At 69.8% G+C, this 55,740-nt stretch carries 58 protein-coding genes and 1 riboswitch (1 of these 59 only partly in view); of the genes, 44 read left to right on the top strand and 14 right to left on the bottom strand.

What is annotated here, in order from left to right; translation table 11 throughout:
- The 4 genes in view from aroB to nusB are tightly spaced (at most 54 nt apart) and all read left to right on the top strand, a layout consistent with a single transcriptional unit that may run on beyond the window.
- Positions 1-749, top strand: partial view of a 3-dehydroquinate synthase gene (gene aroB, locus Ato02nite_RS47505; protein WP_213013336.1) — the 3' portion only. Its footprint begins 319 nt before the window's first position; only the last 749 of its 1,068 coding nucleotides appear in the window; its start codon lies off the left edge, out of view; the stop codon is at positions 747-749.
- On the top strand, positions 746-1,180 hold the full coding sequence (gene aroQ / locus Ato02nite_RS47500) for a type II 3-dehydroquinate dehydratase (protein WP_213013335.1): 435 nt from the start codon (positions 746-748) through the stop codon (positions 1,178-1,180). The genes aroB and aroQ overlap by 4 nt, the downstream gene beginning before the upstream one ends.
- Before the next feature lie 54 nt (positions 1,181-1,234).
- Positions 1,235-1,792, top strand: a complete 558-nt coding sequence (gene efp, locus Ato02nite_RS47495; RefSeq protein ID WP_213013334.1) for an elongation factor P — start codon at positions 1,235-1,237, stop codon at positions 1,790-1,792.
- A 25-nt stretch (positions 1,793-1,817) separates the two neighbouring features.
- Positions 1,818-2,228: a transcription antitermination factor NusB gene (gene nusB / locus Ato02nite_RS47490; RefSeq protein ID WP_213013350.1), complete on the top strand. Its 411-nt coding sequence runs from the start codon at positions 1,818-1,820 to the stop codon at positions 2,226-2,228.
- 17 nt (positions 2,229-2,245) lie between these two features.
- Here the strand turns inward: nusB and Ato02nite_RS52770 are convergent, their stop codons facing one another.
- Positions 2,246-2,380: a hypothetical protein gene (locus Ato02nite_RS52770; RefSeq protein ID WP_281419905.1), complete on the bottom strand. Its 135-nt coding sequence runs from the start codon at positions 2,378-2,380 to the stop codon at positions 2,246-2,248.
- Between the two features lie 123 nt (positions 2,381-2,503).
- Between Ato02nite_RS52770 and Ato02nite_RS47485 the strand changes: the two genes are divergently transcribed.
- Entirely contained in the window at positions 2,504-2,773 is a 270-nt protein-coding gene (locus Ato02nite_RS47485; RefSeq protein WP_213013333.1) for a hypothetical protein, read from the top strand.
- Positions 2,774-3,031: 258 nt separating this feature from the next.
- Here the strand turns inward: Ato02nite_RS47485 and bldD are convergent, their stop codons facing one another.
- Positions 3,032-3,520, bottom strand: a complete 489-nt coding sequence (bldD, locus tag Ato02nite_RS47480) for a transcriptional regulator BldD (protein WP_020517563.1) — start codon at positions 3,518-3,520, stop codon at positions 3,032-3,034.
- Positions 3,521-3,811: 291 nt separating this feature from the next.
- On the opposite strand from bldD, the gene pyrR reads away from it, so the two are divergent.
- From pyrR to metK, 13 genes are all read left to right on the top strand, one after another.
- Entirely contained in the window at positions 3,812-4,372 is a 561-nt protein-coding gene (gene pyrR, locus Ato02nite_RS47475) for a bifunctional pyr operon transcriptional regulator/uracil phosphoribosyltransferase PyrR (protein WP_213013332.1), read from the top strand.
- Positions 4,369-5,292 (top strand): aspartate carbamoyltransferase catalytic subunit, encoded by a 924-nt coding sequence (locus tag Ato02nite_RS47470; protein ID WP_213013331.1) that lies wholly within the window; start codon positions 4,369-4,371, stop codon positions 5,290-5,292. The genes pyrR and Ato02nite_RS47470 overlap by 4 nt, the downstream gene beginning before the upstream one ends.
- Positions 5,289-6,554: a dihydroorotase gene (locus Ato02nite_RS47465; protein WP_213013330.1), complete on the top strand. Its 1,266-nt coding sequence runs from the start codon at positions 5,289-5,291 to the stop codon at positions 6,552-6,554. Before Ato02nite_RS47470 ends, Ato02nite_RS47465 begins: the two co-directional genes overlap by 4 nt.
- Positions 6,554-7,660 carry a glutamine-hydrolyzing carbamoyl-phosphate synthase small subunit gene (carA, locus tag Ato02nite_RS47460; protein ID WP_213013329.1) on the top strand — a complete coding sequence of 369 codons (1,107 nt, stop codon included), beginning with the start codon at positions 6,554-6,556 and terminating at the stop codon, positions 7,658-7,660. The genes Ato02nite_RS47465 and carA overlap by 1 nt, the downstream gene beginning before the upstream one ends.
- Positions 7,661-7,666: 6 nt before the next feature.
- Positions 7,667-10,984: a carbamoyl-phosphate synthase large subunit gene (gene carB, locus Ato02nite_RS47455; protein ID WP_213013328.1), complete on the top strand. Its 3,318-nt coding sequence runs from the start codon at positions 7,667-7,669 to the stop codon at positions 10,982-10,984.
- On the top strand, positions 10,981-12,018 hold the full coding sequence (locus tag Ato02nite_RS47450) for a quinone-dependent dihydroorotate dehydrogenase (RefSeq protein ID WP_213013327.1): 1,038 nt from the start codon (positions 10,981-10,983) through the stop codon (positions 12,016-12,018). The genes carB and Ato02nite_RS47450 overlap by 4 nt, the downstream gene beginning before the upstream one ends.
- Before the next feature lie 437 nt (positions 12,019-12,455).
- Positions 12,456-13,730: an adenosylmethionine--8-amino-7-oxononanoate transaminase gene (locus tag Ato02nite_RS47445; RefSeq protein ID WP_213013326.1), complete on the top strand. Its 1,275-nt coding sequence runs from the start codon at positions 12,456-12,458 to the stop codon at positions 13,728-13,730.
- A gap of 23 nt (positions 13,731-13,753) precedes the next feature.
- Positions 13,754-14,584 (top strand): orotidine-5'-phosphate decarboxylase, encoded by an 831-nt coding sequence (gene pyrF / locus Ato02nite_RS47440; protein WP_213013325.1) that lies wholly within the window; start codon positions 13,754-13,756, stop codon positions 14,582-14,584.
- Between the two features lie 185 nt (positions 14,585-14,769).
- A complete protein-coding gene (gene mihF, locus Ato02nite_RS47435) occupies positions 14,770-15,087 on the top strand; it encodes an integration host factor, actinobacterial type (RefSeq protein ID WP_020517554.1) in 318 nt (105 codons plus the stop codon).
- A gap of 33 nt (positions 15,088-15,120) precedes the next feature.
- Entirely contained in the window at positions 15,121-15,720 is a 600-nt protein-coding gene (gmk, locus tag Ato02nite_RS47430) for a guanylate kinase (protein WP_213013324.1), read from the top strand.
- Positions 15,721-15,733: 13 nt separating this feature from the next.
- Positions 15,734-15,997: a DNA-directed RNA polymerase subunit omega gene (gene rpoZ / locus Ato02nite_RS47425; protein ID WP_015623990.1), complete on the top strand. Its 264-nt coding sequence runs from the start codon at positions 15,734-15,736 to the stop codon at positions 15,995-15,997.
- Between the two features lie 69 nt (positions 15,998-16,066).
- Complete coding sequence (gene coaBC, locus Ato02nite_RS47420) at positions 16,067-17,284, top strand: bifunctional phosphopantothenoylcysteine decarboxylase/phosphopantothenate--cysteine ligase CoaBC (protein WP_213013323.1); 1,218 nt, start codon at positions 16,067-16,069, stop codon at positions 17,282-17,284.
- Positions 17,285-17,359: 75 nt separating this feature from the next.
- A complete protein-coding gene (gene metK, locus Ato02nite_RS47415; RefSeq protein ID WP_213013322.1) occupies positions 17,360-18,550 on the top strand; it encodes a methionine adenosyltransferase in 1,191 nt (396 codons plus the stop codon).
- A gap of 39 nt (positions 18,551-18,589) precedes the next feature.
- Here metK and Ato02nite_RS47410 read toward each other — a convergent pair whose 3' ends face one another.
- Positions 18,590-19,363, bottom strand: a complete 774-nt coding sequence (locus tag Ato02nite_RS47410) for a class I SAM-dependent methyltransferase (RefSeq protein ID WP_213013321.1) — start codon at positions 19,361-19,363, stop codon at positions 18,590-18,592.
- Positions 19,364-19,459: 96 nt separating this feature from the next.
- Here Ato02nite_RS47410 and Ato02nite_RS47405 point away from each other — a divergent pair, with 96 nt between their 5' ends.
- The 7 genes from Ato02nite_RS47405 to Ato02nite_RS47375 all read left to right on the top strand — a co-directional run bounded on the left by Ato02nite_RS47405 (position 19,460) and on the right by Ato02nite_RS47375 (position 29,566).
- Positions 19,460-20,041 (top strand): TetR/AcrR family transcriptional regulator, encoded by a 582-nt coding sequence (locus Ato02nite_RS47405; protein ID WP_246608177.1) that lies wholly within the window; start codon positions 19,460-19,462, stop codon positions 20,039-20,041.
- 35 nt (positions 20,042-20,076) lie between these two features.
- The gene (locus Ato02nite_RS47400) at positions 20,077-22,578 is read left to right on the top strand and encodes a primosomal protein N' (protein ID WP_213013319.1); all 2,502 of its coding nucleotides are present in this window, start codon (positions 20,077-20,079) and stop codon (positions 22,576-22,578) included.
- Positions 22,579-22,616: 38 nt separating this feature from the next.
- Entirely contained in the window at positions 22,617-25,307 is a 2,691-nt protein-coding gene (locus Ato02nite_RS47395) for a toll/interleukin-1 receptor domain-containing protein (RefSeq protein WP_213013318.1), read from the top strand.
- A 31-nt stretch (positions 25,308-25,338) separates the two neighbouring features.
- Positions 25,339-26,547 (top strand): cytochrome P450, encoded by a 1,209-nt coding sequence (locus Ato02nite_RS47390; protein WP_213013317.1) that lies wholly within the window; start codon positions 25,339-25,341, stop codon positions 26,545-26,547.
- Positions 26,548-26,608: 61 nt separating this feature from the next.
- Positions 26,609-27,166: a peptide deformylase gene (gene def, locus Ato02nite_RS47385; RefSeq protein ID WP_213013316.1), complete on the top strand. Its 558-nt coding sequence runs from the start codon at positions 26,609-26,611 to the stop codon at positions 27,164-27,166.
- 4 nt (positions 27,167-27,170) lie between these two features.
- Positions 27,171-28,097: a methionyl-tRNA formyltransferase gene (gene fmt, locus Ato02nite_RS47380; protein ID WP_213013315.1), complete on the top strand. Its 927-nt coding sequence runs from the start codon at positions 27,171-27,173 to the stop codon at positions 28,095-28,097.
- Positions 28,094-29,566, top strand: coding sequence for an RsmB/NOP family class I SAM-dependent RNA methyltransferase (locus tag Ato02nite_RS47375; protein WP_213013314.1), 1,473 nt, complete (start codon positions 28,094-28,096; stop codon positions 29,564-29,566). The genes fmt and Ato02nite_RS47375 overlap by 4 nt, the downstream gene beginning before the upstream one ends.
- Before the next feature lie 61 nt (positions 29,567-29,627).
- On the opposite strand, the gene Ato02nite_RS47370 is transcribed toward Ato02nite_RS47375, so the two are convergent.
- The gene (locus tag Ato02nite_RS47370) at positions 29,628-31,085 is read right to left on the bottom strand and encodes an enoyl-CoA hydratase/isomerase family protein (protein ID WP_213013313.1); all 1,458 of its coding nucleotides are present in this window, start codon (positions 31,083-31,085) and stop codon (positions 29,628-29,630) included.
- A gap of 34 nt (positions 31,086-31,119) precedes the next feature.
- On the opposite strand from Ato02nite_RS47370, the gene Ato02nite_RS47365 reads away from it, so the two are divergent.
- Positions 31,120-31,425, top strand: coding sequence for an ArsR/SmtB family transcription factor (locus Ato02nite_RS47365; protein ID WP_213013312.1), 306 nt, complete (start codon positions 31,120-31,122; stop codon positions 31,423-31,425).
- Here the strand turns inward: Ato02nite_RS47365 and Ato02nite_RS47360 are convergent.
- Positions 31,402-32,259, bottom strand: coding sequence for a septum formation family protein (locus Ato02nite_RS47360; protein ID WP_213013311.1), 858 nt, complete (start codon positions 32,257-32,259; stop codon positions 31,402-31,404). The genes Ato02nite_RS47365 and Ato02nite_RS47360 overlap by 24 nt on opposite strands.
- Positions 32,260-32,335: 76 nt before the next feature.
- Between Ato02nite_RS47360 and rpe the strand changes: the two genes are divergently transcribed.
- The 6 genes from rpe (at position 32,336) to ribH (ending at position 37,824) form a co-directional block, all read left to right on the top strand.
- Positions 32,336-33,016: a ribulose-phosphate 3-epimerase gene (gene rpe, locus Ato02nite_RS47355; protein ID WP_213013310.1), complete on the top strand. Its 681-nt coding sequence runs from the start codon at positions 32,336-32,338 to the stop codon at positions 33,014-33,016.
- A 34-nt stretch (positions 33,017-33,050) separates the two neighbouring features.
- Complete coding sequence (locus Ato02nite_RS47350; RefSeq protein ID WP_213013309.1) at positions 33,051-34,058, top strand: GGDEF domain-containing response regulator; 1,008 nt, start codon at positions 33,051-33,053, stop codon at positions 34,056-34,058.
- Positions 34,059-34,147: 89 nt separating this feature from the next.
- Positions 34,148-34,327, top strand: a riboswitch (FMN riboswitch).
- 122 nt (positions 34,328-34,449) lie between these two features.
- The gene (ribD, locus tag Ato02nite_RS47345; RefSeq protein ID WP_213013308.1) at positions 34,450-35,505 is read left to right on the top strand and encodes a bifunctional diaminohydroxyphosphoribosylaminopyrimidine deaminase/5-amino-6-(5-phosphoribosylamino)uracil reductase RibD; all 1,056 of its coding nucleotides are present in this window, start codon (positions 34,450-34,452) and stop codon (positions 35,503-35,505) included.
- The gene (locus tag Ato02nite_RS47340) at positions 35,505-36,104 is read left to right on the top strand and encodes a riboflavin synthase (RefSeq protein ID WP_213013307.1); all 600 of its coding nucleotides are present in this window, start codon (positions 35,505-35,507) and stop codon (positions 36,102-36,104) included. Before ribD ends, Ato02nite_RS47340 begins: the two co-directional genes overlap by 1 nt.
- Complete coding sequence (locus tag Ato02nite_RS47335) at positions 36,097-37,302, top strand: bifunctional 3,4-dihydroxy-2-butanone-4-phosphate synthase/GTP cyclohydrolase II (RefSeq protein ID WP_213013306.1); 1,206 nt, start codon at positions 36,097-36,099, stop codon at positions 37,300-37,302. The genes Ato02nite_RS47340 and Ato02nite_RS47335 overlap by 8 nt, the downstream gene beginning before the upstream one ends.
- Positions 37,303-37,347: 45 nt before the next feature.
- Positions 37,348-37,824, top strand: a complete 477-nt coding sequence (ribH, locus tag Ato02nite_RS47330) for a 6,7-dimethyl-8-ribityllumazine synthase (RefSeq protein WP_213013305.1) — start codon at positions 37,348-37,350, stop codon at positions 37,822-37,824.
- 4 nt (positions 37,825-37,828) lie between these two features.
- Here ribH and Ato02nite_RS47325 read toward each other — a convergent pair whose 3' ends face one another.
- The 4 genes from Ato02nite_RS47325 to Ato02nite_RS47310 form a co-directional block, all read right to left on the bottom strand.
- Positions 37,829-38,236, bottom strand: coding sequence for a hypothetical protein (locus tag Ato02nite_RS47325; RefSeq protein WP_213013304.1), 408 nt, complete (start codon positions 38,234-38,236; stop codon positions 37,829-37,831).
- A gap of 106 nt (positions 38,237-38,342) precedes the next feature.
- Complete coding sequence (locus Ato02nite_RS47320; protein WP_213013303.1) at positions 38,343-39,083, bottom strand: amino acid ABC transporter ATP-binding protein; 741 nt, start codon at positions 39,081-39,083, stop codon at positions 38,343-38,345.
- On the bottom strand, positions 39,083-39,931 hold the full coding sequence (locus Ato02nite_RS47315; protein ID WP_213013302.1) for an amino acid ABC transporter permease: 849 nt from the start codon (positions 39,929-39,931) through the stop codon (positions 39,083-39,085). Before Ato02nite_RS47315 ends, Ato02nite_RS47320 begins: the two co-directional genes overlap by 1 nt.
- Positions 39,928-40,800: an ABC transporter substrate-binding protein gene (locus Ato02nite_RS47310; RefSeq protein WP_213013301.1), complete on the bottom strand. Its 873-nt coding sequence runs from the start codon at positions 40,798-40,800 to the stop codon at positions 39,928-39,930. Before Ato02nite_RS47310 ends, Ato02nite_RS47315 begins: the two co-directional genes overlap by 4 nt.
- A 77-nt stretch (positions 40,801-40,877) precedes the next feature.
- Between Ato02nite_RS47310 and Ato02nite_RS47305 the strand changes: the two genes are divergently transcribed.
- The 10 genes from Ato02nite_RS47305 to pheT all read left to right on the top strand — a co-directional run bounded on the left by Ato02nite_RS47305 (position 40,878) and on the right by pheT (position 49,719).
- Positions 40,878-41,141 (top strand): phosphoribosyl-ATP diphosphatase, encoded by a 264-nt coding sequence (locus Ato02nite_RS47305; RefSeq protein ID WP_213013300.1) that lies wholly within the window; start codon positions 40,878-40,880, stop codon positions 41,139-41,141.
- Positions 41,142-41,183: 42 nt separating this feature from the next.
- Positions 41,184-42,026 (top strand): ATP phosphoribosyltransferase, encoded by an 843-nt coding sequence (gene hisG, locus Ato02nite_RS47300; RefSeq protein ID WP_213013299.1) that lies wholly within the window; start codon positions 41,184-41,186, stop codon positions 42,024-42,026.
- Positions 42,023-42,484, top strand: a complete 462-nt coding sequence (locus tag Ato02nite_RS47295; protein ID WP_213013298.1) for a PH domain-containing protein — start codon at positions 42,023-42,025, stop codon at positions 42,482-42,484. The genes hisG and Ato02nite_RS47295 overlap by 4 nt, the downstream gene beginning before the upstream one ends.
- A 348-nt stretch (positions 42,485-42,832) precedes the next feature.
- Positions 42,833-43,468, top strand: coding sequence for a translation initiation factor IF-3 (gene infC, locus Ato02nite_RS47290; protein ID WP_213013349.1), 636 nt, complete (start codon positions 42,833-42,835; stop codon positions 43,466-43,468).
- 55 nt (positions 43,469-43,523) lie between these two features.
- Entirely contained in the window at positions 43,524-43,718 is a 195-nt protein-coding gene (gene rpmI / locus Ato02nite_RS47285) for a 50S ribosomal protein L35 (RefSeq protein ID WP_213013297.1), read from the top strand.
- Positions 43,719-43,757: 39 nt separating this feature from the next.
- Positions 43,758-44,150, top strand: coding sequence for a 50S ribosomal protein L20 (rplT, locus tag Ato02nite_RS47280; RefSeq protein WP_213013296.1), 393 nt, complete (start codon positions 43,758-43,760; stop codon positions 44,148-44,150).
- 74 nt (positions 44,151-44,224) lie between these two features.
- On the top strand, positions 44,225-45,001 hold the full coding sequence (locus Ato02nite_RS47275; protein WP_213013295.1) for a TrmH family RNA methyltransferase: 777 nt from the start codon (positions 44,225-44,227) through the stop codon (positions 44,999-45,001).
- Positions 45,001-46,032: an alcohol dehydrogenase catalytic domain-containing protein gene (locus Ato02nite_RS47270; RefSeq protein WP_213013294.1), complete on the top strand. Its 1,032-nt coding sequence runs from the start codon at positions 45,001-45,003 to the stop codon at positions 46,030-46,032. The genes Ato02nite_RS47275 and Ato02nite_RS47270 overlap by 1 nt, the downstream gene beginning before the upstream one ends.
- Before the next feature lie 149 nt (positions 46,033-46,181).
- Positions 46,182-47,243 (top strand): phenylalanine--tRNA ligase subunit alpha, encoded by a 1,062-nt coding sequence (locus Ato02nite_RS47265; protein WP_213013293.1) that lies wholly within the window; start codon positions 46,182-46,184, stop codon positions 47,241-47,243.
- A 4-nt stretch (positions 47,244-47,247) separates the two neighbouring features.
- The gene (gene pheT / locus Ato02nite_RS47260; protein ID WP_213013292.1) at positions 47,248-49,719 is read left to right on the top strand and encodes a phenylalanine--tRNA ligase subunit beta; all 2,472 of its coding nucleotides are present in this window, start codon (positions 47,248-47,250) and stop codon (positions 49,717-49,719) included.
- Between the two features lie 21 nt (positions 49,720-49,740).
- On the opposite strand, the gene Ato02nite_RS47255 is transcribed toward pheT, so the two are convergent.
- The 4 genes from Ato02nite_RS47255 to Ato02nite_RS47240 form a co-directional block, all read right to left on the bottom strand.
- On the bottom strand, positions 49,741-50,106 hold the full coding sequence (locus Ato02nite_RS47255) for a MerR family transcriptional regulator (protein ID WP_213013291.1): 366 nt from the start codon (positions 50,104-50,106) through the stop codon (positions 49,741-49,743).
- Between the two features lie 286 nt (positions 50,107-50,392).
- Positions 50,393-50,782 (bottom strand): hypothetical protein, encoded by a 390-nt coding sequence (locus Ato02nite_RS47250; RefSeq protein WP_213013290.1) that lies wholly within the window; start codon positions 50,780-50,782, stop codon positions 50,393-50,395.
- A 94-nt stretch (positions 50,783-50,876) separates the two neighbouring features.
- Positions 50,877-52,265 carry a non-reducing end alpha-L-arabinofuranosidase family hydrolase gene (locus Ato02nite_RS47245; protein ID WP_246608176.1) on the bottom strand — a complete coding sequence of 463 codons (1,389 nt, stop codon included), beginning with the start codon at positions 52,263-52,265 and terminating at the stop codon, positions 50,877-50,879.
- Positions 52,266-53,156: 891 nt separating this feature from the next.
- Positions 53,157-53,633, bottom strand: coding sequence for a hypothetical protein (locus Ato02nite_RS47240; RefSeq protein WP_213013288.1), 477 nt, complete (start codon positions 53,631-53,633; stop codon positions 53,157-53,159).
- Positions 53,634-53,788: 155 nt separating this feature from the next.
- On the opposite strand from Ato02nite_RS47240, the gene Ato02nite_RS47235 reads away from it, so the two are divergent.
- Positions 53,789-54,130 (top strand): L-rhamnose mutarotase, encoded by a 342-nt coding sequence (locus tag Ato02nite_RS47235; RefSeq protein ID WP_213013287.1) that lies wholly within the window; start codon positions 53,789-53,791, stop codon positions 54,128-54,130.
- Positions 54,131-54,507: 377 nt separating this feature from the next.
- Here the strand turns inward: Ato02nite_RS47235 and Ato02nite_RS47230 are convergent, their stop codons facing one another.
- Complete coding sequence (locus Ato02nite_RS47230) at positions 54,508-55,161, bottom strand: Crp/Fnr family transcriptional regulator (protein ID WP_213013286.1); 654 nt, start codon at positions 55,159-55,161, stop codon at positions 54,508-54,510.
- A gap of 49 nt (positions 55,162-55,210) precedes the next feature.
- Between Ato02nite_RS47230 and Ato02nite_RS47225 the strand changes: the two genes are divergently transcribed.
- Entirely contained in the window at positions 55,211-55,471 is a 261-nt protein-coding gene (locus Ato02nite_RS47225) for a YciI family protein (protein WP_213013285.1), read from the top strand.
- Positions 55,472-55,740: the final 269 nt, after the last annotated feature.

The raw sequence follows: 55,740 nt of genomic DNA, 5'->3' as shown, positions 1-55,740 counted from the left end.
CCGGGTTCGTCGCCGCCAGCTGGTTGCGCGGCGTGCGCTGGGTGCCGGTGTCGACGTCGCTGCTGGGCATGGTCGACGCTTCGGTGGGTGGCAAGACCGGGGTCAACATCGACGCCGGCAAAAACCTGGTCGGCGCGTTCCACCCGCCCGCCGGGGTGCTCTGCGACCTCGACGCGCTGACGACTCTCCCGCCCGACGACCTCACCGCCGGCCTGGCCGAGGTGATCAAGTGCGGGTTCATCGCCGACCCGCGCATTCTCGAGCTCGTCGAGGGTGACCCGGCCGGCGCCGCTGACCCGGCCGGCAGGACGCTGCGCGAGCTGGTCGAGCGGGCCATCCAGGTCAAGGCCGACGTGGTCAGCGTCGACCTCAAGGAGTCGGGGCTGCGCGAGATCCTCAATTACGGGCACACGCTCGGGCACGCCATCGAGAAACGCGAAAAATACACCTGGAAGCACGGTCACGCCGTCTCGGTCGGGCTGATCTTCGCGGCGGCGCTGTCCCGGCTGTCCGGGCGGCTCGACGCGGCGACCGCGGCGCGCCACCGGGCGGTGCTCGACCAGGTGGGGCTGCCCACGGCGTACGGTCAGGAGGCCTGGACCGACCTGCTGAGCGCGATGCGCGTCGACAAGAAGACGCGGGCAGCCACCCTGCGGTTCGTGGTGTTGGACGGCCTGGCGAAGCCGGGGATTCTCACCGGGCCGAGCGAGGAGCTGCTGGTCGAGGCCTATGCGGAGGTGGCGCGATGATCTACGTGCTGAACGGTCCGAACATCGGCCGGCTCGGCATTCGCGAGCCGGAGATCTATGGGCACACCACCTACACCGACCTGGTCGACCTCTGCCTGACGACCGGCAAGCGGCTCGACGTCGACGTCGAGGTGCGGCAGACCGACGCCGAGTTCGAGATGATCAAGTGGCTGCACGAGGCGGCCGACGCGGGGGCGCACGTGGTGCTCAACCCGGCCGCCTGGACGCACTACAACATCGCGATCCGGGACGCCTGCGCCATGCTGCGCGGAAGCCTCATCGAGGTGCATATCTCCAACATCCACCGCCGCGAGGAGTTTCGCCACAAGTCGGTCATCTCATCCGTTGCCACCGGCGTGATCATGGGCTTGGGTGTCGACGGTTACCGACTGGCGCTGGAGCACCTGGCCCAATTGGGCGACCAGGCGTAGTCGTCGGTAAACTCGGACGGTCACCGATAAGTTTCCCCAGGATTTAGGCAGGTCATGGCTTCCACGAACGACCTTAAGAACGGCCTGGTTCTCAACCTCGACGGCGATCTCTGGTCCGTCGTGGAGTTCCAGCACGTCAAGCCCGGTAAGGGTGGGGCGTTCGTGCGCACCACGCTGAAGAACGTGCTGTCCGGCAAGGTCGTCGACAAGACCTTCAACGCCGGCACCAAGGTCGACACCGCGACGGTCGACAAGCGCACGATGCAATACCTGTACCTCGACGGCGAAGACTTCGTCTTCATGGATCTGGACACCTACGACCAGATCACCGTCCCCGCCGGCACCGTCGGCGAAAACGCGAACTACCTGCTCCCCGAGGCGGAGGCGACGGTCGCCACCCACGAGGGTGTGCCGCTCTACATCGAGCTGCCGACCAGCGTCTTCCTCGAGGTCACCTACACCGAGCCGGGCCTGCAGGGCGACCGCTCCACCGGCGGCACCAAGCCGGCGACCGTGGAGACCGGTGCCACCGTGAACGTTCCGCTGTTCATCACCACCGGCGAGAAGATCAAGGTCGACACCCGCGACGGCCGTTACCTCGGTCGTTCCTGATATGGCGGAGGCCCCCAAGACCCAGATGCCCGCCCGCCGCAAGGCACGTAAGCGGGCTCTGGACGTGCTCTACGAGGCCGACCTGCGGGACCTTCCCCCCAGCGAGGTGTTGCGCACCTACCTCGAGCGGATCGAGAAGCCCCGCCCCGACCACATGGACTACGCGGTCCTGCTGGTCGAGGGCGTGGCGAAAAACCTGGACCGCATCGACGAGCTGCTGGCCAGCTACGCCGAGGGCTGGACGCTCGACCGCATGCCGGTCGTCGACCGCAACCTGGCCCGCATCGCGGTCTACGAGCTGCTCTACGTTCCGGAGATCGACGACCCGGTCGCGATCACCGAGGCGGTCGAGTTGGCCAAGCAGATGTCGACGGACGACAGCCCGCGCTTCCTCAACGGCATCCTCGGCCGCATCGCCGAGTTCGCCTCGCGTTAAGGCGCGATCGGCCGGGATCACGCCGATCCCGGCCGCCCGGTTATGACCGCGTTGTAGTGGAGTTCCTCGACATCGACGGTCGATATGCCTTCGCGCAGGGTGATGTTGGCGCCGAAATCGAACGGGCGCCCGCGCCGGACGGTGCGCTCCACCAGCCGCCGCTTCCGGAGTCGGCTCGCCGCGAGCCCGATTTCCGTGCAGGTCCGCGGGACCGCGCGGAAGACCATCCGCGGAAGCCGCCACGATCCACCGCGTACCGCATTGCGCAGCAGCTCGTGGTCGGGGAGCTGGCGCCGGTGCTCGATCGGCTGCTCGCCGACGTGAACCGCTACCGCGGCGCCGACCATCGGATCCGGCTGCGGGTGGCGATCCACGAGGGCCTCGGCTTCGAACACCGGGCCTGGATCTTCGTGCCGGACGAGGACGTCACCCGGGACACCAGCACCGTGCGGAACTCTCCGCAGTCGGGGCCGGGAGTCTCCATCGGGACGCTGAACGCCACGTCGGTCGGCATCGGGGAACACAACACGTTTCACCATCACTGAGGGTGGAATCGGCCTCGACCCGGGCGGCGTGAATTGAGTTTTCGCGTTCACTCGATGTGCGAAAACGGGCGTTGCTGTTGGACGTGCAGGGGCGGTCCGCACGGTCGGTGACATCGATCGTGCGGCATGCTTCCACCGCCGCGCTGCGACCGGTTCCGGGCGACGCGAAAGGCCCGCGGGATTACCGCGGGCCTCGGCGATGTCAGGGCGCCTGGCGGCGCTGGGGGATGGGAAGGGGGTGGTGCTTCAGCCGTGGGGTCAGCTGGCGAAGAACGCGCGGGGGTCGGCTACCAGGACACCCTGCTCGGTCAGGCGCTCGATCAAGCCCGAGGGGGAGATGTCGTAGACGATGGCGAGCGCGCGCAGGTCGTCGGCGCGGATGGAGAGGACGCGGCCGTTGTAGTCGCCGCGCTGCTGCTGGATGGCCCGGGCGTACCGTGCGACGTAGGCGAGGTCCTCGCCCGTGGTGTCGTACAGTTTTTCCAGGTCAAGCACGATTTTGTTGGTGGCCTCGAGGCGGACACCGCTGCCGTCGGGCAGCAGTTCCGAGACGGGCACGCGGTAGAAGTCGGCCAGCTCGGCGAGGCGCGACACGGTGACCGCGCGGTCGCCGCGCTCGTACGAGCCCACCACTACGGCCTTCCAGCGGCCGTTCGACTTCTCTTCGACACCCTGCAGGCTCAGGCCCTGCTGCTGCCGGATGGAGCGCAGGCGGGCGCCCAACGACTTGGCGTACTCAGACGGCATTCGGAACACTCCCAGTACTGTGCTGGCCCGGAGGGTTCTTCCTCCGCGATCGCTACGCAGCGTGACGGTACGCAGTGTGCGACCGCCGGTCAAGTGTTGGTTACCGATGAGTCGCGCGGCCCTCGGGGGATCTGCCGGATTCGTCCGGGTGGCACCGGGGGTCGGGCACGTCACCATGGTCAACGCCGCGTCCACTGGTAACGTAGCGTCAGCCATCGGGAAGCCTTCTTTCGGGGTTCCCGTCGACGTCCTTTAACGACCCGTCCCGTGAGGCGGGGAAGGAGGTCCGCCGTGGCATCGCCGCGTGCCGACACCACCAGCAAGATCATTTTGGGTGAGTCCGACCTGCATCGGGTCGTCGACCGCATCGCCCATCAGATTCTCGAGAAGACGTCCGGCGCCACCGGCACCGTGCTGCTCGGGATCCCGACCCGCGGAGTGCCGCTCGCCCAGCGCCTGGCGGCGCGCATCCACGCCTTCGAGGACATCGACGTTCCGGTCGGGTCGCTCGACATCACCCTCTACCGCGACGACCTCCGGCTGCACGCCACGCGGGCGCTCGGCAAGACCGAGCTGCCCGGCGGCGGCATCGACGGACGGCGGGTCATTCTGGTCGATGACGTGCTGTTTTCCGGCCGTACGGTGCGGGCCGCGCTCGACGCGCTCAACGACGTCGGCCGCCCCTCGTCGGTGCAGCTCGCCGTTCTGGTCGACCGCGGTCACCGGCAGTTGCCGATCCGGGCCGACTACGTCGGCAAGAACATTCCGACCGCGGTCTCCGAGAGCGTGCGGGTGTCGCTGCTCGAGATCGACGGGCTGGACGAGGTCAAGCTGACCGGGAGCGACAAATGATCAAGCATCTTCGGTCGGCCGCCGATCTGGACCTGGCCACCGCCACCCTGATCCTGGACACCGCGGGGGAGATGGCCGCGCTGGCCGGCCGTGAGGTCAAGAAGCTGCCGACCCTCCGGGGCCGCACGGTGGTCAACCTTTTCTACGAGGACTCCACCCGTACCCGGATCTCGTTCGAAGCCGCCGCCAAGCGTCTCTCCGCGGATGTCATCAATTTTTCGGCCAAAGGCTCCAGCGTCTCGAAGGGTGAGAGCCTGAAGGACACCGCTCTCACATTGCAGGCAATGGGCGCCGACGCGGTCGTCATCCGGCACTCGGCCTCGGGGGCGCCGCACCGGCTCGCCTCGTGGGTCGACGGCTCGGTGATCAACGCGGGTGACGGCACGCACGAGCACCCGACCCAGGCGCTGCTGGACGCCTTTACGATGCGCTCGCGGCTCGGCCGGCTCGCCGGCCTCCGGGTGGCGATCGTCGGCGATGTCCTGCACAGCCGGGTCGCCCGCTCCAATGTGCTGCTGCTGACCACGCTGGGCGCGCACGTCACCCTGGTCGGGCCGCCGACGCTGGTGCCGCGGGACATCGCGGCGGCGCTCTCGCCGGCCACAAAAGTGTCGTACGACCTCGATAGCGTTCTGCCCGACATGGACGTCGTGATGATGCTGCGAGTGCAGACCGAGCGCATGCAGGACTCGTACTTCCCCTCCGCCCGGGAGTACAGCCGGCGCTACGGTCTCGACCTCGCGCGCATGCGCAAGCTGCCCGAGCACGCGATCGTCATGCACCCGGGGCCGATGAACCGCGGGATGGAGATCACGCCCGAGGTGGCCGACTCGTCCCGCTCCACGATCGTCGAACAGGTCGCCAACGGGGTTTCCGCCCGGATGGCGGTTCTCTATCTGCTGCTTGGGGGCAAAGCGTGACCGGGTTTTTGATCCAGGGCGTCTCCGTTCTCGGAGCCTCTGCGTCCGATTTGGTAATTCGTGACGGGTTTGTCGTCGCGGCTGCGGATGGCACCGAGGATGTCGTCGACGGCTCCGGCCTCGTTGCCCTGCCCGGGCTCGTCGACCTGCACACCCACCTGCGCGAGCCCGGCCGGGAAGACGCCGAGACCGTCGAGACCGGCTCCCGGGCCGCCGCGCTGGGCGGCTACACGGCGGTCTTCGCGATGGCCAACACCTCGCCGGTCGCCGACACCGCCGGCGTGGTCGAGCAGGTCTGGCGGCTCGGCCGGGAGGCCGGCCTGGTCGACGTGCAGCCGATCGGGGCGGTCACCGTCGGGCTGGCCGGCAAGCAGCTCGCCGAGCTCGGCGCGATGGCCACCTCGGCGGCCGGCGTGCGCATCTTCTCCGACGACGGCTTCTGCGTCGCCGACCCGCGCCTGATGCGGCGCGCCCTGGAATATGTGAAGGCGTTCGACGGCATCATCGCGCAGCACGCCGAGGAGCCCCGGCTCACCGAGGGCGCGCAGATGCACGAGGGCGAGGTCAGCACGCGGCTCGGCCTCACCGGCTGGCCCGCGGTGGCCGAAGAGGCGATCATCGCCCGCGACGTGCTCCTGGCCGAGCACGTCGGCAGCCGCCTGCACGTCTGCCACGTCTCCACCGCCGGGTCGGTCGAGGTGCTGCGACAGGCCAAGGCCCGGGGGGTACGGGTGACCGCCGAGGTCACGCCGCACCACCTGCTGCTGACCGACGAGTTGGCCGCCTCCTACGACCCGGTCTACAAGGTCAACCCCCCATTGCGTACGGCGTCCGACGTCGCCGCGCTGCGCCAGGCCCTGGTCGACGGGGTCATCGACGTCGTCGCCACCGACCACGCGCCGCACGCCGTGGAGGACAAGGAATGCGAGTGGGCGTACGCCCGGCCCGGCATGCTCGGGCTGGAGACCGCGCTCTCGATCGTGCTGAGCGTCCTCGGTGAGCGGTGGGATCTGATCGCCGACCGGATGTCGCGCACCCCGGCCCGGATCGCGGGCCTCGACGGGCACGGCACCGACCTCGCGGTCGGCTCGCCGGCCAACCTCACGCTGGTGGACCCGTCCGCCCGGCGGGTCGTCGACCCGGCCGAGCTGGCGAGCCGCAGCCGCAATACGCCGTACTCGGGCACCACCCTGCCGGGTCGCATCGTGGCGACCTTCCTCCGGGGAGAGCCGACGGTCCTCGACGGGAAGGCTGTGAAGTAATGACGAAAGCGATCCTCGTACTCGAGGACGGTCGTGTTTTCCATGGTTCGGCTTATGGGGCCGTGGGGGAGACCTTCGGCGAAGCCGTGTTCACCACCGGGATGACCGGTTATCAGGAGACTTTGACCGATCCGTCGTATCACCGGCAGGTTGTTGTGCAGACGGCGCCGATGATCGGCAACACCGGCGTCAACTCCGAGGATGACGAATCGGGCAAAATCTGGGTTGCCGGATATGTCGTGCGGGATCCCGCACGGCGGCCGTCGAACTGGCGCTCGACCGGTTCTCTGGAAGATCGCCTTGCCGCCGAGGGTGTCGTCGGGATCAGCGGGATCGATACCCGAGCGCTGACTCGTCATCTCCGCTCACGCGGGGCCATGCGGGTCGGGGTGTCCAGCGTGGATCTCGACCCGGCCTCGCTGCTTTCGCGGGTTGTCGGCGCGCCGCAGATGATCGGCGCGGACCTGTCGGCCGAGGTCTCGACGCCCTCGCTCTACACCGTCGACGCGGTCGGCGAGCACCGGTACACGGTCGCGGCGCTCGACCTCGGTATCAAGCGCAACGTCGCCCGCCGGCTCGCGGCTCGCGGCGTCACCACGCACATCTTCCCGGCCTCGTCCTCGATCGAGGAACTGCTCGCGGTCAGCCCCGACGCCGTGTTCTTCTCGCCCGGGCCCGGTGACCCGGCGACCGCGGACGGGCCGGTCGCGCTGGCCCGTGAGGTGATGCGGCAGTGTACGCCTCTCTTCGGAATTTGCTTCGGCAGCCAGATCTTGGGGCGGGCGCTGGGCTTCGGCACCTACAAGCTCGGCTACGGCCACCGCGGCATCAACCAGCCGGTGCTCGACAAGACCACCGGCAAGGTCGAGGTGACCTCGCACAACCATGGCTTCGCGGTCGACGCACCGCTCAACAGCGTGATCGACACCGACTTCGGCGGGGTCGAGGTCTCGCACGTCTGCCTCAACGACAACGTGGTCGAAGGCCTGCGGGGGATCGACGTCCCCGCCTTCACCGTCCAGTACCACCCCGAGGCCGCCGCCGGGCCGCACGACGCCGACTACCTCTTCGACCGGTTCGTCGAGCTCGTGGAAAAGAAGGGCTGACCACTCATGCCTAAGCGCTCCGATTTGAAGCATGTGATGGTGATCGGCTCCGGGCCGATCGTCATCGGGCAGGCCTGCGAGTTCGACTACTCCGGCACCCAGGCGTGCCGGGTGCTGCGCGCCGAGGGCCTGCGCGTCTCGCTGGTCAACTCCAACCCGGCCACGATCATGACCGACCCGGAGTTCGCCGACGCCACCTACGTCGAGCCGATCACCCCCGAGTTCGTCGAGCTGGTCATCGCCAAGGAACGGCCGGACGCGATCCTGCCCACGCTGGGTGGGCAGACCGCGCTGAACACGGCCGTCGCCCTGCACGAGAGCGGCGTGCTGGAGAAGTACGGCGTCGAGCTGATCGGCGCCAACATCGACGCCATCCGCCGCGGCGAGGACCGCCAGCTCTTCAAGGACATCGTGGCGAAGGCCGGGGGCGACACTCCGCGCTCGCGGGTGTGTCACTCACTCGAGGAAGTTTTCTCGACCGTCGAGGATCTTGGCCTTCCGGTGGTCATCCGGCCGTCCTTCACCATGGGCGGCCTCGGCTCGGGCATGGCGCACACCCGCGAGGATCTCGAGCGGATTGCCGGGGCCGGCCTGGCCGCCTCGCCCGTGACCGAGGTGCTCATCGAGGAGAGCGTGCTCGGCTGGAAGGAGTACGAGCTCGAGCTGATGCGCGACAAGAACGACAACGTCGTGGTCGTCTGCTCGATCGAGAACATCGACCCGATGGGCGTGCACACCGGCGACTCGGTGACCGTGGCCCCGGCCATGACCCTCACCGACCGGGAGTACCAAGACCTGCGCGACCTCGGCATCGCGGTGCTGCGTGAGGTCGGCGTCGACACCGGTGGTTGCAACATCCAGTTCGCGGTCAACCCGGCCGACGGCCGTCTCGTCGTGATCGAGATGAACCCGCGGGTGTCCCGATCATCGGCCCTCGCCTCGAAGGCCACCGGCTTCCCGATCGCGAAGATCGCGGCCAAGCTGGCCATCGGCTACACCCTCGACGAGATCCCGAACGACATCACCCTCAAGACGCCGGCCGCGTTCGAGCCGGCCCTCGACTACGTGGTCGTGAAGATCCCGCGGTTCGCGTTCGAGAAGTTCCCCGGCGCCGACCCCGAGCTGACCACCACGATGAAGTCGGTCGGCGAGGCGATGTCCCTCGGGCGCAACTTCGCCGAGGCGCTGAACAAGGCGATGCGGTCGATGGAGACCTCTTTGTCGGGTTTCTGGACTGGGCCTGATAATTCGGACTCTTTGGACGATGTCCTGGCCGCTTTGCGCATTCCGCACGACGGTCGTCTCTACACGGTGGAGCATGCCCTGCGGCTCGGCGCGACCATCGACCAGGTCTTCGAGGCCAGCGGGGGGATCGACCCCTGGTTCCTGGAGGAGATCCAGGCGCTGGTGGAGCTGCGACGCGACATTTCCGACGCCGCGGTGCTCGACGAGGAACTGCTGCGCCGGGCCAAGCGGTCCGGGCTCTCCGACCGGCAGCTCGCCGCGCTGCGGCCCGAGCTGGCCGGCGAGGACGGGGTGCGCATCCTGCGGCACCGGCTCGGGGTCCGCCCGGTCTACAAGACCGTGGACACCTGCGCGGCCGAGTTCGAGGCCGACACCCCGTACCACTACTCGACGTACGACGAGGAGAACGAGGTCGCGCCGAGCGACCGGCCCAAGGTCCTCATCCTCGGCTCCGGGCCGAACCGGATCGGGCAGGGCATCGAGTTCGACTACTCCTGCGTGCACGCGGTCATGGCGCTGCGCAGCGTCAACTACGAGACCGTCATGGTCAACTGCAACCCGGAGACCGTGTCGACCGACTACGACACCGCCGACCGGCTCTACTTCGAGCCGCTCACCTTCGAGGACGTCCTCGAGGTCTTCCACTCCGAGGACTCCAGCGGCAAGGCGGCCGGTGGTCCCGGCGTCGTCGGCGTGATCGTGCAACTCGGCGGTCAGACCCCGCTCGGCCTGGCCAACCGGCTCAAGGCGGCCGGCGTACCCATCGTCGGCACCTCGCCGGAGTCGATCGACCTGGCCGAGGACCGCGGGTTGTTCGGCGCGGTGCTGGCCAAGGCCGGCCTGCGCTCGCCCGACCACGGCACCGCCACCAGCTTCGACGAGGCCAAGGCGATCGCCGACACGATCGGTTACCCGGTGCTGGTCCGCCCGTCCTACGTGCTCGGCGGCCGCGGCATGGAGATCGTCTACGACGAGCCGACTCTGGCCGGCTACATCGAGCGGGCCACCCAGATCTCGCCCGACCACCCGGTGCTGGTCGACAGCTTCCTCGACGACGCCATCGAGATCGACGTGGACGCGCTCTGCGACGACACCGGCGAGGTCTACCTGGGCGGCGTGATGGAGCACATCGAGGAGGCCGGCATCCACTCCGGCGACTCGTCCTGCTCGCTGCCGCCGGTCACCCTGGCCGGTTCGCACCTGGCCGAGGTGCGCCGCTACACCGAGGCGATCGCCCGCGGCGTCGGCGTGCGTGGCCTGCTCAACGTCCAGTACGCCCTGAAGGACGACACGCTCTACGTCCTGGAGGCCAACCCGCGCGCCTCCCGCACGGTCCCGTTCGTCTCCAAGGCGACCGCGGTCCCGCTCGCGAAGGCCGCGGCCCGCATCATGCTCGGCGCGACGATCGCCGAGCTCCGCGAGGAAGGCCTGCTGCTGCCCGAGGGCGACGGCGGCACCGTGCCGGAGAACGCGCCGATCGCCATCAAGGAAGCGGTGCTGCCGTTCAAGCGGTTCCGCCGCCCCGACGGCAAGGGCGTGGACAGCCTGCTCGGCCCCGAGATGAAGTCGACCGGCGAGGTGATGGGCATCGACGCCGGCTTCGGCCAGGCGTTCGCCAAGTCCCAGGCCGCCGCGTACGGGTCACTCCCGACCAGCGGCAAGATCTTCGTCTCGGTGGCCAACCGCGACAAGCGCACCATGATCTTCCCGATCAAGCGCCTCGCCGACCTGGGCTTCACCATCGTCACCACGGCCGGCACCGGCGAGGTCCTGCGCCGCCACGGCATCGCCTGCGAGATCGTCCCGAAGCACTTCGAGAGCCCCGGCCAGAACGCCGTGGCCCTCATCCTGGCCGGCGAGATCGCAATGATCATCAACACGCCGCAGGGTTCGGGCGCGAGTGCCCGCTCGGACGGCTACGAGATCCGCAGCGCCGCGGTGACCGCCGACATCCCGAGCATCACCACCACGCAGGGCGCCGCCGCCGCGGTGATGGGCATCGAGGCCCTGATGCGCGGCGACATGACGGTCCGCCCGCTGCAGGAGCTGCACGCCGCCCTCCGGGGCGACAAGGCATGACCGCATTCGAGCGGGCGGTTCGGCCGGTTCTCTTCCGGATCGGCGGGGGTGACGCGGAGAAGGCGCACGAGTTCACCCTCGATCGGCTGGGGCGGCTCGGTGAGCGGAGCCGGTCGCTGCTGCGCGCTCGCTACGCCACCGACGCGCCGGTCGAGGTGTTCGGGGTGCGCTTCCCGAACGCCGTCGGGCTCGCGGCCGGGGTCGACAAGAACGGGCACGCGCTGCCGGCCTGGCCAGCGCTCGGGTTCGGGTTCGTCGAGGTCGGCACGGTGACCGCGAAGGCGCAGCCGGGAAACGACAAGCCACGGCTGTTCCGGCTCCGCGACAGCGAGGCGATCATCAACCGGATGGGCTTCAACAACGCCGGGGCCGCGGCACTCGCCGCGCGCCTCGCCGCGCTGGGTCCGATCGGTGTCCCGCTCGGCATCTCGTTGGGCAAGTCCAAGGTCACCCCTCTGGAGGAGGCGGTCGAGGACTACCTGACGTCCTACCGGCTGCTGCACCCCCACGCCGACTACATCGCGGTCAACGTCTCCTCGCCGAACACCCCCGGCCTGCGCACCCTGCAGGACAAATCGGCCGTCGCCGACCTGCTGACCGCCCTGGCCGGAGACACCCCGGTGCTCGTGAAGATCGCCCCCGACCTGACCGAGCCGGCCATCGCCGAACTCCTCGAGGTGTGCCTGAGCCACGGCGCGGCCGGAGTGATCGCCACCAACACGACCCTCGCCCGCGAAGGGCTGGCACCGGCCGACCAGCCCAGGGCGGCCGAGGCGGGCGGGCTCTCCGGGCGCCCGCTCACCGAGAAAGCCCGCAAGGTCGTGCACTTCGTGCACACCGAGACCGACGGCCGGCTGCCGATCATCGGGGTCGGCGGCGTGATGAGCCCCGACGACGCTTCCCGGATGCTCGACGCGGGGGCGTCGCTGGTGCAGCTCTACAGCGGTTTCATCTACCACGGGCCCGCGCTGGTGCGGGGAGCGGCACGAGCGGCCGCGTCGCACCGGGCGCGGGCGGAGGCAGAGACCCGATGAACACCGGCCCGGCGAGCAACCAATCGCCCGCCGGGCCGGTCATCGCGTTTCACCGGGAGAGCACTCGCCTTACAAGCGAGGCCTCTCAGTCACACGCGGGAAGACGCCCGCAGCCCCGAGGCCACCCGCCGCAGACGTCGGCCGATGGTCTGCGGTCCGGGGCGGCGTTCCATGATTCGCGGTCCGGGAAGTCGGCTTCCGGCGCGGCTCGACCCGTCGCCCGCCCGGCCACACGCCGGTTCGACGGCGTCCGCCCGTCGCGCGATCTTGTGGAGCTGCTGTTCGGAGCTCGCCGGAAGTCGACAAGATCGCGGGCAATGCACGGCTGCGGCGCTGCGGGACTTCGGGGCGGTTGGGCGGCGAGGCCTGGGGCGCGAGCCTCGGGCGCTGGGCTGCGGGCGTTGGGTTGGGATTGAGTGGTGGTTTGGGGTGGGGGCTTGAGTCGTAGTGAGCGGGAGCTTCTTGCGCTTGATCGGGCGCATGTCTGGCATCCCTATGGGCCGATGCCCGGCCGGAGCGATCCCTACCTGGTCGAGAGCGCTCAGGGTGTGCGGCTGACGCTGGGTGACGGGCGGGAGCTCGTCGACGGGATGTCGTCCTGGTGGGCGGCCATCCACGGGTATCGGCACCCGGTGCTCGACGCGGCCCTCGCCGAGCAGGCGGGGCGGATGAGTCACGTCATGTTCGGTGGGCTCACCCATCAGCCGGCCATCGACCTAGCCACGACGCTGGTTGATCTCGCGCCGGACGGGCTGGAGCACGTCTTTCTCTGTGACTCCGGCTCGGTGTCGGTCGAGGTCGCGATCAAGATGGCGCTGCAGGCTCAGCTCGCCCTCGGCCACCCGGGCCGGCGGCGGCTGCTCACGTGGCGCGGTGGGTATCACGGGGACACGTTCCACCCGATGACCGTGTGCGATCCCGAGGGCGGGATGCACTCGCTCTGGACCGGGGTGCTGCCGGTGCAGGTTTTCGCGGACGTGCCGCCGGCCGAGTTCGACCCCGGCTATGCGGCGGCGCTCGAGGACCTGATCGCCCGGCATGCCGACGACGTGGCGGCGGTGATCGTCGAGCCGGTCGTGCAGGGGGCCGGGGGGATGCGGTTCCATCATCCGGAGTACCTGCGGGTCCTGCGGCGGGCCACGGAGGCGTACGGCATCTTCCTGATCTTTGATGAAATTGCCACCGGGTTCGGGCGGACGGGGGAGTTCTTCGCGGCCGATCACGCCGGGGTCGCTCCGGACATCATGTGTGTGGGGAAGGCGCTGACGGGTGGCTATCTCACCCTGGCGGCGGCGCTCTGCACCTCGGCGGTCGCGGCGGCGATCTCGGCGGGGGACGCGGGCGGGCTGGCGCACGGGCCGACCTTCATGGGTAACCCGCTCGCCTGTGCGGTCGCCAACGCCTCGCTCGGGTTGCTGCGGGAGCACGACTGGAGGTCACGCGTTCGGGTGATCGAAAACGGACTGGCACAGGGCCTGGAACCGCTGCGGGCGGCGCCGGGGGTGGCCGACGTCCGGGTCCTGGGCGCGATCGGGGTGGTTCAGCTCGATCATCCGGTCGAGATGGCCAGGGCGACCGCCGCGGCCGCCGACGCCGGAGTCTGGCTGCGGCCGTTCCGGGATCTGATCTACACGATGCCGCCGTACGTGGCGGACGAAGAAGACGTTGCCCGCATCGCCGCCGGGATCGCCGCCGCGGTGACGGCAAGCTGACACGGAAGGGGTTTTGAGGCCGCATGGAGACCTTCGGGAAACGGCTCACGGACGCCATCGAGAAGCGGGGGCCGCTGTGTGTCGGCATCGACCCGCACGCCGCCCTGCTGACTCGCTGGGGGCTCACCGATGACGTCGCCGGCCTGGAACGCTTCGCCCGTACGGTGGTCGACGCACTGGCCGATCGGGTGGCTGTGGTGAAGCCGCAGTCCGCGTTTTTTGAGAGATTTGGGTCACGTGGCATCGGCGTTCTTGAGTCAACTATCCGACAGTTGCGCGATGCAGGATCCCTTGTCCTTTTGGACGTGAAGAGGGGCGACATCGGCTCGACGATGGCCGCGTACGCCTCCGCTTATCTTGATTCGGCGAGCCCGCTGAGTGTCGACGCGATTACTGTGAGTCCCTACCTCGGAGTCGGCTCGTTGCAGCCGGCATTCGACCTGGCGGCCGCGAACGGCGCCGGCGTTTTCGTTCTCGCGCTCACGTCGAACCCGGAAGGACCGTCGGTCCAGCACGCCGTCGGAAGCGACGGCCGCACCGTCGCGCAGACCGTGATTGACGAGATTTCCCAGGTCAACAGGGGTGCCCAGCCGCTCGGCAACCTTGGTCTCGTGGTCGGCGCGACGATCGGTCGGACCGGTCACGACCTGTCCGAAGTGAACGGTCCGTTACTCGCGCCGGGCCTCGGAGCGCAGGGTGCGACCCCCTCCGACCTGCGCTCCGTCTTCGGCGAAAGCCTGCGCAACGTGCTGCCTTCGTACTCACGGGAAGTTCTCAATGCGGGACCTTCCGTGTCCGCGCTGCGAGCCGCCGCAGAGGCCGCCGTGGATGATTGCAGGGCCGCTCTCGGGTGAAACGCGCCTGCTTACCAGGCACGCGTCCAGCGGGTAAGGGGGTACCCCCACGTTGCCGAAACCGCCATTGACCGCTAGTTTTCCCGGCGCCGGGAACCACATGCCCCTTTGGTTCCCTGGCACACCACGTTTCACAGAAGCGCCGGTATTGAACTACCGCCGCGATAGGGACCTGAGGAGAACTGGTGCCGCTCCCGTCACTGAGCCCCGAGCAGCGCGCTGCAGCGCTGGAAAAGGCCGCGGAAGTTCGCAAGGCCCGGGCTGAGCTGAAGGAACAGCTCAAGTCCGGCAAGACCACTCTGGCCGCGGTTCTGGACCGCGCGGAGGAGGACGAGGTCGTCGGCAAGCTGAAGGTCTCGGCCGTGCTTCAGGCGCTGCCGGGCATCGGCAAGATCCGAGCGACCCAGATCATGGAGAAGCTCAAGATTGCCGACAGCCGCCGCCTGCGTGGCCTCGGCGACCAGCAGCGCAAGGCCCTCCTGGGGGAGTTCGCTGCGAACTGACTCATGGGCTCGTGTTGAATGAGCCTTGTGAGCATGGATGACGACGCGCGCCCGGCAGCCCGCCTCACCGTCCTTTCCGGTCCCTCCGGGGTCGGCAAGGACAGCGTGATCGAGCTGATCCGGGCGCGCTCGCCTTGGATCAAGCTCTCCGTGTCGGTGACGACACGGAAGAAGCGCGACTACGAGACCGACGGCGAGCATTACCACTTCGTGAACCGTTCGGAGTTTCAACGGCTGATCGACGGCGGTCAGCTGCTCGAGTGGGCCGAGTTCGCCGGGAACCTCTACGGGACCCCGCGGGCCCAGGTCGAGGGCTGGTTGAGTCAGGGCCGCCCGGTCCTGCTGAAGATCGATCTGCAGGGAGCGCGCCAGGTGCGCGCCACCATGCCGCACGCGCAACTGGTGTTCCTCGCGCCACCGAGCGTCGAGGAGCTCAAGCGCCGACTGATCGGCCGGGGCACCGAGGACGAAGAAACCATCCGTCGCCGGCTGGCCCATGCCGACGAGGAGCTGTCGCACGAAAAAGAATTCGACCGTACGGTGGTCAACGACTTCGTCGAGCGGGCCGCAGACGAGCTGGTAGGATTGCTCGGTTCATCGTTTCTGACGCCCGCGCAAGCTCCAGAACACTAAGGATTTTCTAACTGTGGGAACCATCGCGAACCCCGAAGGCATCACCAACCCGCCCATCGACGAGCTGCTGGACAAGACCTCGTCGAAGTACTCGCTGGTGATCTTCGCGGCCAAGCGCGCCCGCCAGGTGAACGCCTACTACAGCCAGCTCGGCGAGGGCCTGCTGGAATACGTCGGGCCGCTGGTCGAGACCACCCCGCAGGAGAAGCCGCTCTCCATCGCCATGCGTGAGATCAACGCCGGTCTGCTGACCGCCGAAGCCACGGACAACCCGTAAGCATCCGGGTTATCCACAGGTTCAAAACTGATCCCGCGTCCGCCCGACGGACGCGGGATCATTTGTCTCATGACTGAAGTCGTCCTGGGGGTTTGTGGCGGGATCGCCGCCTACAAGGCCTGTGAGCTGTTGCGTCTGTTCACCGAGTCCGGGCACAGCGTGCGGGTGGTGCCGACCGCCTCGGCGCTCAAGTTCGTGGGGGCGCCCACCTGGGCGGCGCTGTCCGGCAAGCCGGTCGCGACCGAGGTCTGGGACGACGCGCACGAGGTGCCGCATGTGCGCATCGGGCGGCACGCCGACCTGGTCGTGGTCGCGCCGGCCACCGCCGACATGCTGGCCAAGGCGGCGCACGGGATCGCCGACGATCTGCTCACCAACACCTTGCTGACGGCGACCTGCCCGATTGTGTACGCACCGGCCATGCACACCGAGATGTGGGAGAACCCGGCGACGCGCGCGAACGTCGCACTCCTGCGCGAACGTGGCGCAATCGTGATCGAACCGGCGGTCGGGCGACTGACCGGGGCAGATACCGGCAAGGGGCGGCTGCCTGATCCGGCGGAGATCTTCGAGCGTGCTCAGGCCGTACTCAAGCGGGGTCTTGATTTGGATCTGGCTGGTCGGCACGTCGTGGTGACCGCCGGCGGCACGCGGGAACCCCTCGATCCCGTGCGTTTTATCGGAAATCGGTCATCCGGCAAACAGGGTTACGCCCTCGCCCGGGCGGCCGTCGCCCGCGGCGCGCGAGTAACGCTCGTCACCGCGAACGTTGCGCTGCCCGACCCGGTCGGCACCGAGATCATCCGGGTCGGCACCACCGAGGAGTTGCGCGCCGCGACGGTGAAGGCCTTCGCCGATGCCGACATCGTGGTCATGGCGGCCGCGCCCGCCGATTTCCGGCCGGCCACGATGGCCGACCAAAAGATCAAAAAGACCGAGGGGGGTACGCCGGACCCGATCGTCCTGGTGACCAACCCGGACATCGCGGCCGAACTCGGTGCGAACAAACGCCCTGGTCAATTGCTGGTTGCGTTCGCGGCCGAGACGCACGACGCTCTTGAGCACGCGCGCGCTAAGTTGGTCAGGAAACGAGCTGACCTGATCGTCGTCAACGAGGTCGGTGTCGATCGGGTCTTCGGCTCCGACAACAATGACGTCACGCTGCTCGGGGCCGACGGAAGCACGACGGCCCTCGGCGAACTCCGCAAAGAAGATGTGGCCGATAGGATTTACGACCACGCCATCGCGTTGCTGGAACGCCAGGTCGATGCCGGTGAGACGGCATAGCACCCAAGCGTCTCCTGTCGTTCGTGGTGATTACACTCTCGCGATACGTTGAACTTCGACAAGCTGAGGAGCACCGTGGCACGCCGCCTGTTCACCTCCGAGTCGGTCACGGAAGGCCACCCGGACAAGATCGCTGACCAGATCAGCGACGGCATTCTCGACGCCCTGCTGGCGCAGGACCCCCGCAGCCGGGTGGCGGTGGAGACTCTGATCACCACCGGCCAGGTGCACGTGGCGGGCGAGGTCACCACGCAGGCCTACGCCGATATCCCGAGCATCGTGCGCGACACGATCCTGCGGATCGGTTACGACTCGTCCAAGAAGGGCTTCGACGGCGCGTCCTGCGGCGTGAGTGTGTCCATCGGTGCCCAGTCGCCCGACATCGCCCAGGGCGTGGACAGCGCGCTGGAGTTGCGTGAGGGCGACTCGGAGCACGTCCTGGACTCCCAGGGTGCCGGCGACCAGGGCATGATGTTCGGCTTCGCCTGCTCGGAGACTCCTGAGCTGATGCCGCTGCCGATCGCGCTCGCGCACCGTCTGGCCCGCCGCCTGTCGGCCGCGCGTAAGGACGGCACGATCCCGTACCTGCGCCCGGACGGTAAGACCCAGGTGACGATCGAGTACGACGGGTTGAAGCCGGTCCGTCTCGACACGGTGGTCGTCTCGTCGCAGCACGCGGCCGACATCTCGCTGGAGTCGCTGCTGACCCCCGACGTTCGCGAGCATGTCATCGCGCCCGAGCTCGAGGGCCTCGGCATCGACACCGAGGGCTACCGGCTGCTGGTCAACCCGACCGGCCGGTTCGAGATCGGAGGCCCGATGGGCGACGCCGGCCTGACCGGCCGCAAGATCATCGTTGACACGTACGGCGGTTACGCGCGCCACGGCGGCGGTGCCTTCTCCGGCAAGGACCCGTCCAAGGTGGACCGTTCCGCGGCGTACGCGATGCGCTGGGTCGCCAAGAACGTGGTTGCCGCGGGTCTGGCCGAGCGGTGTGAGGCGCAGGTCGCCTACGCGATCGGTAAGGCGCACCCGGTGTCGCTGTTCGTCGAGACGTTCGGCACCGAGAATGTGCCGGTCGAGCGGATCGAGGCGGCGATCAACCAGGTCTTCGACCTGCGTCCGGCCGCGATCATCCGTGACCTGAACCTGCTGCGCCCGATCTACCAGCAGACCGCCGCGTACGGTCACTTCGGCCGTGACCTGCCGGACCTGCTGTGGGAGAACACCGACCGGGCACAGGACCTCAAGAACGCCGCTGCCTGAGTTTTCCGGACCGGCGCCCCTTCCGGGGCGCCGGTCCGTTCATTTCCGGGTGGCCGTCACCGCGACGGTTGTGTAGTGCATGACGAAGCTGTCGCCGATCGCCGTGGCGGTCATCGCCAGCAGTTCGTCCACCTGGCCCTTCGGCAGCCGGCTCATCCCGCCGAAGGTCGGAAGCTGGTCCAGCCACTCCTGCTTGCCGTAGGCGCGGTCCCAGTCGACGCGCCACCGTTCCGGGTGGGTGAAATCTCCGGATTTCTCCAGGCCGTGCTCGGCGGTCTCAAACATTCGGCCGTACAACTCGAGGATCGGGCGGTCACCCGACCACAGGTTGGGAAAGTCGGGCAGGACGGACGCGTTCACCTCGGCGAAGGCCTTCCTGGCCGCGGGCTCGGGCTCCATCACGTTCCAGATCAGCGCGATGCGACCGGCGGGCGTCAGGATCCCGGCCGCCTTCGTCGCGCCGGCGATCGGGTCGACCCAGTGCCAGGCCTGCGCGGCGACGACGGTGTCGAACTGCCGTCCCCGCGGGTCCCAGTCCTCGAACTTCGACACCTCGACCTCGAGGCCCTGGCGGCGGGCCTGCTCGGCCATCAGCGGGTCCACGTCGAGACCGAGCACGTGCTGTTCCTCGATTTCGAGCTGCCGGGCCGCGATGCCGGTGCCGGTGCCGACGTCGAGGACGTGCGGGCCGGTGCTGTTCTCGACGATCCGGTGGATCAGCTGCTGCGGGTAGCTGGGCCGCGCGCGGTCGTAGCGCTCGGCCTCCGCACCGAACGACTCGGCGGCCTGTCGCTGGTGGTGTGACTCGGTCATGGGTTCACGCTCCTCGGGGCCGTATAGTGGGCACGCGCCCACCTTAAGTGGGCGAGCGCCCATTCGCTATCCCTTGGGGGTTCGTTGCCGACCGGTGTGGCGCTTCGAGACGTACGGGAGCAGTTGTTCGCGGCCGCGGAGCGGGTGCTGCTCAGGGATGGGCCGCAGGCCCTGACCAGCCGTGCGGTCACCGACGAGGCCGGCGTGGCCAAGGGCGTGCTGCACCGGCACTTCGCCGATTTCGACCAGTTTCTGACCGAGTTGGTGCTGGACCGGATCCAGCGGCTCCTGTTGTCCGAGCCGATGCTGCTCTCCGCCGTCGGCACCGCCACGGTCGCCGAGAATCTCACCGCGTTCTTGGAAGAGATCTTCAACTCGGTGGCCGTCGCCATCGTCAGCCTGATCACCTTCCGGGACGATCTGCGGGCCCGGGTGCGGTCGGCCCGGGGCGCCTGGGGCATTCCGCTGCTGACCGAGGCCGGCGCGATCATCCGGGAGTACCTGTCGGCCGAGCGCGACCTGGGCCGGCTGGCCCCCGGCGCCGACGTCGACACGCTGGCCCCGATGCTGATCGGCTCCGCCCACCTGCTGTACGCCGACCGCGGAGCCCGGCCGCCGGGGCCGGATGTCCTGGAGCGGATGGTGGCGGCAGTGCTGTCGGGCGTCGCGCGCGGTTGAGCTTTTGTCACACCCCTTCGGCAGAATGTTCGGCGATGACCAGCAAGAGTGCACGCAGCGAACGGGTCCCGGCCGAGCGGTCGCCGGTGGCCCGGGTGTGCGTCGACGTGCCCCTGCCGCACCTCGATCGGCCCTTCGACTACCTGGTGGCCGCGGCCGACGACGAGGCGGCGCAGCCCGGGGTGCGGGTCAAGGTCCGGTTCGCCGGCCAACTGGTGACCGGGTTCCTGCTGGAGCGGGCCGAGTCCTCACCGCACGGCGGCAAGCTGGCCTATCTCGACAAGATCGTCTCGCCGGAGCGGGTGCTCGACCCCGAGGTGGCGCGGCTGGCGCGAGCGGTTGCCGACCGCTACGCCGGAAACCTCTGCGACGTGCTGCGGCTGGCGGTCCCGCCCCGCCACGCCCGAGTCGAGGCCCAAGCCAAGAAGAGCGATAAGCCCGACTTATCCGGCATGGAGGTCCCGGCCGGGGAGCAAGGCGTCGGCGCCGCGCCCATCGCTGACGGTCCACATACTGGCGCCACCGCCGCTGATCAGGCGACGGCGAGAGTGGCCACGGCTGATTCGGCAGCGGCCCCGGCGGCCGCTGGTGTGGCGGGGGGCGAGGCCACGGCGATTGGCCCGGCGGCCGGCTGGGCGGGGAGCGGGCCAACGACCGGCCCGGCCGTTGGCTTGACCGCCGTCGGCCCGGCTGCGACCAGTTCTGCGGCTGGTGAGATCAGAGCCGGCGCGGCGACCGTCCTGGCGGCGAGTCAGGTCGCGGCTGGCGGGATGGCTGGCCTGGCAGCCGGTGAGGTCGCGGCTGGCGCGGTGGCGAGTGAGGTCGCGGCTGGTGGTCTGGCTGTGGGCGGTCTCCAGGCAGGCGCGGTCACGGCTGGTCCGGCGGTGGGCGGTCCGGCGGCTGGCGAGGGCACGGCTCGCCGGGCGGGCGGGGAGCCGGGTGACGGTGGGGTGGTGGCTGTGCTGCCGCCGGGTAAGGGGCTGCCTGCTGCCGGTGGGTGGGATTCGTATGTTGCGGGGGCCGCGTTTCTGCGGGCGCTCGAGGACGGGCGGTCGCCCCGGGCCGTTTGGGGGGTGCTGCCGGGGGAGGACTGGGCTGTTCGGATCGCCGAGGCTGCGGCGGCGACTGTGCGGGCCGGGCTGGGTGTGGTCATCGTCGTGGCGGATGCTCGGGATCTTGAGCGGGTTGATCGGGCGCTCGGCTCGGTGCTCGGGGATGGGCTGCATGTCGCGCTCAATGCCGCGCTCGGGCCGGCCGAGCGCTATCGGCGGTTTCTCGCGGCCAGCCGGCATCAGGTTCCGGTTGTCGTCGGGACCCGGGCTGCCATGTGGGCGCCGGTCGCCAAGCTCGGGCTCCTCGTCATCTGGGACGACGGGGACGACCTGCACGCCGAACCGCGGTCGCCCTATCCGCACGCCCGCGAGGTGCTGCTGACCCGGGCCCGCCTCGCCGACTGTGCCGTGCTGGTCGGGGGCCACGCCCGTACCGGTGAAGGGCAGTTGTTGTTGGAGACCGGGTGGGCCAAGGAGATCTCGGCCTCGCGGGACGTGCTGCGGAAGCGCGTGCCGGCCATCGCACCGACCGGGGACGATCCGCAGCTCGCCCGGGATCCGGGAGCGGCTACCGCCCGGCTGCCCAGTCTGGCCTGGGAGGCGGCCAGGCAGGCGCTCAAGGCAGGGGCGCCGGTGCTCGTCCAGGTGCCGCGGCGGGGCTATCTGCCGTCCGTCGCCTGCGCGGAGTGCCGCACGCCGGCCCGGTGTCCGCACTGTTCGGGGCCGTTGTCGCTGGCGGGGGCGCGGGACGTGCCCACCTGCCGGTGGTGCGGGCGGGCCGCGGCCGACTACTCGTGCCCGGCCTGCGGTGGGCGGCGGCTGCGCGCCTCGATCACCGGCGCCCGGCGGACGGCCGAGGAGCTCGGGCGGGCGTTCCCGGACATTCCGGTGCGGACCTCGGGGCGGGACGAGATTCTCGACGGTGTGCCGGGGACCGCGTCGGTCGTGGTCGCGACGCCGGGGGCCGAGCCGGTCGCCGAGGGCGGCTACGGGGCGGTGCTGCTGCTCGACACGTGGGCGCTGCTTACCCGCTCCGACCTGCGCGCCGCCGAGGAGACCATGCGGCGGTGGCTCACCGCGTCGGCGCTGGCCCGGCCCGCGAAGGCGGGCGGCAGGGTGGTTGTCGTGGCGGACGGGTCGCTCGCCACGGTGCAGGCGCTGATCCGGTGGGATCCGGGGTGGTTCGCGGCGCGGGAACTGGCCGAGCGGCGGGAGCTGGGCTTTCCGCCCGCCGCCCGGATGGCCAGCCTCACCGGGGTGGCGGAGGCGGTCGCCGAGCTGCTCGACGCCGCGAAACTGCCCGACTCGGCCGAGATCCTCGGTCCGGTGCCGGCCGACGAGGGGCAGGAACGGATGCTGGTGCGCACGTCGCGGTCGCAGGCCGGCGCGATGGCGCACGCGTTGCACGAGGCGGCGGCGGTGCGCAGTGCCAAGCGGGCGGCGCTGCCGGTGCGGATCGAGGTGGACCCGGCGATGATGTTCTGACCACGTCCGCTGTGGAGCGACGGCACTAGGGTGGCAGCGTGGGCGAGCACGTGTTCATCAGCTACGCGCATGACGACGTGGCCTATGTGCGCAAGCTCGCCGGTCACCTCGGTGACTCCGGCGTGCCCGTGTGGTTCGACCACTCGATCAACGCCGGCGACCGGTGGACCACCACCATCGAACGGCAGATCGAGGACTGTGCGGTCTTCGTCGTGGTCATGTCCGAGGCGGCGCGGTCCTCGAAATGGGTGGACCGCGAGGTCATCCTGGCCGACCGTCTCGGCAAGCCGATCATGCCGCTGTTGCTGTCCGGGCGGGGCCTGCTCGCGGTCAACAACGTGCAGCACCACGACGTGACCGACGGGCGACTGCCGGACAACTCGTTCGTGGCGAGCATCCGGGTGCATGCCGGTGGTGTCGCCGTCCTCACGTCCTTCGTGGGGGCCGACGGCACCTCGGCACAAGTCGGCGACGGGGCGGCGAATTCGTCCCGCGCTCCGCGGGTGGATACCGGCGGCGTCCGGCTGGATGGGTGGGCCTGGTGGTCCAAGCCCGCCGGCACCTACGGCGACTACTCGATCCTCGCCTCGAACGCCGCGCCGGACGAAATCGGAGAGATCCGGCGGGAGACCGAGTCGTTTCAGCCGGGCACGTTGCCGGCCGTCGGCGGATTCGGTGGCTTCCCCTGGGCCACGTTCGCCGCCACCACCGGCGACTCGGGCCTGCTCCACCGGGTGTGGTGGTGGGACTGGACCGGTGACTACGACGCCACGGGCCGGCCCATCGCCGGAGCGTTGTGCCTATGCCTGGCCGCCGATCGGCCGTTGAGCTACGAGGCGCTGGCTGGGTACGCACGTCTGGCGTGGCAGCGGTACCTCGACGACGCGACCGTCCCCGATCCGGCGCCGGGGCAGCTCGGCAAAGCACGGGCCGCGGAGGTGCTAGCCGGCGACGCCTTGGCGTCGTGGGCGGCAAGCGTGGCCGCTCTCACGTTGAGCACACCGGTCCGCGTGCTTCCGGATTCGGACTCGCCCGAGCCGGAGCAGACGGCCCGGTTGTTCGATGCGGTCGCGGCCCTGTTGCCGCGCGGGATCACCGTTCTGCTGCAACTGAGCACGGGCACGCTCGACGATACGAACGGGCCGTTCGCGATCGTGTCGGGCCCGGTGCGCCCCCGACCTGACGATGGGCTCGACCCTGCACTGAAACGGCCTCGGCCGGTCCGGGCCGGCAATGCGGTGACGGTCCGGCCCGGGGTCGACCCGGATCTCAGCGACTGGCCGGAGTCCCGGTCCTATCGGTGGCGGCTCCGCCGGCTGCTGGAGCGGTATTCGATCGGTGTGGTCGTCCGGCACCTCGACGAGGCCACCGAGATGCCGGACCGGCTCGGCCGGGAGGCGACGACCGCGGCGCTCGCCGTCCTGGACTCCGTGAGCGGGATGGCGGGCGTCGGCCGGGATCTCGTGCTGGACCGGGCGGTGGACATCGGTGAGGTTCGCGCCGTCGTTGCCGGGAGTCGTCTCGCCGAGCGCGTGCCGGTTCGCGAGCACGAGGCGATCCTGCGGTTCCTCCTGGTGGAGGGCGAAGCGACGGACCTGCGGGCAGTGGCCGCGAACTGGCTGCCTCAGCTCGCGGACGTGTTCGTCGAGGTGTTCGAGCGCCGGGCCGCGCGCGGCGGGATCGACGAGTCGTGGCTGGAGAGCGCCGCCGGCCTGGTCCGCAGCGCGGGCGCGGACGATGTGCTCCTCCCGCTGCTGCGGCGGATGGGCACGGTGTTTCCGGTGCCGGATCTGCTGGCCCGCATCGTGGAGCAGGGCATCCCGGCGGATCGGATCAGACAATGGCTGCTCTCGCCGGATCGGGAGGCGGACCTGATCGCGGCCGCAACCGGGCGGGGACCCGACCCGCTGGTCCGGTGGCTCGCGGACGATCCGCAAGCGCCGTCCTGGCTCCGTTCCCTGGCGGCGCCGGATGCCGCCGGGGCGAGGCTGCCGGCGGCGGACCGGGCCACTCTGGACCTCATGCTCCTGGTCGCCGGCCATCTTCCGCCGCCCGGTCTGGCGGCCGGGTCGCCGTACGCGGGCGACCGTGACTACGCGCGCCGGCTGACCGGCCTTTCCCTCGGTGACCACCGGTTCGAGCGGAACCTTCGGCGTGCGCTTCCGCGAGCCCTGATGGCCCCGGCGGCGACCGAGGACGCGCTTCTCTTCCTCGATCGAATGTGGGAGGGATCGGAAGCGCGGAATCCCGAGATCATCACGACTGCCGTCCAGGTGATCACGGCACGGCCTGAACTGCTCGATCGTCCTGGTGCCGCCACGGTGATCGAGTTGGCTGCCGCGAGAGACGAGCACGTCCGGCGGGTTGTTGCGGCGCGTGACGTGGGGCACGCGGCGCGGGCCGACGTGCCGCTGACCGAGCTGACCGACATGATCGAGGGGGCGGCGCGCGCGGAGGTCGGCGTCGCGGAGTTGCGAGCCGCCTTCGCCGGATGGCCCGGTGCCGGTGATCCGGTCCGGATCCACCAGCTGGTCGTCGAGCTCGGCTCGCGGCTGACGGGCGGGATCGAGCCGCGGCGCGTCCACGCCGGATACCGGGTGGTGGCACCGTTGCTCGCCGAAGAGGTCCGGAATCGGCTGGCCGCGCGCATCCGGGAGTGGGCGAAGGAGCAGGAGACCGAGTTCGGCGAGGCGCTCGAGCTTCTGCGGGAGGGCCTTCGGCGGCGGTGACGAGGTGGACATCGACGGGCACCATGGGGTGATGAACGCTGCCGAAGCCGCCGGGGTCCTTCTTGCGCCGCCCACCGAGCAGGAACCCGACGCGGCCTACGCGGCGCTGCACGCGCACGGCCCGGTTCTGCAGGTGTCCGAGCCGCTCTATCTGGTCGCCGGCTATGCGGCCGTTGACCGGGCGCTGCGGGACCCGGCCATGGAGACGTTCGACGCGGCGCACCTGGAGGCCGCGTGGCCGGGGTGGCGGGAGTACCGGGCGGTTGCGCTCTTCGCCGACTCCATGCTGCGGTCCAACCCGCCGCACCACACTCGGCAGCGGCGGCTCGCCGCGGGAGTCTTCACCGCCCGGCGGGTCTCGGCGCTGCGGACGGTTATCGCCGAGCAGGTCGACGAGCTTCTGGACGAGCTCACGGCGTACGGCAATGGGGTCGATCTTGTCGGCCGCCTGGCGTACCCGTTGCCGATTGCGGTGATCACCGCCCTGCTGGGTGTTCCGGTCGCAGACCGGGGGAAGTTCCGGCGGCTCGCCGAAGCCCTCACCGGAGTGCTGGAGATGCACTGGACCGAGGCCGACCGGGTGCGGGCGGATGCGGCGGCCGACGAGCTGATCGATTACTTCGGGCATCTCGTCGAGGTGCGGCGGGAGGAGCCGGCCGACGATCTGGTCACCGCGCTCGCCGCCGCGCACGACGCGGACGGGGAACGGCTCACCGCCGACGAGCTGCTGGCCAATCTTGCGCTGCTGCTGGTGGCGGGCTTCGAGACGACGACCAACCTGATCGGCAACGCGGTGGTGCTGCTGCTGGACCATCCGGCGTACGCGGAGAAGCTGCGCGATGACGCCGAGCTGGCACCGGCGTACGTCGAAGAGGTCTTGCGCATCGACTCGCCGGTGCAGCTCACCACCCGGCGGGTCGCCCGGCCGGCGGAGGTCGGCGGCGTAGCCGTGCCGGCCGGCGCGGAGCTCGTGTTGCTGCTCGGCGCGGCCAACCGGGACCCGGCCCGGTTCGACAAGCCCGACGTCTTCGACCCGGACCGGCAGGGGGTGTCGCCGTTGTCGTTCGGTGCCGGCGTGCACTACTGCCTGGGCGCGCCCCTGGCCCGGATGGAAGCGCAGGTCGCGCTGCCCGCGCTGGTGCGCCGGTTCCCGGATCTCGCCCTCGCCGGGAGACCGAAAAGGCGCGCTCGGATGAACCTGCGCGGCTGGCGGGAGCTCCCCGTCACGCTGACACGGTGATCGGGGAAGCGACTCCGTAGGATAGGAGGCTGCCGCCCCGGAATGTCAGGAGTACTGCCGCGTGACCGTTCAGCCCATCCGTCTCTTCGGTGATCCGGTCCTGCGGACGCCGGCGGATCTCGTCGTCGACTTCGACAAGGAGTTGCGCAACCTCGTCCGGGACCTGGTCGAGACCATGCAGGACGAGGGCGGGGCCGGCCTGGCCGCGCCTCAGCTCGGTGTCGGGCTGCGGGTCTTCACGTTCGACGTCGACGATGTGGTGGGGCACATCGTCAACCCGGTGCTGTCGTTCCCCGACGAGGAGGAGCAGGACGGTCCCGAGGGCTGCCTGTCGATCCCGGGCATCTACATCGATACCAAGCGCCGGCAAAATGTCGTGGCGAGCGGCTTCAACGAGCACGGCGACCCGATTCAGCTGGTCGGCACCGGCCTGATGGCGCGGTGCGTGCAGCACGAGACCGACCACCTCGACGGTGTGCTCTTCCTGGACCGGCTCGACTCGGCCGCCCGCAAGGACGCGATGAAGCAGATCCGCGCCGCGGAGTGGTACGACGCGGCCAAGCCGCCGACGATCAAGGAGAGCCCGCACACCCGGGGCATCTTCGGGCTCGGGCGGTGACCGGGTGCGCCTGATCTTCGCCGGCACACCGGCCGTCACCCTGCCCGCCCTCGACGCCATTGCCGCGTCGTCGCACGAGCTGCTCGCCGTCGTCACCCGGCCGGACGCCCCGGCCGGCCGGGGCCGCCGGTTGGTGCGGTCGCCCGCCGGTGCGTGGGCCGACGAGCACGGCATCGAGGTGCTGACCCCGGACAAGCCGCGCGACCCTTCATTTCAGGAGCGATTGAAGCAGCTCGCCCCCGACTGTGCGCCGGTCGTCGCCTACGGTGCGCTGGTGCCGCCGAGCGCCCTGGAGATCCCCAAGCACGGCTGGGTCAACCTGCACTTCTCGCTGCTGCCCGCCTGGCGCGGTGCCGCCCCCGTGCAGCACGCGGTGCTGCACGGCGACGAGGTGACCGGGGCCAGCGTCTTCGAACTGGAGGCGGGCCTCGACACCGGCCCGGTCTACGGCACCCTCACCGAGGACATCCGGCCCGCCGACACCTCCGGTGACCTGCTCGAACGGCTCGCCGTCTCGGGTGCGGGACTGCTCGTGGCGGTGCTCGACGCGATCGAGGCCGGCACCGCGGTGGCCCACCCGCAGCCGGGCGACGGCGTCACCTTCGCGCCCAAGCTGACCGTCGACGACGCGCACATCCGCTGGTCGGACCCGTCGTTCGCGGTCGACCGGCGGGTCCGGGCCTGCACGCCCGCGCCGGGCGCATGGACCACGTTCCGTGACGACCGGGTCAAGCTGGGGCCGGTGAAGCCGGTCGCCAACGGCCCGTCCCTCGCCCCCGGCGACCTGCTCGTCGAGCGCAATCAGGTGCTCGTGGGCACCGCCACCACGCCCGTCGCACTCGGTGAGGTGCGCGCGGCCGGCAAGAAGGCGATGGCGGCCACCGACTGGGCCCGCGGCCTGCGGATCCAACCGGGAGAGAAGCTCGCGTGACACCTCATCAGGCAGACCGGCCGCACGGCTCGGGACGACCCCGCGGGACCGCGGGACCGGGCTACAGCCGCGACGACCGTTCGGGCCGGGCTCCGCGAGGCGGTCGCCCACCGTCCGATCCGGCACGACAGGCGGCGTACGAGGCGATCGCGGCCGTCCATCGCGATGATGCGTACGCGAACCTCGTGCTCTCCGACATCCTGCGCGACATGAGGTTGAGCGGGCGGGACGCCGCGTTCGCCACCGAGCTCACCTATGGCACCCTGCGCGCGCTCGGCACACTCGACCTGATCATCGCGGACGCGGCCGGCCGGGACGTCGCCCGCATCGACCCGCCGGCCCGGGACGCCCTGCGGCTCGGCGCCTACCAGCTGCTGCACACCCGGGTGCCGTCGCACGCCGCGGTCAACCAGACCGTCGACCTGGTGCGGTCGGTGGCGCCCGGCGCGGCCGGCTTCGCCAACGCGGTGATGCGCACCATTTCCGAGACCTCGCTCGACGACTGGCTGCGCAAACTCGCCCCGGACTACGAGAAGGACCCGGTCGCCAACCTCGCGGTGCTGCACAACCACCCACAGTGGATCATCCGGGCGTTCGCCGAGGCGCTCGGCGGCGACCTCGACGACACCGCCCGGCTGCTGATCGAGGACAACCAGGCGCCGACCGTGCACCTGTGCGCCCGGCCGGGCCGGGCCGACGCGGTCGAGCTGGCCGACGAGGTCGACGGGCAGCCGGGGGCGTTTTCGCCGTACGCGGTCTACCTCAACGGCGGCTCGCCGCGTGAGCTCGCCGCCATCCACGACGGGCGCGCGCACGTCCAGGACGAAGGATCCCAGCTGGTCGCGGCCGCGCTGCTGGCCGCGCCGATCGAGGGGCGGGACACCCGCTGGCTCGACCTGTGCGCCGGCCCCGGCGGCAAGGCCGGCCTGCTCGGCTCGATCGCCGCGTCGCGCGGTGCCGAGGTGACCGCGGTCGAGGTGGCCGAGCATCGGGCCCGCCTGGTCGAGCAGGCCACCGAGGGCATGCCGGTCACCGTGCTGCCGATGGACGGCCGGTCCGTCGGCAAGGACCCCGACCTGCCGGAGGAGGGGTTCGACCGGGTGCTGGTCGACGCGCCCTGCACCGGTCTGGGTTCGCTGCGGCGCCGGCCGGAATCCCGCTGGCGGCGCCAGCCGTCCGACCTGCCGGCGCTGACCAAACTGCAGCGCGAGCTGCTGGTGGCGGCGCTGCGGGCGGTCCGGCCGGGCGGCCTCGTGGCGTACGTGACGTGTTCCCCCCACATGGTCGAGACGCAGGTGACGCTCACCGAGGGTTCGCGGCGCAGCGGGGTCGAGGCCGACTACGTGGACGCCCGCACCCTGCTGCCACCGGGCATGCCGAAGCTGGGCCCGGGCCCGACCGTGCAACTGTGGCCCCACCGGCACGGCACCGACGCGATGTTCCTGGCGGTCCTGCGCCGCACGGCCTGACCTCTCGCCGCGCGGCTGTATCGCTCAGCGGTGGTGCCGCGCGGCTCTGCGGTCGGGTCGCTCAGTCGTCGGTCGCGGGCTGCGCGGCCTGGTCGGCGGTTGCCAGGTGGTGCAGGACGCCGCCGGTCCAGGGTGGGAAGCCGGCGGCCAGGACCGAGGCGACATCGGCGGCGACCGGGTCGATGACCAGGCCGTCGTCGAGTGCGCGGCGGGCGGCGGCGGTCATGGCGTCCTGGTCGGGGCCAGCATCGAGCAGTGTCCGGACGAAGGATGTCGTGCCCGCGCGGATCACCACCGGGATGCCGCCTTTCGCGCGGACCTCGGCGGCGGTTGCCTCGGCGTCGTCGCCGGTGATCTCGACGATCGGCGCGTCCGGGGCGAAGAACACCGCCGCCAGCGGGTTCTGGACGACCTGCGGGAATTCGGCCGTGCCGGCGGCGAGGCCCCGCAGCGGCGGCACGGTCGCGGTTCCGGCGATCTTGGTTTCGGCGACCGCAGTTTCACCGGCCGGCGGTTCGGCGCCCGCGTCCCCGGCGCCCGCGTCCCCGGCGCCCGCGTCCCCGGCGCCCGCGTCCCCGGCGCCCGCGTCCCCGGCCCTCAGGTCCGCGGTGCCCACGTCTCCGGCGACTGTGCGCAGGGCGAAGAACAGGTAGCTCAGGCTGGGGAACTCCGGGGCGGCCAGCAGGGGGTGGAAAGCGGCCGTCTCGATCTCGAAAGCCTCGGCCGGCGGGACCGCCGCGCTGCGGACCGCCACGTCGAGGACGGCGGCGAGGGCCCGGACCGGTGAGCCCGCCGACCGGCGGCGCACCTCTTCGGCGACGCCGACGGGCTCGGCGGTGCCGCCCGGAATCCGGTAGCCGGGCCGCTCCCAGCGCTGCACGAACACGCCTTCCGGCTGCGCCAGCACCCAGGCGCGGGCGGCGGCGACCACATCGGCGGCGACCTCGTCGATCATGCCCGCGGCCAGCGCGGACGCCGGGTGGAACACGGTGCCGGGGCCGACGATGTCGAGGACGGTCGCGGCGATGCCGGCCATCCGGGTCACCCGCACCACACCGCCACCGCCGGGGATGATGCCCATCCCGGTCTCGGCCAGCGCCCAGATCACCGACGGGTCGTCCGGCCCGACCCGGTAGTGGCAGGCCAGCGCGAGCTCGAAGCCGCCACCCAGGGCCGAGCCGTTGAGCGCCGCGGCCACCGGCCGGCCCAGCGTCTCCAGCCGGCGGGCCTGGTCGCGCAGCGGAACCAGCAGCCCGTACGTCTCGGCCGCCTCCTCCGGGGTGATCTCGCTCGCGACGAATTCCGGACCGGCGATGAACGACCGCTTCGCCGAGGTGAGCACGACACCGCGCAGCCGGTCGAGGTGGCCGGTCAGGTCGTCGAGGCAGGCGTCGAGGCCGTCGTGGTGGCGCCGGTTGAGCATGTTGGCGGTGCGGCCGGGGTCGTCGAGAGTCACCGTCACGACCCCGTCGGCGTCCCAGACCCAGCGGACCGAACCCGATTGTTGGATATCCGTCATACCATCACGCTAGACCACCGGTACGCTTACGGCCATGGCGGAGGAGGATGCGGCTCTGGTCGACGTGCTGCGTGCCGTCGCCGACCCCATCCGGCTGCGCATCGTGCAGACGCTCGCCGACGGCCGGCCGCACGGCAAATGCGGCACCCACTGGGATTTCGGCGTGCACAAATCGACCATGACCCACCACTTCCGCATCCTGCGCGAGGCGGGTCTGACGCGCACCACCGTGACCGGCCGCACGCACACCATCGAGCTGCGCCGCGACGAGCTGGACGCTCGGTTCCCCGGGCTGATCGAGGCTCTGACGAGAAGCTCAGTCGGAGTAGTGGATCTTTAGCTTCGACGGGCCGGCGTTGCGGTAGGAGCCGGTCATCTTCTCGCCGTTGAGCCACAGGAAGCAGCGGATCGCCCGGTCGCCCATCTGCCAGGCGGTGTCGTCCGGCGGGAAGCCCAGCCAGCCGATCCGGCTCTCCAGCGAGCCGTCGTCGGACAACCCGGCGAACTTCGCGATCGCCCGGTCGCAGCCGTCGGCCAGGGCGTCGCCGCTCACGTCGCTGGACCGCTTCGCGGTGGTCTCGAAGAGGCCGGCAAACTCGGCGGTGTGGGTGCTCGCGCAGGCCACCGGGTGCATCTCGGTGACCGACTCGCCCTTGATGGTGGGGTTGGCGCAGGTCATCCGCAGCTTGCCGGACCCCTTGACGGCGCCCTTCATGCTGCCCGAGCGGCGCACCAGCGCACCGTCGACCGGGGACGTCTCGGCCACGTCGCAGCGGAACCAGCGCGCGCCGCCGGCCCACGCCTGCTTGCCGGGCAGCACCGGCTGCAGCAGCACCCACCCGGTGCGCCAGTCGGCCCCCAGGAACGCGGTGACCCGTTTGGAGCAGGCGGTGAACGCCTGCGGAAGGCCGGCCTCCAACGTGGTGGCCTGGCCGAGGTCGGCGACCGCGACCGTCTCGGCCAGGTGCGGGCCGCCGCAGGCCACCGGGGCGTAGTCGTCGATCGTGCCGGTCTGGGCCAACTCGCCGTGGCAGGTGCCGGCGGCCGGGCGGAACGCGGTCGCGGCCGGCATCGGTTTCCAGTCGTTGACCAGGTCACCGTCGACGCCCGCCGGGAGGCTGCCGCAGCCGGAGATGAGGGCGCACGCCAGCACGGCCACCGCCCACCGTCGCATCGATCGCCCCCCTTGTCGGACGCGCCACTCTATCCGGTTCGCGATACCACGAATGCGAACGCCCTAGACTTCGACCGTGAGCGCAAAGCCGATCATCGCCCCGAGCATCCTGGCCGCCGATTTCTCCCGTCTCGCCGACGAGGTGGGTGCCATCGAGGGGGCGGCCGACTGGGTGCACGTCGACGTCATGGACAACCACTTCGTGCCCAACCTGACGATCGGCCTGCCGGTGGTGCAGAGCCTGCGTAAGGCCACCACGATCCCGTTCGACGTGCATCTGATGATCACCGACCCGGAGCGCTGGGCGCCGGGTTACGCCGAGGCCGGCGCCTACAACGTGACCTTCCACGCCGAGGCGTGCGAGAATCCGGTCGCCCTGGCCAAGACGTTGCGCGCGGCCGGGTCTAAGGCGGGGCTGGCGATCGACCGGGACACCCCCGTCGAGCCTTACCTGGAGATGCTGCCCTACCTCGACACCCTGCTGATCATGACGATCAAGGCCGGTTTCGGCGGGCAGAAGTTCATGCCCGAAATGCTGGACAAGGTGCGCGACGTGCGCCGCCGGATCAGCGCGAAGGATCTCTCCGTACGCCTCGAGGTCGATGGCGGCATCGCCGCCGACACCATTGCCCGGGCGGCCGAGGCGGGCGCCGACGCGTTCGTGGCCGGCACCGCCGTCTACGGCGCCGAGGACCCGGCCGACGCGATTCACCAACTTCGGGCACTGGCCGTGGAGGCCCAGTCGTCCCATCATTGAGCGGGACGTTGCGGGCAACAAGCGGGGAGAGCGGATGAGCACCGGCGTGGTGCGGCACAGCGCGGAGGACCTCGGTTCCGACGCGGACGACCGGCCCGACCTGATCCTGGTGGTCGACGACGATCAGGACATCGCGGGTTTCGTCGAGTTCAACCTCAAGGTGCACGGCTATGACGTGATCCGGGCCCGCGACGGCGAGGACGCCCTCGAGGTGATGGAGACCAAGCGTCCCGACCTCGCCGTGGTCGACTGGATGATGCCGCGCATGGACGGCGTCGAGCTGACCCGCCGGCTGCGGGCCGAACCGCTCACCTCGGCGCTCCCGGTGATCATGCTGACCGCCAAGGGCATGAGCGTCGACAAGGTGGTCGGGCTGACCGCCGGCGTCGACGATTACCTGGTCAAGCCGTTCGACACGGCCGAGTTGATCGCCCGGGTGTCGTCGACACTGCGGCGCAACAAGGAGTTCCGCGAGACGTCGCCGCTGACCGGCCTGCCCGGCAACGCCCGGGTGCGGCGCGAGATCGCCGACCGGATGAAGGCCGGTGGCGAATACTCGGTCGGTTACATCGACATCGACCGGTTCAAGAGCGTCAACGACGTGTACGGGTTCGACCGTGGCGACGAGTTCATCACCGCCCTGACCCGCAGCCTGCACAAGGCGGTCGCGTCGATCGGCAAGCCGTCGGTCTTCCTCGGCCACATCGGCGGCGACGACTTCGTCTTCATCTGCGCGCCCGACCAGGTGCTGCCGCTGACCAAGCGCACGGTGACCGATTTCGAGCAGGCCGCCGACCGGCTCTACGACGCGAGCGACGCCGAGCGCGGCTACATCGAGGTGCCCGACCGCCGCGGCGGCAAGAGCCGGGCCGCCCTGGTCACCCTCTCGATCGGGGTCGCCCAGGCGACCGCCGACGGCCGGAAGTACGCCGATCCGCGGGTGGTGATCGCCGTCGCGTCCGAGATGAAGAAGGTGGCGAAGTCCCAGCCTGGGTCATATGTGGCGATCGACCGCCGGCGGGGCGAGAGCGACGCCGAATAGGTATGACATTTCCTCTTGAGGAGATGTGATATGCCTCGCCTGCCTCTTGCAAAGTCGATCGTTCGTGTAAAACTCGGGGTTAACCCACCACGCGCTGGCGGGACTCGGTGAAATTCCGAACCGGCGGTGATCCGATGCTTCATCGGTAAGCCCGCGACCCGGACGTCGTTCCAACGACGGACGGTGGACCTGGTGAAAATCCGGGGCCGACGGTTGATCGGACGGTGCAAGCCGCCCCGGTCAGACAGTCCGGATGGGAGACAGCGCGCGGAATCGGATCGTGGCCGGGCCACGTCCGGGGTGCGCGTAGCGTACCCTGATGTCCGATTTCCTGCGTTTCCTCCAGTAATCTCCAGCGCGTGACCGTGCCGCGCTGAGAGGACGAAAGCGGATGGTGACCGAGGACGAGGCAATGCGCCGCGCGATCGCGCTGGCCGGCCGGGGCCTCGGCACGACCAGCCCCAACCCGGTGGTCGGTTGCCTGCTCCTCGACACCGACGGCGAGATCGTCGGCGAGGGCTTCCACGCGTACGCCGGTGGGCCGCACGCCGAGATCGTCGCCCTCGCCCAGGCCGGTGAGCGGGCCCGCGGCGGCATCGCGGTGGTCACCCTGGAGCCCTGCAACCACACCGGCCGCACCGGCCCCTGCAGCGAGGCGCTGATCAACGCCGGGGTCAAGCGAGTGATCATCGCGGTCGACGACCCGACGCCGGTGGCGTCGGGCGGGGCGGTCACCCTGCGCGCCGCCGGGGTCCAGGTCGAGACGGGCGTACGCCGGGCCGAGGCCGAGCAGGGCAACGTCGCCTGGCTCACCGCCGTGCGCCGCGGCCGGCCGTTCGTGACCTGGAAGTTCGCGGCCACCCTGGACGGGCGCTCGGCCGCCGCCGACGGCACCAGCCAGTGGATCACCTCGTCGCCGGCCCGCACCGACGTGCACACGCTGCGCAGCACGATGGACGCGATCATGGTCGGGTCCGGCACGGTCGTCACCGACGACCCGCAGCTCACCGTGCGCGACCTCAAGGACGGCACGCTCGCCATCAAGCAGCCGCTGCGGGTGGTCGTGGACTCAACCGGCCGTACGCCGGAAAAAGCGCGAGTGCGCGACGTCGCCGCACCGACCTGGATCGTCACCACCCGGGAGGTCGGCGCCGGCCCGGACGGCCGCGTCGATCTTCATGCCCTGCTCCAGGCCCTGTTCGGCCGGGGCATCCGCTCGGTGCTGCTGGAGGGCGGGCCCACCCTGGCCGGCTCGTTCCTGGCCGCCGGGCTGGTCGACCAGGTGATCGGTTACGTGGCACCGAAGCTGCTCGGGGCCGGTAAGACCGCCCTGCTCGACGCGGGCGTCACCACCATCGGCGACGCCATCGAACTCGAACTCACCGACATCGCGCAGATCGGCCCTGACCTGCGTTTCATCGCATCGCTCCGACAGAAGGAGTCCTGATGTTCACCGGCATCGTCGAGGAACTGGGAGAGGTCGTGCGCCTCACCGACGCGGGCGGCGATTCGGCGGTCATCGCCGTACGCGGACCCGTCGTCACCACGGACGCCCGGCACGGCGACTCGATCGCGGTCAACGGCGTCTGTCTCACTGTGATCGACAACGAGGAGGGCGTGTTCACCGCCGATGTGATGGGCGAGACGCTGCGCCGGTCCTCGCTCGGCGCGCTGCGCGTCGGCAGCCAGGTCAACCTCGAGCGGGCCGCCGCGCTGGGCAGCCGCCTCGGCGGCCATCTGGTCCAGGGCCACGTGGACGGGGTCTCCCGGCTGCTCAGCCGCGAGCCGGCCGACCAGTGGGAGGTCCTGCGCTTCGCGCTGCCGGCGAACATCGCGAAGTACGTGGTGGAGAAGGGCTCGATCACCGTCGACGGGGTGTCGCTGACCGTCATGGCGGTGGACGACGAATCCTTCGGTGTCGGCCTGATCCCGACGACGCTGAAGCTGACCGTGCTGGGATCCAAGGCCGTGGGCGACCCGGTGAACCTCGAAGTCGACGTGATCGCGAAGTACGTGGAAAAGATGCTGGGAGAACGTCATGTTTGAGGACATCGAGCGGGCCATCAAGGACATCGCGGCCGGTCGCGCGGTCATTGTCGTGGACGACGAGGACCGCGAGAACGAGGGTGACCTGATCTTCGCGGCCGAGAAGGCGACGCCCGAGCTGGTCGCGTTCATGGTCCGCTACACGTCGGGGTACATCTGCGCGCCGATCACCGAGGAGGAGGCCGACCGCCTCGACCTGCCGCCGATGTTCCACACCAACCAGGACCGCCGGGGCACCGCCTACGCGGTCACGGTGGACGCGGCCGAGGGTGTCGCGACCGGCATCTCGGCGGCCGACCGGGCCCGTACGCTCCGGTTGCTCTCCTCCCCGGAGACCAGCCCGACCGATCTCACCCGGCCCGGCCACGTCGTGCCGCTGCGGGCGAAGGCCGGCGGCGTGCTGCGCCGCCCCGGCCACACCGAGGCCGCGATCGACCTGTCCGTGCTGGCCGGCCTGCGCCCGGCCGGTGTGCTCTGCGAGATGGTCAACGACGACGGCACCATGCAGCGCCGCCCCGACCTGGAGAAGTTCGCGATCGAGCACGACCTCGCGCTGATCACCATCGCCGACCTGGTGGCCTACCGGCGTTCGCTGGAGCAGAGCGTGGAGCGGGTGGTGGAGACCCGGCTGCCGACCGAGCACGGTGACTTCACCGCGGTCGGCTACCGCGCCAAGGCGGACGGCGGCGAGCACGTGGCGCTGGTCTTCGGCGAGATCGGCGACGGCGAGGACGTCCTGGTCCGGGTGCACTCGGAGTGCCTGACCGGGGACGTCTTCGGTTCGAAGCGCTGCGACTGCGGACCGCAGCTGGACGCGGCCCTGGAGCGGGTCGCCGCGGCCGGCCGCGGTGTCGTGCTCTACATGCGCGGCCACGAGGGCCGCGGCATCGGCCTGCTGCACAAGCTGCAGGCCTACCAGCTGCAGGACCGCGGTTTCGACACGGTCGACGCGAACCTCGAGCTGGGCCTGCCGGCCGACGCCCGGGACTACGGGACCGGCGCGCAGATCCTGTACGAGCTGGGCGTGCGCTCGATGACACTGCTGACCAACAACCCGGCGAAGCGGGCCGGCCTGGAGGGGTACGGCCTGACCGTGCTCGGCCGGGAGGCGCTGCCGGTGCGGTTGTTCCCGGAGAACGTGCACTACCTGCGCACGAAGCGGGACCGGATGGGGCACCTGTTCGAAGCGTTGGGCTGACCAGCGTGCGGGAAACAATGACAATGGGGAAAAAGGGGGCAACACATGGCCGGCTTCGGTGACCCGCACATGCAGACCGTCGACGCGGCCGGGCTGCGGCTCGGCATCGTCGGCGCGCGCTGGCACGCCGAACTGATCGATCACATGATCGAGCGGGCGAAGGCCGCCGCCGAGGCGTGCGGTGTGACGGACGTGGTCATCCACCGGGTGGGCGGCGCCGTCGAACTGCCGGTCGTCGCGCAGGCGCTGGCCAAGCAGTGCGACGCGGTGGTCGCGATCGGCGTCGTGATCAAGGGCGAGACCCCGCACTTCGACTACGTCTGTGACTCGGTCACCGCCGGGCTCACCCGGATCGCCCTCGACGAGCAGACCCCGGTGGCGCACGGCGTGCTGACCGTGCACAGCCTCGGCCAGGCCCGCGACCGCGCCGGCCTGGAGGACTCGATCGAGGACAAGGGCTGGCAGAGCACGGTGGCGGCGCTGGACGCGGCCCTCGTGCTGCGCGACCTGACCAAGCCGTAGTTCGTCAGCGGCGCATCACCGTCAACCGGGCCCGGTCGTCGTCGGCCACGATGCCGAGCCCGGTCACGGCCCGCAGGCCGGCGGTGGCGCGGGCCCGGCCCGGCCGGAACCACACCCCGCCGCCGGTGGCCGGGACCCGCAGCAGCACCGGGCGTGGCAGCCCGTTGCAGACGACCCCGGTGTTGCCGCTGCCGACGGCGACGTGCGAACCGGTCCGCTGAGCGATCGACACGCCGATATCGGCCAGCGCGCCCGGCGGGCAGGTCGCCACGTAATGCACATCGACGGCGGCTCCGCCCGGAAGCACCGTCGCGGACCGCAGGCGTAAGCCGTACCGGCCGGACGCGCCGGCCGGTGCCGGGCCGGCGACGATCATCAGCACGGCAGCGGCCATGGCGGTGTACAGGCGCATGAGTTGCCTCCCCGTAAGCACGGGAGAGTCCCCGTGCCCGCGGATGCACCATGGCATCCCGGCGGGCCCACGAAGGGGTTACCGTCCGTGATCCGACCTGGTCGGATTACAGCCGGCCCGCCTCGATGATGCGCGCCAGGAACTGCCGGGTGCGGGCCTCGACCGGGTCGCCGAGCACCTGTGCGGGCGGCCCCTGCTCCAGGACCCGGCCCTTGTCCAGGAACGCCACCCGGTCGGCCACCTGACGGGCGAAACCCATCTCGTGGGTGGCCAGGACCATCGTCATGCCGTCGCCCTTGAGGTCGCGGATCATGGTGAGCACCTCGCCGACCAGCTCCGGGTCGAGCGCCGAGGTCACCTCGTCGAGCAGCAGCAGCCGCGGGCTGTTGACCAGGGCCCGGACGATGGCCACCCGCTGCTGCTGGCCGCCGCTGAGCCGGTCGGGGTAACTGCCGGCCTTGTCGGCCAGGCCGACCCGGTCCAGCCACTCCATCGCCTGCGCCTTCGCCTCGGCGGCGGGCCGTTGGCGCACCTTCGTCGGGGCCAGGGTGATGTTGTCGAGCACGGTCATGTGCGGGAACAGGTTGTAACTCTGAAAGACCAGACCGATCTTCCGGCGTACGACGTCCGGGTTCACCCGCGGATCGGTGATGTCCTCGCCGTCCAGCATGATCGTGCCGTCGTCGATCTCGGTCAGCAGGTTCACGCAGCGCAACAGCGTCGACTTGCCCGAGCCGGACGCGCCGATCAGCGCGATCACCTCGTGCTCGTCCACGGTCAGGTCGAGCCCGTCGAGCACCACCGCGTCGCCGAACGTCTTGCGGACTTCCGTGCAGGTGAGAAGCATCAGGTCCCCGCGTTCTGGCGTCGGGCGGCACGCAGCGTCACCCAGTCGGTGATCCCGATGAGCGGAAGGGCCAGCAGAACAAAGAGCACACCCGCCACGATGTACGGCGTGAAGTTGTAGCTGCCGGCCTGGCTGATCTGGGCCGCCCGAATCGCGTCCACCGGCCCGGCCAGCGAGATCAGGCCCACGTCCTTCTGCATCGACACGACGTCGTTGAGCAGCGGCGGGGCGGCCCGGCGCACCGCCTGCGGCAGCACCACGAAGCGCATCGTCCGGCGGTAGCTCAGCCCGAGCGAACGGGCCGCCGCGACCTGGCTGGGGTGCACCGACTCGATGCCGGACCGCAGCACCTCGGCGATGTAGGCACCGTAGGTGATGACGATGGCCGCGCCGCCGAGAACGGTCACGCTCGGCGTCCCCTGCAGGCGAAGACCCGGGATCCCGTACGCGAAGAGGTAGATCGTGATGATCAGCGGCAGGCCACGCAACGAGTACGTGTAGACCGTCGCCAGCGCCCGCACCGGGAAGAACACCGGTCCGCGCAGCGTGCGCAGCACCCCGACCAGCAGGCCGAGGGCCAGCGCGCAGGCCGCGCAGACGACGAACAACCGGATGTTGAGCCATAGCCCGTCCAGGATGGCGGGCAGCGAATCCCGGGCGATGTCGCCGCGGAAGAACGACTGCTTGACCCGGTCCCAGCCCGGCGCGCCGGTGATCAGCACCGCGAAAAGCGTGCCGAGCACCGCGGTGGACAGGGCCGCCAGCAGCACCGAGCGGATCGCCTTCCGACGCCGGAAGGCGATCCTCGCTAGCTGCTTGTCACTCGGTCGGTGTAACTCGGAGCTCACGAGAGTTCGGGCGCCCCGCCCGTGCCGGCCAGCCACTGCTTCTCCAGCACCGCGAGGGTGCCGTCCTGGCGCAGCTGGTCGACCGCGGTGCTGACGCAGGTGGTGAGCGACGAACCCTTGTCGAGCACCAGGCCGAACTGCTCGGGCGTGCCGACCGAGGCGAGCTGGCCGACGATGATGCCGTTGTCGAGCTCGGCGCCCGTCATGTAGAACGCGGTCGGCAGGTCCACCACGATGCCGTCGACGGTCTTGTTGACCAGGGCGGCCTTGGCGTCGTCGTTGTTGTTGAAGACCTGCGGGTCGGTCGCCGGCTTGATCACGTCGGTGATGGCCTGGTAGCTGGTCGTGCCCACCTGCGCGCCGAGCTTGGCGTTCTTCAGGTCGGCCAGCGACTTGGCGCCGGCGATCTTCGAACCCTTGACCGTGATCACGGTCTGCTTGACCAGGTAGTAGGGGGAGGAGAAATCGACGGCCTGCCGGCGCTCGTCGGTGATGGAGAATTCGTTGATATCGAAGTCGTACGCCTTCGGGCCCGGCGCGATCGCGTTGTTGAACGTCACAGAGATCCAGGTCACGTTCTCGGTCGAGTAGCCGAGGCGCTGGGCCACCGCGTACGCCACGGCGGACTCGAAGCCCTTGCCGTTACTCGGCTTGTTATCGCTGAACCACGGCTCGTAGGCCGGGTTGTCGGTGCCGATCGTGAGCTTGCCGGCCGTCTTCGTCTGCAGTGTTTCCGGCGCGCACGCGTTCGTGGAAGCGCTGGCAGAGGGCGTCGAGGCGGTGGTCTCGTCGGCGGGGGCGCACGCCGCGAGGGCAGCAAGGACGAGGGCGGCACCGCCCGTGGTGATGAGGGTGTTTCGGCTGACCATGACGGCGAGCCTAGGGCACGTCTCACCTGCTGGGGCCGTTCGTATCGATCCCGTGATGACTTGTCACAATGGCGCCCGTGAAGACGTTCGAAGAGCTGTTCGCCGAGCTTCAGGAAAAGGCGGCGACGCGCCCCGAGGGGTCGTCCACCGTCGTGGCCCTGGAGCGCGGAGTCCACTTCATCGGGAAAAAGGTCGTCGAAGAGGCGGCCGAGTCCTGGATGGCGGCCGAGCACGAGGGCCCCGAGCGGGCCGCGGAGGAGATTTCCCAGCTGCTCTACCAGGCTCAGGTCCTGATGATCGCGACTGGTCTCGACCTCGAGGACGTGTATCGACATCTGTGACGTGCGCCCCCGGTCCGTTCACGAGACGAAGGAGCACGTTCGATGCTGCGCATCGCTATTCCCAACAAAGGCACCCTGTCCCAGCCCGCCTCGCAGATGCTGCGGGACGCCGGCTACCGCCAGCGCACCGATCCCAAAGACCTGATCTGCCGCGACGAGCCGAACAACGTCGAGTTCTTCTACCTGCGGCCCCGGGACATCGCCACCTACGTCGGCACCGGCGACCTCGACCTCGGCATCACCGGCCGGGACCTGCTGGTCGACTCCGGGGTCGCCGCCGAGGAGGTGCTCGACCTGGCCTTCGGTGGCGCCACCTTCCGCTGGGCCGCCCCGCCCGGGACCATCACCTCGGCCGCCGAGGTCGGCGGCCGGCGGATCGCCACCGCCTACCCCGGGGTGGTCGAGCGCTACCTCACCGAGCACGACCTCAAGGCCGACGTCGTGCGGCTGGACGGCGCGGTGGAGAACGCGGTGCGCCTCGGCGTGGCCGACCTGATCGCCGATGTGGTGGAGACCGGCGCCACGCTGCGCCAGGCCGGCCTGGTCACGCTGGGCGAGCCGCTGCTGCGCTCGTCGGCGATCATGATCGGCCGCCCCGGCCACGCCCCGGCCGGGGTGTCCCAGCTGATCCGCCGCCTGCAGGGCGTCCTGGTGGCCCGCAGCTACGTGATGCTCGCCTACGACGTGCGCGCCGACCTGCTGGAGAACGCGACCGCGCTGACCCCCGGCATCGAGTCGCCGACGGTCTCCCCGCTGCACCGGGAGGGCTGGGTCGCCGTGCAGGCGATGGTCCAGCGCGCGAACGTGCACCAGATCATGGACGAGCTCTACGAGCTGGGCGCCCGCGCCATCCTGGTCACCGACATCGCGAACTGCCGACTATGAGTACATTGGTGACCGTGGAGACGGTGACATATCGCCCGCAGAAGATCCGCTGGGTCGCCGGTGGCCTGGCCGCCGGCGTGGTCGTGCTGTTCACCGCGATCAGCTTCGGGCTGAGCGGCTCGACGGGCTTCGAGAACTCGGGCCAGTTCGAGCGCGGCGACCAGACCGCCATGATCGGCCTGGGCATCCTGATCGCGCTCGGCATCCTCGCGTTCTGCCGGCCCCGGGTGATCGCCGACGCCGAGTCCATCCACATCCGCAACGTCGTCGGCGGCTACGACCTGCCCTGGTCGGTGGTGCGGGCCGTGCGCTTCGACCGCAACTCGCCGTGGGCGCAGCTCGAACTGCACGACGACGAGCAGGTGTCGATCCACGCCCTGCAGGCCGCCGACAAGGACTACGCGGTCGAGGGTGTCCGCGCACTTCGGGCCCTCCATCAAGCGTCCGTGAGCGCCTGATAGACTTGCCCGCAGTCGACCACGTCTTCAGGTAACTGGGTTTTCAGGTAACTGAGTCTCTCGGAAACCAGAAGTCGCGAAAGAGGAGCCCGCTGGTTCCCACCCGCCGTCAACTAGACGCCGGGTCCGGTCACCCGGTCCGGATGTTCCGCAGGGAATATCTCAGGCCCGGGGTGCGTCCTCATGGGCGCCGATGACCGGTCGAGCGGGCCCTGGCATGCGTGCCGGGGCCTTCTGCTTTCCCTGCGCCCCGCACCAGGGGTTGCGCTGGGGCCGACCGACATTGGCAACGTTTCCGCGGGTGGGACTGCGGAGGCGTGGAAAAGTAAACCGTTCTGAGGAGGCCCCATCAGCGTCGAACCACGCGTTAACGAACAGATCCGGGCTCGTGAGGTCCGTTTGGTCGGCCCCGAGGGTGAGCAGGTGGGCATCGTCCCGCTCGAGCGCGCCCTGCAGCTGGCTGCGGACGTAGACCTGGACCTGGTCGAGGTTGCTCCCATGGCGCGGCCGCCGGTGTGCAAGCTCATGGACTTCGGCAAGTTCAAGTACGAGAGCGCACTGAAGGCACGCGAAGCGCGGCGCAACCAGCAGCAGACCGTCATCAAGGAAATGAAGCTTCGGCCGAAGATCGACCCGCACGACTACGAGACCAAGAAGGGTCACGTGGTCCGCTTCCTCAAGGCGGGCGACAAGGTCAAGGTGACGATCATGTTCCGCGGTCGCGAGCAGAGTCGTCCCGAGCTGGGTTTCCGGCTCCTGCGCCGGCTCAGCGAGGAGATCTCGGAGCTGGGCTTCGTGGAGGCCAGTCCGAAGCAGGACGGCCGAAACATGATCATGGTGCTGGCCCCCCACCGGGCCACGAAGGCAGCAGCTGCTGCGACGATCGCGGCCAACGCGCGACCGCCGCGGGAGCCGCGTGAAGGCGACGTCGCCGCGGCAGCGGAGGCCGACGTCCCCGAGGTCTCCGAAGCCACCGCAGAGTAATTCAGCTTTTCCGTCCGGCCCCGGGCCGGGCGGAAAGACCAGAAAGAGGCTTTAAGTGCCGAAGTTCAAGCCCCACACCGGTACCGGCAAGCGGGTGAAGGTCACCGGCAAGGGCAAGCTGCTCACCGAGCAGGCCGGCAAGCGCCACCTGCTGGAGGGTAAGTCCTCCAAGGTCACTCGTCGGATGACCGGCACGGTCACGGTGGCCAAGGCCGACACCAAGCGAGTTAAGAAGCTGCTGGGCCGCTGACGCGCGCGCCACACTAAGTCCCCTGTTAGGAGCACCGAAATGGCACGCGTCAAGCGTTCTGTCAACGCCCAGAAGAAGCGTCGCACCCTGCTCGAAAGCGCGAGCGGCTACCGCGGGCAGCGCTCGCGGCTGTACCGCAAGGCCAAGGAGCAGGTGCTGCACTCGATGCAGTACGCGTACCGCGACCGCCGTGACCGCAAGGGCGACTTCCGCCAGCTGTGGATCACGCGTATCAACGCGGCCGCCCGCGCGAACGGCATGACCTACAACCGCCTCATCCAGGGCCTCAAGCTGGCCGGCATCGAGGTGGACCGCAAGATCATGGCCGACCTGGCCGTCAACGACGCCGCCGCGTTCGCGGCCATCGTCGAGGTCGCGCGCGCTGCCGTCGCGGCCGAGGGCACCGGCGGCGCCGCCGCGCAGGCTGCCTGATAACTCGCATCATCGCCAGGCGCCCTCCGAACTGTTCGGGGGGCGCCTTGCCGTGCTGCCGGAAGGGTTCTCAGATGACTTTCACTACCCGTACCCCTCGGGTTGTCGCGGCCCGGCGTCTGCAGCGCCGCCGGGATCGCGATCAGACCGGGCGATTTCTGGCCGAAGGACCGCAGGCGGTGCGCGAAGCGCTCGCCGCGGGAGTGGTGCTGGAGCTGTTCGGCACCGGCGACGCGCTGACCCGGCACGGTGATCTCGCGCTGCTCGCGCCGTCCGCTTCCGAGATCGACGACGAGGCGCTGGCCGCGCTCACCGAGACCGTGCAGCCGCAGGGCATCGTCGCGGTCTGCGAGCAGGTCGACGTCACGCTCAGTGCGGCCCTGGCGAAGGGGCCACGGCTGGTGGCGGTGGTGGCGGAGATCCGCGACCCGGGCAACGCCGGGACCGTCCTGCGGACGGCCGACGCCGCCGGGGCCGACGCGGTGATCTTCGCGGGCGACGCGGTCGACCCCTACAACGGCAAATGCGTACGCGCGTCGGCCGGCTCGCTGTTTCATGTAGATGTGGTGCGCACCGGTTTGGACATCGTCGACGAGCTGCGGAACTTCGGCCTGCAGACCCTCGCGACCAGCGGATACGGCTCCGACGACCTGGACTCCCTGCTCGATGAGGGCGCGCTGACCGCGCCCACCGCGTGGATCTTCGGATCGGAGGCGCACGGGCTGCCGCAGGACCTGCTCGACTCGGCCGACCGGCGGGTGCGGGTGCCGATCTACGGCGGCGCGGAGAGCCTCAACCTGGCCGCGGCCGCCGCCGTCTGCCTGTACGCCTCGGCCCGGGCGCACCGCTGATGCGCGCCCAGGTCTACGACGCGGTCGGCGCGCCGATCTCGCTGCGCCAGATCCCCGAGCCCGCGCTGCCGCCGGACGGGGCGATCATCGAGGTGCGGGCCACCGGCGTGTGCCGGTCGGACTGGCACGCCTGGCGCGGGCACGACCCGGTGCCGCTGCCGCACGTGCCGGGCCACGAGTTCGCCGGCGTCGTCTCGGCGGTGGGGCGGGAAGTGGCCGGGTTCGCCGTGGGTGACCGGGTGACCGCGCCGTTCGTCAACGGGTGCGGGCGGTGCGACTACTGCAAGTCCGGCAACGCCCAGGTGTGCCCCGACCAGACCCAGCCCGGGTTCACCCATCCGGGTTCGTTCGCCGAGCGGGTCGTGGTGCGCGCGGCCGAGACCAACCTGGTCCGGCTGCCCGAGGAGATCGACTTCGTGGGGGCGGCGGCGCTCGGCTGCCGGTTCGCCACGGCGTTCCGGGCGCTGCGCGGGCTGACCCCGCCGGCGCTCGCGACCGCGGGGTCGGCGGCACCACTGCGGACGGATGCGACGGTCGCCGTGTACGGCTGTGGGGGAGTCGGCCTGTCCGCCATCATGATCGCGGTTGCGCTGGGCGCGCGGGTGCTCGCGGTGGACCCGTCGCCGGAGGCCCGGGCGACGGCGGCCGACCTCGGCGCGGTGCTGAAGACCGAGATCCTCGGCGAGGCGGACGTGGCGATCGACGCGTACGGCTCGGCCGAGACCGCGATGGCCTCGGTGCGCAGCCTGCGCCGGGGCGGGCGGCACGTGCAGGTCGGGCTGATGCTGGGCGGGGACGCCCGGGCGCCGCTGCCGTGGGACCTGGTCGTCGCGCACGAGCTGGAGATCGTCGGCTCGCACGGGATGGCCGCCGTCGACTACCCCGCCATGATCGAGCTCGTCGTCTCGGGACGGCTCAACCCGCGACGGCTGGTGCGGGAGACCGTCCCGCTGGCCGAGGCCGGCGAGGCTCTGATGGCGATGGACGACCCGGTGGCGCGCGCGGGTGGGATCGTGGTGGCGGTATGCTGACGGCGTGTCAGGTCCGATGAAGCTGTTTATCCGGCCCGCTGGTCGCGGGCGCCGGATCTGACTTTCGCGCGTTCACTCCCTGACCGGCGGGCTGCGGCTGAGCCGCTCTCCGTACACTGCCCGATGGCAATTCCGGTGTGAGGGGAAGCATGTCCTACCGCAATGATCCGTACGATCCGAAGCAGGCCGTCCTGCTGTCGCCCGAGTCGCTGACCGAGGCCGTCACGGCCGCCCAAGCGGCGTTCGGCGCCGCGTCCGACCTGGACGCCCTCGGCGCGCTCAAGCCCGCCCACCTGGGTGACCGCTCCCCGGTGTCGCTGGCCCGGCGGGAGATCGGCTCCTTGCCGCCGGCTGCCAAGTCCGACGCCGGCAAGCGGGTCAACGAGGCCCGCCAGGCGATCCAGGGCGCGTTCGACGCCCGCTTCGCGGCCCTGGAGGTCGAGCAGGCCGCCCGGGTTCTGGTCGAGGAGCGAGTCGACGTCACCCTTCCGTGGGACCGGCGGCCGCGCGGGGCCCGGCACCCGATCACCACGCTCATGGAGCACATGGGTGACCTGTTCGCCGGCATGGGCTACGACGTGGTCGAGGGGCCCGAGCTGGAGCTCGAGTGGGCCAACTTCGACGCGCTCAACATCGGCCCGGACAACCCGGTGCGCGGCTCGATGGACACGTTCTACGTGGACCTGCCCGGCCTGGTGATGCGCACGCACACCTCGCCCGGCCAGGTGCGCACCATGCTCACCCGGCAGCCGCCGATCTACGTGGTCTGCCCGGGCCGGGTCTACCGCTCCGACGAGCTGGACGCCACCCACAGCCCGGTCTTCCACCAGATCGAGGGCCTGGTCGTCGACGAGGGCATCACCATGGCGCACCTGCGCGGCACCCTCGACCACTTCGCCAAGGCGATGTTCGGGCCGGACGCGCGCACCCGCTGGCGGCCGCACTACTTCCCGTTCACCGAGCCGTCGGCCGAGTTCGACGTGTGGTTCGCGCAGCACCGGGACGGGCCGCGCTGGGTCGAGTGGGGTGGCTGCGGCATGGTCAACCCGCGGGTCCTGGTGGCCTGCGGCATCGACCCGGACCGCTATTCGGGCTTCGCGTTCGGCATGGGCGTGGACCGCACCCTGATGTTCCGCAACGGCGTCGGCGACATGCGCGACCTGGTCGAGGGCGACGCGCGCTTCACCGTGAACTTCGGCATGGAGGTCTGAGGCGATGAAGACTTCGCTGTCCTGGCTGCGGGACTACGTCGAACTGCCCGCGGACCTGTCCACCGAGCAGCTGGACGACGCGCTGACCAACCTCGGGATGGAGGTCGAGTCGATCGTCGACCAGGCCGCCACCGTGAAGGGTGACCTGGTCGTCGGCCGGGTGCTGACCATCGAGGAGCTGACCGGCTTCAAGAAGCCGATCCGGTTCTGCACGGTCGACGTCGGCAAGGATGCTCCGCAGGAGATCGTCTGCGGCGCCCGGAACTTCGCCGAGGGCGACCTCGTCGTGGTGATCCTGCCCGGCGGCGAGCTGCCGGGTGGCTTCAAGATCGGCGCCCGGAAGACGTACGGGCGGAACTCCAACGGCATGATCTGCTCGGCCGCCGAGCTGGGTCTGAGCGGCGACCATTCGGGCATCATCGTGCTGCCCGCCGGGACTCCCGGTGAGGATGCCCGGCCGATCGTCGGACTCGACGACGTCGTGGTCGAGGTGGAGATCACGCCGGACCGGGGCTACCAGATGAGCCTGCGCGGCCTGGCCCGCGAGTTGTCGTACGCCTTCGACGCCGCGTACACCGATCCGGCGCATCTCGACGCACCCGGCGGAACCACCGACGTGCCGTTCCCGGTGTCCGTCGAGGACACCGTCGGCTGTGACCGTTTCTCGGCCCGGGTGGTGCGCGGCATCGACCCGAACGCGCCGTCACCGGCCTGGATGCAGCGCCGGCTCGTCGCGGCCGGCATCCGCACCATCTCGCTGCCCGTCGACATCACCAACTACCTGATGCTCGAACTCGGCCAGCCGATGCACGTGTTCGACGCCAACCGGATCTCCGGGCCGCTCGTGGTCCGCCGCAGCCGGCCGGGGGAGAAACTGACCACCCTGGACGGGGTGGCCCGGGTGCTCGACGCCGAGGACATGGTGATCTGCGACGACACCGGTCCGATCTCGCTCGCCGCGGTGATGGGCGGCGAGACCAGCGAGTGGCAGCCCGACACCGTCGACGTGCTGCTCGAGGCCGCCCACTGGGACCCGATCATGGTGGGTCGCACCGCGCGCCGGCACAAGCTGTTCAGCGAGGCCGCCAAGCGCTGGGAGCGCGGCGTCGACCCGAACCTCACCCTGGTCGCGCTCGAACGGGCCGTGCAGATCCTCACCGCGCACGCCGGCGGCACCGTCGACGAGCGCGTCCTCGATCTCGACCATCGGCAGCTGCCCGGCCCGATCCTGCTCGACCCGGCCCTGCCGGCGCAGCGGATCGGCGTACCCTATCCGGCTTCTGAGGTTGTTGATTTTCTGAGCCGGATCGGCTGCACGGTCACCGGCGTCAACCCGCTCGAGGTCACCCCGCCGACCTGGCGTCCCGACCTGGTCGCCGGGATCGACCTGGTGGAAGAGGTGGCCCGGCTCGGCGGCTACAACAACATCCCGAGCATCCTGCCGCCGGCCCGCGGGGGTGCCGGCATCACCGCCGCACAGCGCCGCCGGCGCACGATCGGGCGGGCGATGGCCGAGAACGGTTTCGTCGAGGTGTGGACCTACCCCTTCCTCGCGCCCGGCCTCGCCGACGCCCTCGGCTACCCGATCGACGACCCGCGGCGCAGCGCGGTGCGACTGACCAACCCGCTGTCCGAGGAGGAGCCGCTGCTGCGCACGTCGCTGCTGGCGCCGCTGCTCGGCACCCTCAAGCGCAACCTCGGCCGCGGGCTGCGTGACCTGGCACTCTACGAGATCGGCACGGTCTTCCTGCCCGGCCGGTCCAGCACGCCGCCGCCCGTGATGGGTGTCGACCGGCGTCCCAACGACGCCGACTGGGCGGCCGCGAACATGTTCGTGCCCAACCAGCCGTGGCACCTCGCGGCCGTGCTGACCGGCGAGATCGCCCCCTCCGGCTGGTGGGGCGCGGGCCGCACGGCGACCTGGGCCGACGCGATCGAGGCGGCCCGGATAGCACTGTCCGCCGCCGGCATCGCGGACGCGCGGGTCACCGTCGCCGCGGCCGAGCTCGCACCCTGGCACCCGGGCCGGTGCGCGGCCGTCTCGGTCGACGGCACGGTCGTCGGGCACGCCGGCGAGCTGCACCCGGCCGTCGTGTCGGCGCTCGAACTGCCCAAGCGGACCGTCGCCATGGAGTTGGACCTGAACGCGATCCCGGCAGCCCCGGTCGTGCAGGGCATCCGCATCTCGACGTTCCCGCCGGCGCTGATCGACGTGGCGCTGGTGCTCGACCGCTCGGTGCCGGCCGCCGAGGTCGAGGCGGCGCTGGTCGCCGGCGCGGGGGAGCTGCTGGAATCGGTGGCGCTGTTCGACGTGTACGAGTCGGACCAGCTCGGCGAGGGCAAGCGGTCCCTCGCCTACAAGCTGACCTTCCGTGCCCCGGACCGCACGCTCACCTCGGAGGAAGCCCTCGCGGCCCGGGACGCCGCGGTGGCCGCGGCCGCGTCCCGCTTCGGGGCGACGCTGCGCGGCGCCTGAGTCACCGGACCGGCCCGCGGCCTACCGCGGGCCGGTCACCGACTTGTAATAGGCGATCTTGCCGCGGATGTGGTCACGCTGGCGCAGCAGGATGTCGATGCGCTCCTCGACGTCCCGGTCATGCTCCTCGAGCAGCGCGATCCGATCGGGGATCGACTCTTCCTCGCGGCTCAGCTCGGCGAACTCGAGCATCCGGGCGATCGGCATGCCGGTGTCGCGCAGGCAGCGCAACATCTCCAGCCACCCCACGTCGTCGTCCCGGTACTGCCGCCGGCCGCCGGACGTGCGCGGCACGTCCTCGAGCAGGCCGATCTTCTCGTAGTAGCGCAGCGTGTCCAGGCTGAACCCGGTCTTCTCGACGACCTGTCCGGGGGTGTAGGTGGGCATGCCCGTCAGGCTACGTCGATTCTGTGCGCGAGAAGACCCCGCCCAGCGGCCGGACGATCACGGATCATGCGGCCATTTCACCACGCAAGATCGTCGGCTCCGATCGTTTGTCGCAACCCGAGGATAGGTGGTAGGCGCCCAACGTCCGGCGCTCATGCTGTGCTACCGGATGAGACACGGATCGCCGCAAATCCGGATGCCGACGCCTGCACGGCTCCGTCATATTCCAGTCATGGTCACCAGCGGCGAAGAGTTGCCCGTCCTGACTATCGACGGGGCGAACTTTTCAGACCTCGACGGCTTCGCCCGAGAGTTCTCCACGTTGCTCTGCTACCACACGTGGCACGGAAACTTGGACGCCTCCGGCCCACGGCACCGTGGGTCGGGCCGCTACCGACGCATGTAGGTGGTGCACGCCATCGCCCCAAATGCGGTCACAAGCAGAGAGAAGCCCGCGGAAGCTGCCTACCGCGCCGGCGCCGAGCTCGGCGATACGCACGCACATCACAACCTCGCGAACCTGCTCCAAAGCCACGGTGACCTGGCCGGTGCCGAACGACATTTCCATCAAGCCGCGGAGGCGGCGACACGCTGGCCGCAGCGGCGTTGCGAGACCTGCTCGAGGGCTGAGCACGCGGTCCTGCTTCACGGCCCAACGATCGAGCACGATAGCCATCGATCACTCTTCACGGGACAGAATCGCTACTCACGCTCAGAACCGGGCGGGCCTGGTGGAAACCGGGCCCGCCTTCTGCGTACCTGTTCGTTGATCAGCGGCGCAGGGTTAGCAGACCCGGCCGGTACGGCAGGAGGCCGTAGTCACCGCTCGAGTTCGTGGCGCGGCCCTGGTACAGCAGCTGCAAGTTGCACGGGTCGATCGTGTTCGTCTGATCCGCGCTGGTACGCAGCAGCTCGCCATGGCTGATGTCGTTGGTCCAGGTGGCACCGCTGTTGGCCTTGCCCGCGAACGGGTTGTTATAGGTCACCGCGTTAGGCGTCCAGGTGCCGCTCAGACTGGTCGCCGTGAACGAGCGGAAGTAGCGCTCCCAGGAGCTGGTCCGGGCCTCGACGATCATCAGGTACTGCTCGCGGCCCTGCACCTTGTAGACCTGCGGCGCCTCGAACAGGTTTTCCGAGGTATCGCTCATGATCGTCGTGTAGTTCGAGCCGAAGCTGCCCGGGAAGTTCCCGATCGGCATGATCTGCCGGTAGATCTTGCCGTTGTCACCGGCGAAGAACAGATACATGTTCTGGCTGTCACCGATGATCGTCTGGTCGATCACGCCGGTGCCGGAGCCGGTGATGCTGGCGGTCGACAAGGTCTGCGGGGCGGACCAGCCGTTGGCGTTGGCCGGATTGGTGGAGGTCCGGTAGGAGAACGCGGGGCCACCCCACTGGTGGGCGAGGACCCAGATGTTCTTCGGCGCGAAGTAGAACAGCGACGGCGCGACGGTGCTCTGGTTCATGGTGGTCTGGGTGGCCGAGCCGAGCTGGTTGAGGTTGTCGACCAGACCGAAGTTCATCGAGCCCCAGCCACCGGTGGCGCTGCTGCTGTGGGTGGTGGCGTACACCAGCTGCTTACCCTGGTAGGGGGCGATCGTGAAGTCCTTGAGCGACGCCCAGCCGGACTTCGGCTGCGCCAGCGGGCCGGTCGACGTCCAGCGGTAGGACGTCGGCAGCGCGCAGGAGGCCGGCGGGCTCGACGGCGGCTGCGAGGTCGGGGTGACCGGCGGCTCCGAGGAGGGGGTGACCGGCGGGGTGGTGGTGGTCGGCTGCCCGGTGCATGCCACGCCGTTGAGGGCGAAGTCGGACGGGACCGGGTTGCTGCCGTTCGACGAACCGTTGAAGCCGAACGACACCTCGCCGTTCGTGCCGATCGAGCCGTTGTAGCCGACGTTCTTGGCTGTGACGGCGGAACCGCTCTGGGTCAGCGAGGTGTTCCACGACTGGGTCACGGTCTGCCCGGCGGTGTATGTCCAGGTCAGAGACCAGCTGCTCAACGCGTCGCCGAGGTTCTTGATGGATACATTGGCGCCGAATCCGCCCTGCCACTGCGAGGCGATGGTGTAGTTGACCGAACAGCCCGCTGCGGCGGCGCTGGCCGGCAGCGCCACCGTGAGCGCAGCCGATCCCAGCAGCACGGCGCCGGCCGAAGCCATGGCGACATTCATTCGTCTGGATTTGTTCACAGATTCTCTCCTGAGTTAGGGGCGGCAGCGCTCAAGGTCGAGGGACCCTCATTGTTAACGTTAACTACCGTTGCTTGCATGTTACGAGAGTGCTGCCGAACCCTCAATGAGGATTGGCAAGCGACCAACCATCATCGATTGATATAACAGTTTTTGGCCATTCAACACGCCATTCGTAAAGTGCGTCGTCCATGATCAAATTCACTGTCATCGGCTACGAGTGTGCGTCGGGTTGCCCGCGGGTTGCCCCACGTGCGTCACGCCGCGTAACAGCTCACCCAGGCCACGCCGCTCGCTCGGCGGCTATGAGCGGACGTTTCGTACGGCAGGATTGGCGGCGTGCGAGCGATCCTCAAAAGCCTCAACCTCGAACTCGACCCGTCGATGCTTCCTGACGATCCGTATCGGCTGGAGGTTTTGTGGCACAGCCGGAGCAGGAAGTGCTCACAAGAGCGGCCCACGACATGCCCACGTGGGCGAAACGAGCTGAGTTCGCCGTTGACACTCCAGGCATCGAACGATCAGCGCCTCCCCGGATCATCCGACCGGTGACGAACACAGACGCCAGCGTGACGACCGTGCCGAAGACCGCAGCGCCCGCATAGCCCGTCTGGCCTCTCTCCGGTCGACCGCCCGCCACACCAGGTACTGATCCACTGGGCTCAACCGCTCCCAGTCGGCACGTGAGATCACCTCCCGGCGGCGCGTCACTGTCCACGGCCATCCGCCCGCCGCAGACGCAACGACGCGCCATCCAGAGTCACATCGATGTAGCTGCCGCCGGGTTCGGCCACCGACTGCGCACCAGGGATGCCGGCCACCGGATCGGTGAGCGCGTACGCGATATGACGAGGATCAGGCTCACGCTGCCACCGCACCTCCCACCGGTCTGCCGCCCCAGAGAGCTCCGACCCTCCGGACCAGTACCCCCAACGACCATCGTTCACCAGGACCAACGGTGCAGACCCGCACCACCAGGCCGGCCAACAACCGCAGCATCGGATCGGACAGCTCATCCACAATGTCGGTCACATGCTGCTCCGACGCACTCACGGGTACATCGAGACCAGGGCCTCGGGGACCGAACGCCTCTTCCGGGATATCGCCGTGCGCCGTGCGCGGGAAGTGCTCCCGGTCGGCGATCACCATCCGGGCACCCGTCGGGACGTGAACCAGATGGTAGAGGCGGAACGGCTCAAGCCCGGCAACTCGCAGACCGGACACACGACCGGTGCGATCGTGGTGCGGCAGCAGCCGGCCGGCGAGATTGGGTATCGCGCCGCGCCTGATCACGGCGAGCAGATCATGTCGTGGCGACATGGCCAGGGTGTAGGTCAAGAACGCGGAGGCACTGGAGAACGAACCGGTCTCGCCGTTGAATAGATGCAGGGCCAGCCCGGCCCGGAACCGGCGCTGGGCCGTCGTACAGCTGTCGAAGCCGAGGCTCCCGTCACGGCCAAGTCCAGCACGGCTCGACCTTGGACGGAGCTGAAGTGAGCAGTGCAGGGCCCGGCGAGCCGTTTGAGTTTCACACCTTTCTGGCGCCAGGCCGGGGCCCGGCGTACGACGACTTCCACCGGGCGATCCCGGCCGACCTGGACGCGGTGATGCGCGCCGCCGGTGTCATAGCCTGGCGGATCTACCGCAACGACTTGATCCTCACCCATCAGGTGGTCGCGCTCGACCGTCAGCACATGGACGAAGTCCTGGACAAGGATCCGGTGAATCAGCGCTGGCAGCAGGAGGTCGCACCGTACCTCGTCGACACCCCAGCAACCGACATTGGCGACGATCCCGGCGACCTGGTCTGGGACTTCTCCTGGCCGACTCGGTGAACGGCACCGGCTGCGGGAAAGTCGCTGTCCGGCCGCCGGCCACGACCGCAAGGCACGGCACCCCGAAGACAGGTGCGCACGACCAGAGACTGTCGTCGGGCCGGTCACGGTAGCCAGCAGAGTTCGCAAGCCGTATCAATCCCTCCACCACAGCGCGTTTCGCCTCGTTGGTCGTGACGCCATTGTCCAGTGCAATCCATACCGAGCAGCCCGGAAGACCTCGGGACGCGTGACGTCGACTGACCAACGGGGTGACCAGCGCGCTCGGTCGGCGGCATGTGCGGACAGGTGATCAAGTGCAGTCCGCGGGCGTGACATTGCGGCCGCTTGTCCCGTCGAGGCACTGTGGCCGGCCGCGTTGCCCTCTGGGCGGCTGGTCAGCAATCGTTGGAGAACACGTCGAGACGGCTACGATCAACGACGACAATTCCCTGGTCGGTCACTCGGACGGCGCCAGTATCGGTAAGGCGCGCCAGGGCCCGGTTGATGGTTACCCGACTCCGCCCGAGCATGCGCGCCAACTGCTCTTGCGATCCTCGCCAGGCGACTCGATCCGTTGGATTCTGCGCTACCAGCCACGCGGCCAGTTGAGCGACCGCCGGTAGCGTGACGGCTTGGGAGAGCCGCTGCCGACTGGCCATGACGTCCTTCGCGAGCTGTCCGAGCACATGCTCACGCACCGACTGTTCCTCGTCGAGCAAGCGCATGAATCGGATGCGAGGCAGCAGTCGTGCGGTGACCGCAGTAATCGCCGCCAACCCGGTTGACGGTGTTTCGCCATCCAGCACGGCCGCCTTGTCCACGATCGCGGGGCCCGTCCACCGATCGGGCCACACCTCACCGCCGCAGGGCTGGGTATGCGTGGCCACCACGGTGCCGGATAGCAGTAGGACGACGGCGCTCGCCCGTTCACCCGCAGGCCGTATCACCGCACCGGCACGGAACCGCGCCGGGTGACTGTCGCGGTCAACCGCCTCCAGCTTCGCTGAGGGCAGGGCTCGTAGCGCCGGGATGAAACCCACCGAAGTCATGTATCAAGTGATACTGCGCCGTACGGTGACGGCGGCATAGCGTGCCGCCATGTGGACCGTAGAGTTGACCTTCACCAGTGAACCCGAACGCCTGGCCGCACGGGCCGCCCATCGCCATCGGCTCGCCGCCCTTCACCGCGATGGCACCATTCGTATGGCAGGCCCATTCGCTGACGACAGCGGAGCAATGATCATCGTTGATGCGCCCGACCGGGAGACGGTCGACGCGCTGATCGCCGCAGACCCCTATTTCACTACTCCGGGCGTCACGGTCGCACGGATTCGGCAATGGCAGCCATTCCTGCAATAGCAACCACCAGCCTTTCCGGACACACTTTCTCGGCCCACTCACATCGGCTACTTGTTTACTGGCAGCACGACCGCAGCCCGGCCAGGCTTGGTCGAGGTGACCAACGGGGTCGCTCTCACATCGGCTGCCCACCGTAGTTTGGTGTGGCTCAGATTTGGCGTGCGTCCCGCTGGCGGGAGCAGACCGTCGGGCAGGGTCGCTTCGGCACTGACCGGGACGGCTATAAGGCGATGCTGGCCGCTGGTCGCCAGCACCAAGACCGGGTGTGG

This window comes from Paractinoplanes toevensis, assembly GCF_018332695.1.
In the GTDB taxonomy this organism is placed as follows: Bacteria; Actinomycetota; Actinomycetes; order Mycobacteriales; family Micromonosporaceae; genus Actinoplanes; species Actinoplanes toevensis.
Note: the sequence above shows the minus strand (reverse complement) of the source record. Positions and strands in the feature narration are given on the sequence as shown.

Excerpts from the sequence above, each read along its gene's own strand:
- aroQ (WP_213013335.1), top strand. The coding sequence starts at position 746 with ATGATCTACGTGCTGAACGGTCCGAACATCGGCCGGCTCGGCATTCGC.
- efp (WP_213013334.1), top strand. The coding sequence starts at position 1,235 with ATGGCTTCCACGAACGACCTTAAGAACGGCCTGGTTCTCAACCTCGAC.
- nusB (WP_213013350.1), top strand. The coding sequence starts at position 1,818 with ATGCCCGCCCGCCGCAAGGCACGTAAGCGGGCTCTGGACGTGCTCTAC.
- bldD (WP_020517563.1), bottom strand. The coding sequence starts at position 3,520 with ATGCCGTCTGAGTACGCCAAGTCGTTGGGCGCCCGCCTGCGCTCCATC.
- Ato02nite_RS47470 (WP_213013331.1), top strand. The coding sequence starts at position 4,369 with ATGATCAAGCATCTTCGGTCGGCCGCCGATCTGGACCTGGCCACCGCC.
- carA (WP_213013329.1), top strand. The coding sequence starts at position 6,554 with ATGACGAAAGCGATCCTCGTACTCGAGGACGGTCGTGTTTTCCATGGT.
- carB (WP_213013328.1), top strand. The coding sequence starts at position 7,667 with ATGCCTAAGCGCTCCGATTTGAAGCATGTGATGGTGATCGGCTCCGGG.
- Ato02nite_RS47450 (WP_213013327.1), top strand. The coding sequence starts at position 10,981 with ATGACCGCATTCGAGCGGGCGGTTCGGCCGGTTCTCTTCCGGATCGGC.
- pyrF (WP_213013325.1), top strand. The coding sequence starts at position 13,754 with ATGGAGACCTTCGGGAAACGGCTCACGGACGCCATCGAGAAGCGGGGG.
- gmk (WP_213013324.1), top strand. The coding sequence starts at position 15,121 with ATGGATGACGACGCGCGCCCGGCAGCCCGCCTCACCGTCCTTTCCGGT.
- coaBC (WP_213013323.1), top strand. The coding sequence starts at position 16,067 with ATGACTGAAGTCGTCCTGGGGGTTTGTGGCGGGATCGCCGCCTACAAG.
- Ato02nite_RS47410 (WP_213013321.1), bottom strand. The coding sequence starts at position 19,363 with ATGACCGAGTCACACCACCAGCGACAGGCCGCCGAGTCGTTCGGTGCG.
- Ato02nite_RS47400 (WP_213013319.1), top strand. The coding sequence starts at position 20,077 with ATGACCAGCAAGAGTGCACGCAGCGAACGGGTCCCGGCCGAGCGGTCG.
- Ato02nite_RS47390 (WP_213013317.1), top strand. The coding sequence starts at position 25,339 with ATGAACGCTGCCGAAGCCGCCGGGGTCCTTCTTGCGCCGCCCACCGAG.
- Ato02nite_RS47370 (WP_213013313.1), bottom strand. The coding sequence starts at position 31,085 with ATGACGGATATCCAACAATCGGGTTCGGTCCGCTGGGTCTGGGACGCC.
- Ato02nite_RS47365 (WP_213013312.1), top strand. The coding sequence starts at position 31,120 with ATGGCGGAGGAGGATGCGGCTCTGGTCGACGTGCTGCGTGCCGTCGCC.
- Ato02nite_RS47360 (WP_213013311.1), bottom strand. The coding sequence starts at position 32,259 with ATGCGACGGTGGGCGGTGGCCGTGCTGGCGTGCGCCCTCATCTCCGGC.
- Ato02nite_RS47350 (WP_213013309.1), top strand. The coding sequence starts at position 33,051 with ATGAGCACCGGCGTGGTGCGGCACAGCGCGGAGGACCTCGGTTCCGAC.
- ribD (WP_213013308.1), top strand. The coding sequence starts at position 34,450 with ATGGTGACCGAGGACGAGGCAATGCGCCGCGCGATCGCGCTGGCCGGC.
- Ato02nite_RS47340 (WP_213013307.1), top strand. The coding sequence starts at position 35,505 with ATGTTCACCGGCATCGTCGAGGAACTGGGAGAGGTCGTGCGCCTCACC.
- Ato02nite_RS47335 (WP_213013306.1), top strand. The coding sequence starts at position 36,097 with ATGTTTGAGGACATCGAGCGGGCCATCAAGGACATCGCGGCCGGTCGC.
- ribH (WP_213013305.1), top strand. The coding sequence starts at position 37,348 with ATGGCCGGCTTCGGTGACCCGCACATGCAGACCGTCGACGCGGCCGGG.
- Ato02nite_RS47325 (WP_213013304.1), bottom strand. The coding sequence starts at position 38,236 with ATGCGCCTGTACACCGCCATGGCCGCTGCCGTGCTGATGATCGTCGCC.
- Ato02nite_RS47320 (WP_213013303.1), bottom strand. The coding sequence starts at position 39,083 with ATGCTTCTCACCTGCACGGAAGTCCGCAAGACGTTCGGCGACGCGGTG.
- Ato02nite_RS47310 (WP_213013301.1), bottom strand. The coding sequence starts at position 40,800 with ATGGTCAGCCGAAACACCCTCATCACCACGGGCGGTGCCGCCCTCGTC.
- hisG (WP_213013299.1), top strand. The coding sequence starts at position 41,184 with ATGCTGCGCATCGCTATTCCCAACAAAGGCACCCTGTCCCAGCCCGCC.
- Ato02nite_RS47295 (WP_213013298.1), top strand. The coding sequence starts at position 42,023 with ATGAGTACATTGGTGACCGTGGAGACGGTGACATATCGCCCGCAGAAG.
- rplT (WP_213013296.1), top strand. The coding sequence starts at position 43,758 with ATGGCACGCGTCAAGCGTTCTGTCAACGCCCAGAAGAAGCGTCGCACC.
- Ato02nite_RS47275 (WP_213013295.1), top strand. The coding sequence starts at position 44,225 with ATGACTTTCACTACCCGTACCCCTCGGGTTGTCGCGGCCCGGCGTCTG.
- Ato02nite_RS47270 (WP_213013294.1), top strand. The coding sequence starts at position 45,001 with ATGCGCGCCCAGGTCTACGACGCGGTCGGCGCGCCGATCTCGCTGCGC.
- Ato02nite_RS47265 (WP_213013293.1), top strand. The coding sequence starts at position 46,182 with ATGTCCTACCGCAATGATCCGTACGATCCGAAGCAGGCCGTCCTGCTG.
- pheT (WP_213013292.1), top strand. The coding sequence starts at position 47,248 with ATGAAGACTTCGCTGTCCTGGCTGCGGGACTACGTCGAACTGCCCGCG.
- Ato02nite_RS47255 (WP_213013291.1), bottom strand. The coding sequence starts at position 50,106 with ATGCCCACCTACACCCCCGGACAGGTCGTCGAGAAGACCGGGTTCAGC.
- Ato02nite_RS47250 (WP_213013290.1), bottom strand. The coding sequence starts at position 50,782 with ATGGCTATCGTGCTCGATCGTTGGGCCGTGAAGCAGGACCGCGTGCTC.
- Ato02nite_RS47245 (WP_246608176.1), bottom strand. The coding sequence starts at position 52,265 with ATGGCTTCGGCCGGCGCCGTGCTGCTGGGATCGGCTGCGCTCACGGTG.
- Ato02nite_RS47230 (WP_213013286.1), bottom strand. The coding sequence starts at position 55,161 with ATGACTTCGGTGGGTTTCATCCCGGCGCTACGAGCCCTGCCCTCAGCG.
- Ato02nite_RS47225 (WP_213013285.1), top strand. The coding sequence starts at position 55,211 with ATGTGGACCGTAGAGTTGACCTTCACCAGTGAACCCGAACGCCTGGCC.